The organism is Haloarcula sp. H-hyl6 (assembly GCF_056934455.1).
Window position 1 is genome coordinate 1,313,099 of sequence record NZ_JBRIIK010000001.1, and the last position, 56,178, is coordinate 1,369,276.

Consider the following 56,178-nt stretch of genomic DNA (forward strand, 5'->3'; position numbering starts at 1 on the left):
ACGAGCGTGAGCGTGGTTCCCGTCGAGTCCCCGGAGTTGACCACCAGCGCCGGCGACCACTTCAACGCTGGACTGTCCCTCGGACTCGTCGAGGGACTGCCCGAGGACGCCGCCGTCGTCCTCGGCAACGCGCTCGCTCGCGAGTTCGTCCGGACCGGAGAGACGCCGTCCTACGACGACGTCGTCTCGGCCGTCACGACCTACGACGCACAGTTCGAGTAGTACGCGAACCGTTCTTCAGTCGTCACCCTCGGCAGTAGGTCGAACACGGAGAGCTGCGAAGGCGTCTCACAGCCGAGAGTCGACGCGGTCAGTTTCGGGACGAAGATGGTTCGTCGGGGTTCAGAGGTCCGAGAGCAGTCGGCCCCGGAACCGCTGGACGAAGGTGTACAGCAGGATGGCTGCGAACAGCACGAGTCCGTTGATAGTCTGGACGATCTGCGGGTCGATGTTCAGCATCACGAGTCCGGCCGCGATGGTGCTGAGCAACAGGACCCCGCCGAGCGCGTTGAAGACGTTGCCTCGGCCGCCGAACAGGCTCACTCCACCGATAACGGCAGCGGTGAAGGCTGGGAACAGCTGTGCGGTTCCGAGCGTCGGCGTCGCCCCACCGTTGAACCCGGTCAGGAGCAGGCCACCCGTCGCGGCCAGCATCCCCGACAGCACGAAGACGGCGATGACGATGCGGTCCGTGTCGATGCCGGCTTCGGCGGACGACTCTTCGTCGCCACCGACTGCGTACACTGCTCGCCCGAATCGAGTCTTCACCAGGACGAACCACACCGTGACGAAGAGGGCGAGCATGAAGAGGACAGCGACGGGAACCGACTGTGGGAGCAGTCCGCCGAGCGAGACGTCTTCACCGCCTAGCCAGAGGTAGCTAGCTGGGAGGTCGTAGACGGACCGCGTCGACAGGACCAGAATCCCTCCCTCGAAGACGATGAGGGCCGACAGGGTCTGAAGGAACGGATTCACGTCGAACTTGGCGATGAAGAACCCGTTCATGAAGCCGATCGCCCCGCCGACTGCGAGGACGATTAGGATGCCCGCGACTCCCGGAATCGCCGGGAACCAACTCGTAAGGGCCAGTGCGGTGAACATCGACGAGAATCCCGCGACCGATCCGACCGAGAGGTCGAAGTTCCCGCTGATGAGGCAGATGGCCTCCGCGAGAGTGATGGCCCCGAGTCCCGCACTCGTGTACAGCAGGAACTCGATGTTCCGGTACTGGGTGAAGATCTCTGGGAGGAGTATCGAGAACACGATAAATGCCACTAACAGGATGGGCCAGATGAGATTGTCCAGCGCGAACAGCATCATCCGCGTCCGGTCCCCCTGGAGTTCAGAGATCGTCGAACTTACGTCGGATAGTGTACTCATCGTCTCTTCAGGTTGTTTGGCTTAGTTCGACCCCTCGATCTCTCGGTAGACGTTACCGTAGAGGTAGGAGGCGTCGGCATTGTCCTGAGTAATCGTCGCGTGCTGACACTTCAGCCACGGCCACCATGTGGTGTCCTCGGCTTCGTACTCAGTCATCTCGGCAGGGCCCCAGAACTGCTCAGCCCACGGCTGGATTCCCTCGACCGTCTTGTTCTGGATCGAGAGGCCCTCGCCGGGCGTGACCGTGTCACCCACCTGTGGGAGTGCACCCTCTCCGTTCTCGAGGTAGTCCCACATCAACTCGAGGGTCAGCGGTGCGTACATGTGAAGCGGCTGGTCGATCGCGAAATCGTAGTACCCGCTCCCGATCCGCTTGTTGAGTTCGGGACCGCCGTCGATACCGAAGGCCATGACGTGGTCCTCGCTGTCTTTCTTGTGGTACATGTCCATCTGCTTGAGTGCCGTCAGGGCACCCATCCCACTCCCGACGTTGTTGGAGTAGATGGCGTCGACGTCGGGGTTGGCCTGTAGCGCACTCTGTGTCTGTGGAGCAGAGTCTTCGGGCGTCCCGTCGCTCTCGATCCGGTTGACGACTTCGACGCTGTCCGGGATGTTCTCGGTGAACCCGAACAGGCGCGCCTGACTCGTCGTGGACTCGAAGTTGAAGACGCTCGTGATGACCTTCGGGTTCTCGATGCCCTTCTCGTCGATCATTTCTGTGAACCGCTCACCAGCGACCTGCCCGCCGGCGTACTGACCGAAGAGGGCACCCATGAGGATGTCCTCCGACAGCGTTGCGGTGTCGAAGTTCATCACTGGGATGTCGTCCTCGGTCGCCGCCTCGACGATCTTTCTCGACGCCTTGGCGTCGAAGGGGTTCAGCAGAATCCCGTCGAGTCCCTGGTTAATCGCGTTGATCGCGTCTTGGGTCTGCTTCGAGGCGTCGAATTCGGCGTCCAGAATCGTAATCTCGACGTCGTCACGGTCCCTCGTGTACCACTTCGCGGCCTGGCCTTGCACGAACAGGCCGGCCTGCCCCATCGACTTCATCGAAACCGCGAACCGCTGGGTGTCGCCGCTCGAACCGTCACTGCCGCCGTCGCCGGTCGAAGTCCCGCCACCCGAACCGCCGTCGCTGCCACCTGACTGGTCACCGTCGCCGCCGCTCGAACATCCGGCGAGACCGGCGATACCTGCTGCTCCGACTGCTCGAACAAGGTTGCGTCTACTAATCATGGTTTTTGATTGAGTTCCAACCCTACCTCTCGAGTAATAGTACTTAACGTTTTCGGCAAAGCGGCCGGCGAGGTCGAGGCGCGACAGGAGAGTATCCCTGCCTTCGGGGGCTTACGGGTCCCCGTTCTCGTGCACAACTGGGTTTCCCGGGACGCTCGACGGGAGAGAAAGACGTCTCCACTCGGGCCCGGATGCTGGAGTCGGTCACGCTGAACGCCGCCAGCCGGCGTCGAAAAGGCCCCGACGAGCGGGCCTCGAGAGTCCGCCTGACGAAGAGAGCGGTGGATAAAGCGATTGAAGGCGGAGCTATCGGAGGGCGTGGAAGCGATGGTGAGCGTGGCGTCGGGTGAGAGGGGACGCCACTGAGCTGGGATGGGACAGAACTGCCTCCTCACCCGAGAGAATTTAGGCTGTGGACGAACGCGACGAGGAAACGTCGGAACCATCACCGGCCAGTTCGTCGTCCGCGTCCTCGTTGGCGCGGTGCCCGGAGACCATCATGCTGACCACGTCGTCACGGGTGACGTCCGCGGCGTCGACCACGTCGACGATTCGACCCTGAAAGAGCACCGCGACGCGGTCGCTCATGGACAGGACTTCCTCGAGGTTGTGGTCGATGAGGATGACAGAGTGGCCGCTATCGCGCAACCGTTCGACGAGCTCTTCGACGTGCTCGACGGCTGCTTTCGAGAGTGCCGACGTCGGCTCGTCGAGCAGGACGATATCCGGGTCGGTAACCAGAGCGCGTCCGATGGCGACTGCCTGCCGTTCCCCACCGGAGAGGAATTCGACCGGCGTGTCCGGGTCGACGTGGATGTTGAGGTGCTCGCTCAGGATGCGGTCGGCCTCCTCGGCCATGTACTCCTGGTCGACGACTGGGACGAGTCCGCCGACCTTTTTCACCGGCATTCGGCCGAGGAAGAGGTTCTCCGCGACGGAGAGTTCGTCGACGAGCGCGAGGTCCTGATACACCGTCCCGACCCCGAGCTTTCGGGCGTGTTTCGGGCCGTCGATGGTGACCGGTTCACCGTTGAACCGTATCTCGCCGGCGTCCGGTTGGTGGATGCCGACGAGCGTCTTGATGAACGTCGACTTGCCGGCGCCGTTGTCGCCGACGAGCGAGAGGACTTCGTTGTCTTCGAGCGCGAGTGAAACGTCCGAGAGCGCCTCGACGGTGCCAAAGCGCTTCTTGACGTGTTCCACCTCGATCCGTGGATGTGAACTATCTGTGGTCATGGCTGGTGGGTATGGGTGATTCGGCCTGACACCATATCCCCACTACCAATATAAATAAATTTTGGTGAGGGAGTACGCGCCCCGTCCACAGCGTCGTCGCTCCGCCGTTTCTTTGCGGCCGTCGATGGACCGTGTGGCCTCACTCCCAGGGCATCGCGAGTTCGCCGTGCTCGTCAAACACCCACGGTCCGTCGTCGTGGACGCGGACGTCGTCTCGGTCGGCGAGTTCCTCGGCAACCGGTTCGGAGACCCACAGCTCACCGGGTTCCATCGTGTTCTGGATGCGGGCGACTCGGAGGTCGCTCGCGCTGGCGACGCCGGTCATCGACGCCGAGAGTACGAACGCCGTCGCGTCGCTCGGGACGACGAAGGGTAGTTTCGCCCGGTTCGTCTCGCCGCTGGTCACGATGTTGACGTACGTGTCCTCGAAGTCGACGGCCGACGCGAGGTCCTGATGGACGAGGTCGGCGAGACCCATGCCGAGGGCGTTTCCGTGTGAGGCCGGCGTCAGTGACCGCACGTAGATTCGAGTGATAGACGGCTCGTCGACCTCCGCCTGATTGTGGAACCTGACCCGACCGACGACGTTCGTATCCAGTCCAGTCCCGCTGATTTCCTTCCCCATCGCGTCGACGACGAGCAGGTCGAGGTCGTCGACCGGGAGTTCCGGGAAGAACTCCTTCGAGCGCTCCAGCAGTTTCGGCTCCGCTTCCAACAGGTCGGCGGCGGAGACGCCGTGAATCTCGGCTGCCTCCTCGGCGGCGTTCTCGATGATACCCACGCCGCCGACTATGGGTGTCTCCTCGACGAGGATACCGGCCCACTCCGGGATGACCTCGTGGAACCCGCGCTCGAGTGCGGCGTTGTGCATGTTGTCGGCACCGCGTTGTTTGCCCAGTCCGACGACGGCCATCTTACAGAGCCCGCTCTCGACGTCGCCCTGAAAGTCGGTGTGGAGTTTGATGCGGTTGACGAGCAGGACGGCGTCGGCTTCGAGCGCGTCTTCGGCGGCGTACACCGGCCGTCCGGTCGAGTCGGTTCCCACCTGTTCGACGTCGAGCGAGGACCGAATCTCACAGCCGAGTCGGTCGGGCGTGACGCCGAGCGTCGCGAGCGTCTCACGCTGGCCCTCCGGGGTCGCGCCGCCGTGACTGCCCATCGCGGGGAAGACGAACGGCTCGAACCCGCGCGACTGGAGCTCCGAAACGACGGCTTCGAGCACCTCTGGCATGACTTCGATACCTCTGCTCCCGGCGGTGATGCCGACGGAGCTCCCCGGTTCGAGTTCGTCGAGTTCGGGGATGTCGGTCACGGCGTCGATAGTTGCCGCCGTGACGTCCGAGACGGTGGGTTGGTCCCGGGTGCAACTGACACGGTAGGCGCGAGGAAGGTCGGCCACGTCGGCGTCGTTGGCCGCCTCCAAACGGGCACGGTCTGGAAACTCGAAGTCCATAGATACACGTACAAAAGCGAATCTGAACCTTAGGTTTTGTCCTCCCGGCCGAGCGGTCGAGTCTGTGCGAATGTTTCTTTACAGAGCACCGCGCCATACGGACCATGGACGACCACAGCCCAATCCAGTGTACTCGACCACGACAGGAGGTCCAGCGATGACCCGATGTCTCGTCGTCGCGGACGACCTCACCGGGAGCTGTGACGCCGGTCACGAGTTCGCGACACGCGACTACGACACCCGGGTCGTACTCTCCGCACAGACCGAGACGACCCCACGGGGAGACGTCGCCGTGTACAACACCGAGTCCCGCTACGTGGACCCCGCTGTCGCCGCCGAACGCGTTCGAACGGTCCTCGAGAACGCCGACCCTTCGGTCGTGTACAAGAAGGTCGATTCGACCCTTCGGGGGAACGTCCGCGTGGAGGTCGACGCCGCCACGCGAGCGCTCGAACCCGCCCTCGTCGTCGTCGCGCCGGCGTTTCCGGGCAACGGACGCCTGACGGCGAGCGGGTACCACCTCGTCGACGGCCAGTTGGTGACCGACTCCCCGCCCGGACAGGACGAGGAGCGACCGCCGACACACGACTCGCTCCCCGAGTTCTTCGCGTCGAGCGACTACCCCGTCGAGCACGTCGGTGTCGAGACCGTCGCGCGCGGCGCGGCCGCCGTACGTGAGGCCTTCGAGACGGCGATATCGACGGCCGGTCCCGTCGTCGTCACCTGCGACGCCGTCACGGACAGCCACCTCGCGACGCTCGCCACGGCGGCCGACGGCCTCTCCGAGCGATGTCTGTACGTCGGAAGCGGCGGCCTCGCCCGGCACATCGCCGTCCCGGGGGCACCGTCCGGCGCCGGAATCGACGTCGACCAGACCCGGTCAGTGGTGGGCGTCTCGGGGAGCGTCGCCCCGGAGACGCTCGAACAGGTCGGGGCGGTGTCGGCGGACCGGCGGCGACGCCTCGACCTCGAGACGGCGGTCACCGACCCGTCCGGCGCGGGGACCGAACTGGCGTCCCGTGGACGCAGTGCCGTCGACGAACACGGGGGCGTGCTACTCGTCAGTGCCGACGCACGCAGCGACGTCGACCGGGCGATGGCGGCCGGCGAACAGGCGGGCATCGACGGGCCGGCAGTCCGGCGTCGGGTCACGGAGGCGCTCGCGGCCGGCGCCGCCGAGGTCGTCGGCGACGGACGGGCGTCGAACCTCTTTCTCACCGGTGGCGAAACTGCTCGGGCGGTCCTCGACAGCCTCGACGCGACGGCGCTCCACATGGCCGGCGAAGCGGTCGCGCCGGGGATACCCCTCGCGACCGTCGAGGGGGGCCTAGCGGACGGGACGGCGGTCGTGACGAAGGCTGGCGGGTTCGGAGACGAGCAGGCAATAATTAAGTCACTCGCTCGTCTCGGTCTTCGTGATGAGTGATTCAAAGCCCACCGTAGGCGTTACCATGGGTGACCCTGCGGGCATCGGAAGCGAAGTCATCGTCAAATCGTACCCGACGCTGGTCGAGACGGCCGCTGTCGTCGTCGTCGGCGACGCGTCCGTTCTGGAGGACGCGGTAGACCGGTTCGCCCCCGACCTGACCGTCCGTCGCGTCGACTCGCCGTCCGAGGCGTCGGCCGACCCCGACGAGCTACCAGTTATCGACCTCGACAACGTGTTTGACCACGAGTACGGCGAACTCTCGCAGGCCAACGGCGAGGCGAGCCTCGAGTACGTCGAGCGGGCTATCGAGTTGGCACAGGCCGGCGAGATAGACGCGATAACCACCGCCCCCATCAACAAGCAGGCGACCCGGATGGCGGGGAGCGAGTACGCGGGCCACACGGGGATGCTCGCCGACTACACCGACACCGACGACTACTCGATGATGCTCATCGAGGACGACCTGACGGTGACACACGTCAGTACGCACGTCCCGTTGCGAGAGGCCTGTGACCTCGACGTCGACGATGTCGCGTCGACCATCGCCGTCACGGACGAGGCGCTGCGTGACCTCGGCATCGACGACCCGTCGGTCGCCGTCGCGGGGTTGAATCCCCACGCGAGCGACGGCGGCCTCCTCGGCGACGAGGAAGCGGAGACTATCGAACCGGCCGTGGAGCGCGTCGCCGAGACGGGCGTCGACGTGACCGGGCCGCTCCCACCGGACACGGTGTACGTTCGGGCCGCGTCGGGCGAGTTCGACTGCGTCGTCTCCATGTACCACGACCAGGGCCACATCCCCATCAAGATGCTCGGCTTCACCGGCGACGGCGACGCGGTGAGCGGCGTCAACGTCACCATCGGACTCCCGATAGTCCGGACGAGCGTCGACCACGGCACCGCGTTCGACATCGCCGGCGACGGGGTCGCCTCCGAGCAGAGCATGATAGACGCCGTGTCGACGGCCGTCAGACTCGCCCGATAGACGCAGTTCCTTCTCGGTCACGTATTCCAACGCTGTGTGGAGTCGTGCTCCGACTACACCAGTGCGAAAGCGCGAACCGAACACCCGCCAGTCCCCTGGACGTTGAGCGGCGGGAAGAAGAAGTCCGCGCGCCGACTGTCCGCACCGTCTAAGACCTGGTCGAGGTTCCGCAACTCCTCGATTGGGATGACGTCGTTCTCGAGCAGTGGGAGGTGTGAGTCCGCGGGGTGGACGTCGGTCGACGGACCGTGGGCCGGCACCTCGTCGTACCAGCCGCCGACGCTCGCGCCCTCGGTCCCGACCGCCTTCGGGTCGAGCGAGACGACGTACTCCGCGGCCTCGCCGGTCAGGTAGGGGAACTCGAAGAGATACTCGGGCGTCTGCCCGTAGTACTCGTCCCAGCCCGTGTGAAGCATGACGACGTCGTCGGGCCGGATGTCTGACTCATAGGCCTCGATGTCCGCACGGGTAATCGGCTCCTCTGGCTCTTTCGGCGTCAGGTCGATAACCACGCCCTCGCCCATGAACCGGTCGATGGAGAAGTCGTCGACGGTCTTCCCCTCGGGGATGAAGTGCGCCGGAGCGTCGATGTGGGTCGCGGTGTGGCTCCGCATCTCCAGTCGCTCCATCGTGAATCCGTCGCGTGCGGCGATGGACGTCTGTTCGAGTTCGACCGGTGGGAAACTCGGCCACACCGGAATCTGTTCACTTATCGGGTTGGACAGTTCGACGACTTCCTTCGAATCGAACATGATAGACCCGACAGTCCGGGAAAAAATAAGTATTGTGCTCGCGGGGGTGCCAACAGAGGTCGACCGGTTCAGTCGTGGGTTCCCGACTCGAAGACGCCTTCGACGAGTTCCGTCTCGTCGAACAGGTCGCGGTAGTCGTCGGGCACGCGTTCGTCGGTGACGAGGAGGTCGACGTCCTCGACCGACCCGAATCGGCGGAAGCTCTGCTCGCCGAACTTCTCCGCGACGGTGACGACGACAGTCCGCGCCGACTGCTCCACGACGAGTTGTTTGACCTTCGCTTCGGACTCGTTCGGTGCCGACAGCGTGCCGTCGGCCCCGATGCCGTTGACGCCGAGGAACGCGAGGTCGAAGTTGGAGTTGCTGATGTAGTCCTCGGTGGTCGGCCCGACCAGCGCTTTTGTCTCACGCCGGTACTCGCCGCCGGTCATCTTGACCGTGCCGTCCGACTTCGATAGCTCAAGCACCAACATGGGGGAGCTCGTGACGGCGATGGTCGAGTCGTCGTCCGGGGCCGCCTTGGCGACTTGCATCGTGGTCGTCCCGGCGTCGAAGTAAACGACGTGACCCTCCGATATCTCCTCGACGGCTCGGTCCGCGATAGCCTGTTTGCGCTCCAAGTGCTGGATGAGTCGCCGATTGAACGACCGTTCGATACCCACGTTCGTCACGGGGACCACGCCGCCGTGCGTTCGCTCGACGAGGTCCCGGTCGGCGAGGTCACGGAGGTCACGTCTGATAGTCGACTCCGACACCTCGAGTCGGTCGGCCAACTCCTCGACCGAGAGGCCGCCGTGCTTCGTGACTAACTCCGTGATGGACCGGCGGCGTTTCTCCGGGGTAGTCACGGGACGACACCCCGAGGCCCGTTCGTTCGTTGCACCGGCGCGGTTGGCATACCTACGCGTAACGGCGACGCGTATTTAGCTTTCTCGCCCGCTTGCGACGGCTGCCGACTCCGATTCGTCCCACACTTCCTCGACGGACGCGCCCTCGTGGACGATCTCGTTGAGCGCGGAGACCGTCCGCTCCGGGTCGTCGGACTTCCAGATGGTGCGGCCGATCATCAGGCCGCGGGCACCGGATTCCATGGCTCCCTCGACGGATTCCAGCATCGCGCGGGTGGTGCCGGTGGCCGGGCCGCCGAGAATCATCACGGGGACCGGCGAGTTCTCGACGAGCGGCTCGAACGTCTCGACGCTGCCGGTGTAGGGCGCTTTGAGGATGTCCGCACCGAACTCCCAGCCCATGCGCATCGCGTCTTCGACGAACTCGACGTCCGTCTCCAGTTTGTCCGGGACGCGTCGGCCCCACATGACCGGCTCGACGACCAGCGGGATGTCGGTCCCGCGGAGGTCCTCGGCGAGTTCGGCGATGTACTCGACGTTCCGACGGAACGTCTCGGTGTCGTCACGGCCGAACACGAGCACCGTCTTGACGCCGACGGGGTCGAGTTCCGCGAGGAACTCGGCGTCGAACGCTGGCGTCCAGAGGTCCTTGTCGTGGTCTCGGCCCGGGCTGGTCGACCACGTTACGACGTCCGCGGTGAGGATGACGTCGACGTCAGCCTCCGCGAAGCGGTCCTGGTAGTGACGGGCCATGTGCGGCCCGACGAGGACGCCGTCCGGTTCGCCCGCGAGGACCTTGTCGATAGTCTCTATCGGGTTCTTGAATCCGTCAGGCGCACCGAGGCTGAGTCCGTGGTCTAGCGCTACGACGACAGCGTTCCCCGACGGGGTATCGAGGAGTTGCTCTGTGCTCATTGGCTCCACCTAGTCCCTGGGAATCCGCTTATAAAAAGATTTTCCTACCGGACGACGTGACTCATATCGTCCGCCACCCGCCGTCGACCATCAGCACCTCGCCGGTGACGTACGAGGCGTCGTCGCTGGCGAGATAGAGGGCTGCACCGGCGATGTCTTCCGGCGTGCCCGCGCGGCCGGCCGGGACCGGCTTGATGAGTTCGTCTTTCGCCGCTGCCGCGGGCGCGTCCTCCGACCAGCCGTCGATGAACTCGGTGGCTATCTGTCCGGGCCCGACGGCGTTCACCCGGATGTCGTGGTCTGCCAGTTCGAGTGCGGCACCGCGGGTAATCATCTTGACCGCGGCCTTCGTCGAGTCGTACTGTATCTGGTCGCGCTGGGCGACGAACGAACTGATAGAGGCCATGTTGACGATGGAACCCTCGACCCCGCGGTCAATCATGTCCTGTGCCGCCGCCTGACACCCGAAGAACACGCCCTTCGCGTTGACGTCGTGTATCTTCTCGAACTCCTCTTCGGTGATGTCGAGCAAACTCCCGCCGATGAACAGTCCCGCGTTGTTCACCATCACGTCGACGCCGCCGTACTCTCGGGCGCGCTCGACGACTGCACGGACCTCGTCGGCGTTCGAGACGTCCGTCTGTACGAACTCGGCCGTCCCGCCCCGTTCGCGGATGACCTCGTGTGTCGGGGTGTCCGCGTCCTTGGGTTCGGACTCGACGTCCGCATTGAGTACCGTCGCTCCCGCCTCCGCGAATCTGATGGCGATTGCTCGGCCGATTCCTGAGGTCGCACCTGTGACGACGACGGTGTCACCGTCGAAATCTGCACTGTAGTCGGGCATCGTCGTACAGTGGGTCAGGATACACGTTAAACATTTGGGTGGGCAGAAGCCCGTGCGTTCCCGCCGAACCACAGCATTCCCACTCTCAATCGTTTCTCCCCGATTCGAGATGATTTGCCCGGAAAACGCCCAAAATTAACGGCCGTATAGCTCCTTGGTAACAAGGCACTTGCTTCGCAGAGTTACCATCAGACGGTATCAGCAGCGACGATTCGCAGAGGTCGTGGAATCTTTTGGCTTGTTTCGTCTTAGTTCAAGTCTAGATATGCAGTATCAAGTACGGCGTTCCGCCGTTCTACCCAGTTCGTCGACCATCCACCGGCGACGGCAGTCGAGCGGACTGCCACGTGACTCCGAGGTGATTCACGACTCGGTCCGTCGTGTCTGCTCTGACGGCATCGCACGCGGGCCGACAGCCGTGACGACGTCGCCGGCACCCACGCCGTAACAGACGTACCCTCGTTACCGGGGGTGTGCCGTCACAGCGCTTCTCGAAAGCGCGCGTACCTGCTCCCGAGACGAGAATACTACTCGAGTCCCGAGACCGACGGGGCCCACCAGCAGTGCTCGCCTGTCCCTATCACGCTCTGTACCGAACGGCCATTTACCTCGCAACCGTCCAGCACCGTCGGCCGTCCCTATATAACAGAAGTACAGGCGTTAGTGCCTGTCCAGTACACGAGTGTCGACGGCCGGGAGACGCGGAACGCCGAGGCACGGCGGGAGACGCCGTCCAGAAGGGCGTGAAACGCCGTTATCTGTCGTAGAAGATATTTATTGAGCCGTTACACACCAATATTGGACTTGATATTTATCTGGTACTTCTGGGAAAGAGCCGCCCCTATATGCCCTTCAAAGTCTTTGTAACCCACTATAACCCCACTTATACAACGAAGTACTGAAAGACAGATAGGTTATATTTCTCATCACAATCTGCTTTGCAGGAGTGGTCGTTTATCCGATACGTGTCGGATAGATGTGCGATAGACATTCATACGATGGGCCGCAAGCCATCCCACATGGACCGTGACACGCTCAAACGGGCGCTCGAAAACGCCGACCTCACCGGGTACGAGGCCGAGGCGTACCTGACGCTCGTCGATTACGGCCGTCTCCCCGCCGTCGACGTCGCGAAGAAGTCCGACGTCCCGACCTCGCAGGTGTACGAGACGCTCCGGTCGCTGGAGTCGAAGGGGTTCGTCGAGACCATCGACCAGGACCGGTTACACGCGGAACCGTCCGACCCCGTCGACATCCTCACGCACCTTCGCGAGCGTGGCGAGTTGTTCAGTAACGCCGCCGAAGAACTCGAAGACCGCTGGGAGCAACCGGACCTCAACGACCACCGGGTCGGCGTCGTCAAGCACGCCGAGACGGTGCTCGAACACGTCCGCACGCAGATTCGCGAGGCCGACGTCGCCGTCGAAGTCGCGCTGACCGCCGACCAGTTCGAGTCGTTGCGGACGGACCTCAAAGCGGCCGCAGAGCGGGACGTCATCATCCACGTCGCCGTGTACTACGAACCGGAGTTGGCCGAGCGGAGCGAGGCGTGGGACCTCTCCGGGGCGAATCTGGAGATGCGCGTCGTCAAGATTCCCGGCCCGTTCCTCGCCGTGCTCGACCGTAGTCGGACCTACTTCGCTCCGAACTCGCGGGCCGCGGAGAACTACGGCATCCTCATCAACGACAACATCCTCTCGTTTATCAACCACTGGTACTTCCAGACCTGCCTCTGGTACTCGTGGGACCCCCTGTCGTCGAACCAGCAACTGCCGAAGACCTACATCAGTCTCAAAGAGTTCATCCGGGACGTCACAGCGCTCCATCACGACGGCGCGAACGTCGCCGTCACCATCGAAGGCCGCGACGTGACGACCAGAGAGTTCCGGACGGTCACCGGGACGCTGACGGGCATCTACTACCCCGACATCTTCGTCAACCACGACCCCTCGCTGGAGCGCCTCTCGACGTACTCCATCGTGTGGCTCGATACGGGCGAGGAGGAACTCTCCGTCGGTGGCTGGGGGGCCGTGTTCGAGGACCTCGAAGCCCAGAAGATAACGCTCGAAGCGATTGCCTTCGACGAGGGCGCTCAGTCGTAGCTCGTCTCGATAGTCAGTTCGACCGTCTGCTCGCCGACCTGTACGGAGTAGGTCCCGGCGTCGGTCTGGCGGACCCCGTCGGTGTCGACCCGACCGAACGTGGCCGCGTCGAGTTCGACGTCGACGGTGGTCGCCTCCCCGCCGTCGAGGGAGACGCGTTCGAAGCCGCGGAGTTCGCGGACCGGCGTCACGCGCGAACTCGCGTGGTCCGTGACGTACACCTGTACCACGTCGCTGCCCGCTCGCTCGCTGACGTTCTCGACGGTGACCCGAACCGTGGTGGTGTCGTGTGGCCCGATAGTCGAGTCTGCGAGCGTCACCTCGCCGTACTCGAAGTCGGCGTAACTGAGGCCGTGGCCGAAGGCGAACAGCGGGTCGTACGAGGAGGGGTGTTCCTCCTGCCCGATGGGCGTGGGATGCGGGAAGTGGTTGAACCGGGCCTGAAGGTGCCCTTCGGACTTCGGAATCGAGATGGGGAGGCGACCGCTCGGGTCGTTGTCGCCGAACAGCGTCTCGGCGACGGCCTGTCCGCCCATCGTCCCCGGGTAGTACGCCATGAGGATGGCGGGGACGTTCTCGGCCATCCAGTCGACGACGAGGGGGCGGCCCGTGACCAACACGCCGACGACGGGCGTCCCCGTCGCGTGAATCGCCTCGACGAGTTCGCGCTGGGCGTCCGGGAGGCGGAGGGTGTGGCGATTGGGGAACTCGTCGGGTTCCGTGCCGGTGTCGGCCGTCGGGCCGAACTCGTGGAGGTACCACGGTTCGCCGACGGCGACGACGGCCACGTCGGCGTCGGCGGCGGCGTCGACGGCCGCGTCCACGTCCAGCGTCTCGTTCATCGTCGCGCCCTGTTCGTAGACGACGTCGCCGGACGTGACCGCCTCGACGCCGTCGCGAATCGTCACCACGTCGGTCCCCTCGGGGTCGGGGACGCTCCAACCACCGAGTTGGTGGACCGGGTCGTCCGCGTTCGGGCCGGCGACGAGGACGTCCGCGCCGTCGTCGAGGGGCAGTAGGTCGTCGTTCTGCAGGAGCGTCATGGACTCGCGCGCGGCGTCGAGAGACGCCTCGCGGTGGGGGTCGGCACCGACCACGTCTCGCGCTTCGCTCGGGTCGACGAAGGCGTCCTCGAAGAGACCGAGACGGAACTTCTGTTCGAGGACGCGTTCGACGCTCTCGTCGACGACGGCCTCGGCCAGTTCGCCCTCCTCGACCAGCGAGACGAGGTGCTCGGCGTGGTCGATGGCGTCCACCGACGCGATGTCCAGCCCCGCTTCGCGAGTCTGTCGGACGGATTCGCGGTGGTCCGCGGTAATCTTGTGGTCCTCGTCGAGCATCTTCACGCCGCCCCAGTCCGAGACGACGGTGCCGTCGAAGCCGAGGGTCCCCCGGAGGAGGTCCGTGAGGTACCGCCGCGACCCGTGTGCCGGTTCGCCGTCGATGGCGTTGTAACAGGGCATCACCGACTCGACGTCCTCGTCGAGGACATCGAGGAACGGCGGCAGGAAGACGTTTCGCAGCAGGTACTCCGACGCCTCGACGGGCGCCGCGTCCTCGCCGCGGGCGGGTTCGCTGTAAGCCGGGAAGTGCTTGGCCGTCGCGACGACCGAAGAGGGGTCCTCGATGCCGTCCCCCTGATACCCGCGGACTTTCGCGGCCGCCAGCGCCCCGCAGAGGTACGGACTCTCACCGAACGTCTCGAACGTGCGGCCCCAGCGCGGGTCGCGGGCCACGTCACAGGTCGGCGAGTAGTTCTGGTGTGCGCCGGTCCGTCTGACCTCCGTGGCCGTGACGTCGGCGGCCTGCTCTGCCGCCTCGACGTCCCACGTCGCGCCGACGCCGAGGCCGTTGGGGAACGCCGTCCCCTCGGCGACGTAGGCGTGGCCGTGGACGGCGTCGACGTTGAAGAAGAGCGGGATACCGAGGCGTGTCTCCGAGAGCGCGATTTCCTGCAGTCGGTTCACGTTTTCTACGATGTCGTCCAGTCGCATGTCGGCGGCACCGCCCCACCCGAAGGACGCGACGGCACCGACGTTGTGCTCGACGACTTCGTCGGCGACGTCGTCGACGGACTTGAACTCGCCGAGGTGGCCGGCCCACGTCCCGACGAGTTGCCCGACCTTCTCCTCGAGGGTCATCCGGTCGAGGAGGTCCGCGACGCGCTTCGCGGTAGCGGCAGTGTCGTCTCTGTACAGGGGTTGCTCCGGCTTTGACTGCATAGTCAGTACAGACAACTACGCCCATTTATAATTTTGGATGGGCGCAAACCGTCGGCTCAGTTCGAGGCGCCGACCCGGGCCGTGACGACGACGCCCGACTTGGTCAGTCGCAGTCGCCGGTTCGCCTCGACGCCCTCGAACCGCCGTTCGGTCCCGTCGGGCCACCGGACGTGGACGGTCGCCGTCTCGTGGTCCCCGAGGCCGACGTGTTCGACCCGGGAGTCCTGTGAGAGGTAGTCAGCGTTGGCCGTCTGGCGGACGACCTGTTCGGTGTCGCCGGCCGTCACCGTGACGACGGCCCCCAGCGCCGTCGCGCCGCTCTCGTCGGCGACGCGGAACTGGAGGCTGTTGCGGTCGGCGGCGGCCGCGTTGTCGTAGACGACGAACGGGTCGTCGTAGGTGGCGACGACCAGTTCCTGTGCGCCGTCGTGGTCGTAATCGAGCGTCGCCAGTCCTCGGCCGTCCGTCTCGGCCATCCCGTTGACGCTCTGGTTCACGCGCGAGAACCCGCCGTCGTCGCCCGACGCGCGGGTCGACTGGAACACCATCGGGTAGGTGTACACCGGGTCCGTCCGGTTGATGCGGACGACGTGTTGGGTCGTGTGCACGAGGTCGCGGTCGCCGTCGTTGTCGAAGTCGGTCGCGCTCGCGGCCCACCCCCACCCGCCATGGCGGACGCCGAGTTCGTCCGCCCGGTCGGTGAACGTGCCGTCACCGCCGTTGACGAGGAGGGTGTTCCCCTTCGTCCTGCTGGAGTGGATGACGAACTCCAACAGTCGCTTCAGGCGGTCGTACCGTTCGCGGTCCATGTTCTCTTGGAGGTCCGGGAACCAGATGTTCGAGACGAACACGTCGGGTCGGCCGTCGCCCGTCACGTCGGCCACCTCCGAGGCCATCCCGTTGCGCGCCGTCGACCCGCCGAGCGAGTGCCGGGCGAAGGTGCCGTCGCCGCGGTTGACGTACAGCGTGTCGTTGTTGTAGTCGTTGGCGACGTGGATGTCGGGCCGGCCGTCTCCGGTGAGGTCGGCGAAACTCGCCGCCAGACTCCAGTGGGCGCCGGCGATACCCGTCGCCTCGACGCGCCGGAACTCGCCGCCGACGTTCTCGTAGAGGTAGTTCGGGTTCCCGTTGTCCGTGTCGATGCTCGTGTTCAGGTTGAAGTAGCCCGCCGGCTTTCGCTCGCGCCACGACCCGGACTGGTAGACGAAGAGGTCCGTGTCCCCGTCCCCGTCGTAGTCGGCGGCCGTCGCGCCCAGCGGGTACGTGAGGTCGCCGAGGCCGTAGTCGGTTTCCTCGAACGTCCCGCGGTCGTTGCGGTACGCGTGGACCGACCCGTCGCGGGTGAACAGGAACAGGTCCGGCCATCCGTCGCCCTCGACGTCGACGAAGGCCGCGCTCTTGACGTGGCCGTCGACCGACGGCAGTGCGTCGCTCCGAGCGAACGTCCCGTTCCGGTTCACGAACAGCGCCGGTCCCGACCCGCCGATGGCGAGGACGTCCGGCCACGAGTCGCGGTTCACGTCGGCGACGTACACGCCGGAGTTCCCGCTCCCGACCCCGGTCCCGGTCGCCTCGTACGCCAGTCCCGAGGCCGCCGTCACGTCCTCGAACTGCAGGCGCGGTTCCTCTCGGGCCGGGGTCGTACCTGTCCCGAACGCCTCGCCCGCCGAACATCCGCCGAGGACGAGCAACAGCGACAGCGCGACCATGAGGACACCCGTCCGCATCGTCAGACCACCGGGAGCGCCCGGTCCGAGCGCGGTGGGGCGAGATAGCTCCCGCGGCGGAGCGTCTCCAGATAGTCGGCGATGCCGTGGTTCTCGGCGGGCACGTCGTCGTCGTACTCGTCCGGGTTCATCGCCTTGCGGGTCTCGACGAAGTCCGCCATCGTCTCCTGCACCGAGTTGAACTGGAACCCGGCACCGTCGGGCACCGTATCGGCGACGCCCTCGGTCCGGCGGAGGATGCGGGCCTCGAAGTCCTCGTCGCGGGCGCGGGCCACCTTCTGGGTGTGCCCGACGCGGCCGTACTCGCTGGCGTGGGCGCCGACGCTCTCGGCGTCCGTCTCCGTGATGCCGCTGTCGCTACCGAGTTTCTCGCCCGTGGGGCCGACGTCGTCGGGGTCGTGGGCCGGACAGAACATCTCGGCGGTCCGTTCCTCGCGAGTCTGGTCGTACCAGCGGCCGAGGTCGATGCGGAGCGTCGAGGAGGCGACGGTCGTCCCGCCGGCCATCGGGCCGGCCCCGATGGTGACGCGGTCCTCGCTGGGGAGGTTGTCCCGGTACCCCGACTTGAACCCCATCGACAGCGGCGCGTCATCCGGGATGTCGTCGTTGTCGAGTTTGTCGGCCGGCAGCCCCTTCCCGACGTACCCGGTGTGGCGTTCCGTCTTCGAGAAGACCCCGTCGAGCGTCGACTCGACGGGGAGGCCGTTCACCTCGTCGAGTTCGCCGAACAGCGCCGCCTCGGCCGCGAGCAGGACCGACCCGAGGTCGCTCGTCAGAATCAGTATCGCGTCGTGGGCGTCGGCGTTCGCCGGGTCCTCGCCCACGGCGTCGAGGACCGCTTCGGGCGTCTGCAACCCGTCGGGGACGGCCCCGACCCGTTCGAAGTAGTTCGGCGCGTACCCGAGCATGAACAGGAGGCCGCGGTTGAAGGCGGCGCCGGCGTTCCCTCCGGTTCCCCACTGGAACGCTCGCTCCAGTCCGCGCAGCGCGTCTTCGACCTGCGTGCGCTCCTCGGCCGTGGGCGGCACCGACCCGTCGTACGAGAGACCGAGGACCACGAGTTGCTGTGGCGGCACCGTGTTCCCGTGGGCGTCCCGGACGAGGAACTCGCCCCAGCGGTGTTGGCCCGCCGGAACGGTGTCGAGGTCCCCACGGGGGAACTCCGGCGCGGCGTCGGCCGTCTCGGTCTGTGTCGGGCCGGCCTCGCCGTCGAGTTGGTCCCGTTCCTGTTCGAGGCACGCTGAGAGGGCGCTGGTCCCGCCGATAGCCACCGCCGCACGGACGAAGCTTCGGCGTGAGAGGCCCTGCGAATCGTCTGGTCGCATTGCCCGTGATAACGAATAGCGAGGATTAACTCTTTCGCTGGTCCGAGCGCGCGCCACCCACGAGCGACCGCCTCGACGGTCACGGCTCACGCGCCGATAGCCGTCGTTTTCCGGTCGCGACCCGCCACAATGTGGATGATTGACCAAAATATTTAATAGTGGGTAGCGGACTCTTCTGACTGTTCGCAATGTCACGAGCTACGGATGACTATAGCGACCTGATTAGCCGACGGCACTTCGTCAAACTGACCGGCGTCTCCGGTGCTGCAGCCCTCGCGGGCTGTGGGGGAGACGGTTCCTCGGGCGACGGCGGGAGCGGAACGTCCACGGACGGCGGGGACGGTGGGGGCGGGTCACAGGTTCTCGACGCGACCCTCACGGGCGCGACGAACAACGGCGTGCCGACGAACATGCACGTGAACCCGATGGCGACCCAGAACTACGATTGGATCGCCGGGAACTACATCTTCGAGCGGTTTGCCGCGTACAACTTCGCGACCAGCGAGTTCGAACTGGCCGGTCTCTCGGACTGGTCCTTCGAGGGCAAGACGGTCACGCTCACACTGCGCGACGACCTCAAGTGGGACACCGGCGACGACGTCACCGCGGGCGACGTCATCACGCAGTTCCGCCTGATGAAGAAGACAGGCGCGACGCTGTGGGACTTCGCCGACAGCGTCGAACAGGGCGAGGACGACAAGACGGTCGTCATCACGCTCAAGCGGCCGTCGAACCCCGAGATAATCAAGCACACGCTGGCGAACGGGGACCTCCGTATCCACGGGTACCAACCCGTCTACGAGAAGTTCCTCGACAAAGACGCCGCGGCGGTTCAGCAGTTCGCGTGGGAGGAGGACATCCACGGCAACGGGCCCTTTACCTTCGACTCCCGCAGCGACCAGGCCTGGACGCTCACCCGCAACGAAGAGTTCTACGGCGCGGACAACATCAACTTCAGTACCATCGACCTCCTGAACCGGCAGGACAACACCGCCCTCCAGCAGGGCCTGATGGGCGGCGAACTGGACGCCGTGACGAGCCTCTTCGCCCCGCCGGAGATAGTCGCGAACTTCCCGGACCGCGTCGAGGAGATCACCGTCCCCGCGAAGTGGGGCTACGGTATCACCTTCAACCACGACGACCCCGACTTCGGCAACCGCAAGGTCCGACAGGCGGTCGCACACGTCATCAATCGCCAGCAGGTCGCCGACAACGCCGGCCCGCGCACGAAGGACCCGGCACCGAAGGTCACCGGTATCGCACCGGGCGACCAGGAGTCGTGGCTCGGTGACGCCTTCGAGAACTTCGAGGGCTACGGCCCGGCGGCCTCACAGACCGAGAAGGCCGCCTCGCTGCTGCGGGAGGCCGGCTACTCGAAGTCCGGCGGCACCTGGCAGGACGGCGACGGCAACACCCTCGGCGGGAGCTACCTCACCCCCGCCGGGTGGACCGACTGGACGACGGCGACGAACACCGTCGTCGACCAGTTGAACCGCTTTGGCTTCGACTTCGAGATCAACTCGCTGCCCGCGGGCGACTACTTCGGCCGCTACATCAACTCCGACTTCAAGATGGGCGCGTTCTACTGGCTGCCCGGCGGCGCGCGGAGTTCCTTCCCGTACTTCCCGCTGCGCTGGCAGATGACGATGCCCGACATCGACGGTGGGCACGGCTTCCCCGAGGGCGAACACACCGTCCCGGCCATGGACGGCTCCGACGAGATGACGCTGAACCCCCTCGAGGAGATTCGCGGCGTCGCGACGATGCAGGACGAGGCGCAGGTGGCCGAGACGGTCAAGCGCGTCGCGTGGCACCACAATCAGAACCTCCCACTGCTGGGCCTGGTCGGTAAGTTCGACCAGTCCTGGCTCACGGACGCGGAGTGGGACATCGCCGGCGAGGACGACAGCGCACGCGGCGTGAAGTGGCCGACTCACTGGCTGCCAAAGCAGGGCAAACTCAGCGCGACCCAGCAGTAACCCCATCCGACAACGCACACAATGGTCAACTACTACGTTCGCCGGACGGCGAGGGTGTTCGTCACCATCTACCTCGTGGCGACGCTGACGTTCGGTCTCGTTCGGTTACTCCCGGGCGGTCCGTTCACCCTGTTGCGCGCGCAACTGCTCAGGTCGGGCGTGCCGGCCGACGAGGTCGACGCCAGAATCGCCAATCTCCAGAACATCCGCCCGGACGCGCCCCTCTGGGAGCAGTACATAGACTACATGCTGGCGCTCGCACAGGGGGACCTCGGGCAGTCCATCTCCCTCAACGAGCCGGTGGCGTCGATAATCGCACAGGCGGTGCCGTGGACGGTGTTCGTCGTCCTCGTCTCGACGATTCTCGTCTTCGTCGTCGGCATCTTCCTCGGGTCGTTGCAGGCCTACTGGGAGGGGTCTCGCTTCGACCAGATACTCTCGGGCGTCTCTATCTCCCTGATGTCGGTGCCGTTCTACATCGTCGCCGTCGTCCTGCTGTACGTCTTCGCCTACCAGTTCAACTGGCTGCCGACGGCCGGCACCGTCGGTACCGGCGTCGAACGCGAGTTGAGCGTCCCGTTCGTCCTCAGCGCGTTGGAACACAGCGTGTTGCCCATCGTCTCCTACACGCTGGGCGCTATCGGCGGACAGGCACTGGCGATGCGTGGCAACAGCATTCAGGTGCTGGGCAACGACTACGTACAGGTGGCCCGGCTACGCGGCCTCTCGGACCGCCGTATCGCCACGCGATACGTCGCCCGGAACGCCATCCTGCCGATGTACACCGGCTTCTTGCTCCTGCTGGGCTTCCGTCTCGGCGGGACCATCATCCTCGAACAGATATTCTCCTACACCGGGCTGGGGTACTATCTGTTCTCTGCGCTGCAGGCGAACGACTACCCGTTGATGATGGCGACGTTCCTCGTCATCACCGTGGCGCTAGTGCTGGGCGTCTACGTCGCCGACCTGACCTACAGCAAGATAGACCCGCGAATCAGTGCAGGTGAATCAGATGAAGCATACTGAGACCGAAAACACGGGCGTCGACTGGCGCAGCGAGAGTTCGTCGTCGGCGGACGTCACCACCGGTGAGCGACTGCGGGAAGTGTACGAAGAACAGATTCGGACGCCGGCGCTCATCGCGTGGGCCGACTGGCGAACGCGCTTCGGCCTGCTCATCATCGGCGGGTACTTCCTGATGGCGTTCGTCGCCGTGCTGGGCCTCTGGCGCGCGCCGTCGACGAGTCAGGCGCCGCGCTATCTCACGCTGTTCGAGAACATGCAGTATCCGCTCGGGACCACCGCGTCCGGGGTGGACTTGGCGGCGCTCATCATCTACTCGACGCCGGACATCCTCATCATGATTACCGCCGGTGCGGTCTGGGCGACCGTCGTGGCCATCGTTATCGGCACCGTCGCCGGCTACAAAGGTGGCCGCGTCGACCGGGCGCTGATGTCGTTCTCGGACTTCGTGATGGCGATTCCGGGCCTGCCGCTGGTCATCATCCTCGCGGTGACGCTCAACCCAGAGAACCCCATCGTCTTGGGCGTCATCATCAACATCAGCTACTGGGCCGGCCTCGGCCGGTCGCTGCGCTCGCAGGTGTTGACCATCCGCGAGAACGACTACGTCGAGGCCTCGCGAACGATGGGAGTCAGCACGCCCCGTATCATCTGGAAGGACATCATCCCGAACCTGATGCCGTACGTGACGGTCAACTTCGTGTTCGCCGCACGCTACGTCATGTTCGCGTCGGTCGGACTGTTCTTCCTCGGCGTGCTCCCCTATTCGAAGCAGAACTGGGGGGTCACCCTCAGCTTCGCGTACAACGGCGGCGCGCTGTTCTCTTGGAGCGCGGCCCACTGGCTGCTCGCGCCGATGGTGGCCATCATGGGCCTCTCGCTCGGCCTCATCCTGCTGGGTCAGGGGATGGACCGCGTGTTCAACCCGCGCGTCCGCACCCGAATGGCTGGCGAGTCCAAGTCGACGGCGTCGGACGACGACGACAGCGTCACGGAGGTGCTCTAGATGACGTCGAACACTGTGACCCAACGACGACACGGCGAACCGACAGATGCGACCGACCCCATCATCGAGATGCGCAACGCCAAGGTCACGTACGACGACGGCGAGACGTTCGTCTTGGACGACGTGAGCATGTCCGTCGAGCGCAACGAGGTGGTCGGCGTCGTCGGCGAGAGCGGGAGCGGGAAGTCGATGTTCGCCTCGGCGATGCTCGACGCGATTCCCGACCCCGGACAGCTCTCCGGCGAGATACTCTACCACAAGGCCGACGGGACGACCATCGACGTGTTGGAACTCAGCGACGAGGAACTCCGCCAGTTCCGGTGGGAGGAAATCGCGATGGTGTTCCAAGGCGCGATGAGTTCGTTCAACCCGACGATGAAGGTCGGCGGGCACTTCCGCGAGACGCTGAAGGCCCACGACGCCGACGTGACCGAGGGGATGGACTTCGCACGCGAGCTGCTGTCGGACCTGTATCTCGACCCCGACAGGGTGCTCGACTCGTACCCGCACGAACTCTCGGGCGGGATGCAACAGCGCGCGCTCATCGCCCTCTCGCTCGTTCTCGAACCGAACGTCCTCGTGATGGACGAACCGACGGCCGCCCTCGACCTACTGATGCAGCGGTCCATCCTGATGCTGCTTCAGGAGCTACAGGAGAAGTACGACCTGACGATGGTGTTCATCACGCACGACCTGCCGCTGGTGGCCGCGCTGGCCGACCGGATGGCCGTGATGTACGCCTTCGACCTCATCGAGGTCGCACCGCGGGACCGACTCGTCGGCGACTCGGGACACCCGTACACCCGCGCGTTGCTCAACTCGACGCCGAACCTCGACGCGCCGCTCGAAGAGATGCGCGCCATCGAGGGCCAGAGCCCGGCACCCATCAACGTGCCCTCGGGGTGTTCCTACGCGCCGCGCTGTCCGCTGGCGACCGAGGAGTGCCGCGAGGTCGACCCCGACTTCTACGAGACGGGGGACGGCCACAGCACGGCCTGTCACCACTGGGCGGAGGCGCGAGACACCATCGAACTCAACTTCGAGGCCGTCGAAGCCGACGAGGCTGTCGGCGCTGACACGGAGGACGACGCATGAGCCAGACCCACGACACCGCCGCCGACGCCGCGCAGGAGGACGCCCCGCTCGTCTCGCTGGAGGACGTCGAAGTCCACTTCGAGAAGGACCAAGGGATGCTCGACTTCTTCGAGGACCCCGACGTCGTCAGAGCCGTCGACGGCATCTCGCTCGACATCGAGGAGAACGACGTCCTCGCGCTCGTCGGCGAGAGCGGGTGCGGGAAGTCCACCCTCGGGAAGACCAGCATCGGTCTTCAGCGACCTACCGGCGGGACGGTCCGCTATCGCGGGCAGGACGTCTGGGCGGCCAAGGACGGCCGTGGCGACGTCAACATCCCGTTCGACGAGATTCGCTCCTCGCTCCAGATAATCCACCAGGACCCCGGGAGTTCGCTGAACCCGAACCAGCGCATCGTCGAAATCCTCGCACAGCCCATCAAACTGACCCACCCGAACGTCGGCCGCAGCGAGCGACGGGAGCGCATCTACTCGCTGCTCGAACGGGTCGGCATGAACCCGGCAGCGGACTTCGCCGACCGGTACCCCCACCAACTCAGCGGCGGCGAGCAACAGCGCGTCGCGCTGTCGCGGGCGCTGCTGATGAACCCGGACCTCATCCTCGCGGACGAGGCCATCAGCGCGCTGGACGTCTCCCTGCGGGTGGAGATGATGGACCTCATGCTCGACCTGCAGGACGACTTCGACACCTCGTTCGTGTTCATCTCGCACGACCTCTCGAACGCCCGGTACTTCGCCGAGCACGGGGACGGCCGCATCGGCGTGATGTACCTCGGCGAACTCGTCGAAGTCGGCCCGGCCGAGCAACTCATCGAGGACCCGGGCCACCCCTACACGAACGTCCTCCGGTGGGCGACGCCGGACCTCGCACTGCACGCGGACGGTGCGAGCGAACCGCCGATGCGGAAGATAGACATCCCGGACCCGGTGAACCCGCCGAGTGGCTGTCGGTTCCACACCCGCTGTCCGGAGGCGCGGGAGGCGTGTCGGGAGTCCTGTCCGGCCCTCACGGGCGAGACGGGCGCACACCGCACTGCGTGTTTCCGTAGCCAACCCGACCACGAGTACTGGGACAGCGCGCCGCTCGAGGACTGAGCGGGACCCGGACGTGGCCACTGGGCGGTCTCCCAACGGAGCCGGTTTCTGCGTCGAGCGACCCTGAGCCCGGTAAGTTTTTGTCGTCGGCTATCCGAACGTCGAGCGTGGAGTACACGACGTTAGGAGCGACCGGCACCGAGGTGAGTCGCATCTGTCTGGGCTGTATGAGTTTCGGTAGCGAGGAGCCGTGGATGCTCGACGAAGACGCGTCCCGGGACATCATCGACCGAGCCGTCGAACTCGGCGTGAACTTCTTCGACACGGCCAACGCCTACTCGGCCGGCGAGAGCGAGGCCATCCTCGGACGCGCGCTCGCAGAGCGTGACCGGGCCGAACAGGTCGTCGCGACGAAGACCTTCTTCCCAGTCGACGGAGACGGCCCCAACCGGAGCGGCCTCTCGCGGAAGGCCATCGAGCAGGAACTGTCGGCGTCGCTGGACCGTCTCGGGATGGACGCCGTCGACCTCCTGCAGATACACCGCTGGGACGACGACACGCCAATCGAGGAGACCATGCGGGCGCTGGACGACGCCGTCCACCGCGGCGACGTGCGGTATCTGGGGGCCTCGTCGATGTGGGCCCAGCAGTTCGCGAGGGCCCAAGAGGCCGCGAGAGCGCAGGGGCTGGAGCGGTTCGTCACGATGCAGAACCACTACCATCTGGCCTACCGCGAGGAGGAACGCGAGATGGTACCGCTCTGCGAGAGGGAGGGTGTCGGCGTCATCCCGTGGGGACCGCTTGGACAGGGCTACCTCACCCGGCCACACGAGGAGTTGGAGGCGACCACCCGCGGCGACCCGGAGAACCACCACAACCCCACCCCAGACTACGAGGCGGGCGGCGGCCGGGAGATAAACGAGCGCGTCCAAGAACTCGCCGCGGACTACGGCGTCTCGATGGCGCAACTGTCGCTGGCGTGGCTCCTGCACAAAGAGCGGGTGACCGCGCCCGTCGTCGGGACCACCAGCGTCGAGCATCTCGAGGAGGCCGTCGAGGCGGTGGAGCTAGACCTCTCCGACGCCGACGTGGCGTATCTCGAAGAACCGTACGAACCCCAACCCATCATCGGCCACGAGTAGGCGGAGCCCCCGACGAGTTATCAGACGGCGCCGCGGTTACTCGTCGGCGGGTTCGGGCATCAGCCGACCCGACGCCACCATCTCCTCTAGCGGATGGCCCGCTATCTCTGCGGGCAGGTCGACCCGACCGTTCCGCCGGACCGACTCGTAGCCCGCGAACAGAATCTCGGCAGTGTTGAGGCCGAGGCGACCGCTGATGACCGGCTCGCGGTCCTCTTCGAGTGCGTCGACGACCTCGCCTGCCGACCGGTCTTGGAACGCCGAGCCGTAGCGGTCGTCCTCGGACCCAGTGACGTGCATCGTCTCGCCGTCGACGTCGACGGCGTCGCGGTCGCCGCCGTGGGCGACCTCCAGCATCGGGCCGTCGTCGACGTCGATTCGTATCTCACCGGTCGTGCCCCGGAGGACGAACGCGGCGTCGGCGAAGTCGCTCCCCGCGCCGCCAGAGAGCGTGCCGTAGACGCCGTTGTCGTAGCGCCACTGCGCCCACATCTGGTTCTCCTGGTGGGTTCCGAACCGCACGTCCTCCTCGCGGTAGTCCAGCGCGGCCAACACCCACTCGGCCGCGCGTTCGTCGTTGAACATCCCCGCCAAGTCGACGGTGTGAGCGCCGACGTCGTAGAAGTCGCCCCACGTGATTTCGACCCGCCGCAGGTCGCCTATCTCGCCCTCGTCGAGCAGGCGCTTCGCCTCGACGAACGGCTTGCCGAAGCGGCGCTGTCGGTTGAACGTCAGTTGCACGTCCCGACGCCAGCACTCTTGGACCATCCGCTGTGCGTCCGGCCAGTTCGTCGCCATCGGCTTCTCGCAGTGGACCGCCGCGACGGTGTCGCTCCGGGCACAGCCGACGACGACGTCGTGGTGGACCGCCGGCGGCACCGCGGCGGTGGCGACGTCGGGGTCCAGTTCGGAGAGCATCGCCTCGTAGTCCTCGTAGACGGCCGACTCGGGGAGGTCGAACGTGTCGGCGAACGCCGCACCGTTCTCGGGGACGACGTCCGCGACGCCGACCACCTCACAGCGGGCGTCGTTCTCGAACGCTTCGGCGTGTCGATACCCCATCGCGAACCCGTCGACCGATGGGTTCGACGGGTCCGGTCCCGCACCGATGATGACGACTTGGTAGGAGGTCATGTCTCGACTCCAACCACGACGAACCGCGTGAAAGTCGTTACGCCCGGCGACGGCCCCACAGCTATACGGTCCCCGGTCGTCTGGGTCCACCATGCAGGTACTCATCATCGGCGGGACGGGACTCATCAGCACGGGCATCACGCGGCAGGCGGTCGCCGCCGGCCACGACGTGACCGTGTTCACCCGCGGCGAGACGGAGGCGGACCTCCCGGGGTCCGTCGACCACATCAGGGGCGACCGGACCGACCGCGAGTCGCTGGAACGGGCCCGCGACGCCCGACAACTGGGCTGTGTCGTCGACATGGTGGGCTTCGACCCGGCGGACGTGGAGACGGCCGTCGACGTGTTCGCGGGCCACGTCGACCAGTACGTCTTCTGTAGTACGGTCGACGTGTACCACCGGCCGGTCGAGACGATGCCGATTCGGGAACGGGCCGCACGCGACCCCCCGGTCAGCGAGTACGGGGCGGACAAGGCCGCCTGTGAGGACCGCCTGTTCGAGGCCTACCGAACCGAGGGGTTCCCGGCGACGGTCATCCGCCCGTGGCACACCTACGGCGAGGGCGGCGGCCTCGTCGACACGCTATCGAGTGACGCGTACCTCGACCGCCTCCGCCGCGGGAAACCCATCGTCGTCCACGGCGACGGGACCTCGGTGTGGGGGCCGTGTCACCGAGACGACGTGGCCGCCGCGTTCGTCGCCGCAATCGGGAACCGGGAGGCCGTCGGCGAGGCCTATCACGCGACGGCCACCGAACCGATGACGTGGAACCAGTACCACCGCCGGGCGGCGGCCGCACTGGACGCGCCGGACCCGGACCTCGTCCACGTGCCGACCGACGCGCTCCGCCGGGCGGTCCCCGACCGAGTGGGGCCACTTCTCGACCACTTCCAGTTCTCCACGGTGTTCGACACGACGAAGGCCGAGCGTGACCTCGGGTTCCGACAGACCGTCTCGTGGGCGGACGGCGTCAGGCGCACGGTGGCTCACCTCGACGACGATGCCGTCGCAGACTGGGACAGCGACCCCAAGTACGACGCCGTCGTCTCGGCGTGGCGCGAGGCGACGGACGTCTTCGCCACGTCGGTGCAGTGAGCAGGGCTGGGCACGGCTGGCGGCGTCCCGACTCGGACAGCACCCACGGACACGCCGCCGAGGGCGTCGCTGACCGCCGATAGCGACGCCGTTGACGGGTCACTCGGTGAGAACGGTGGTGTAGCCGTCGAAGTTGAGGACGACCTGTTGGGCGAAGTCCCCGAACACCGCCTTGCCGGCCGGCGAGCGCGACGCGCCCACGATGAAGACGTGGTCGCAGTCCTGTTCGGCCGCGGTGTCGAGAATCTGCCGCGCGCGACTCGTCTCCGACCCTACGGCGACCGCGACGTGGGTCTCGACGTCGGCGTCCGCGACCGTCGACTCCGCGAACGCTCTCGCGTCCGCCGCGGCACCGTCGACGATGGTCGAGTGGTCGTACTCGACGTGTTCGATTCGTCCGACGGCTTCGAGCGTCTCCACGTCCGCGTCGTACTCGTCGTCGTCGAGGTGCCACAGCAACACCAGTTCCCCCTCCGTCCCGTCGACACACTCCACCGCTTCAGCCAGTAGTTCGCGATGCGCATCCGTCTCTCTGAGGCTTACGAGCCCACGTTTCATGCAGTTCGAGCGACCACGGCCAGCGTCTAAAGAGTACCGGACGGCACGGCCGGCGTGCGTCGGGTTCCTGCCGGCACACGGCCTGACCGGGACGTTAATGTTCGTTCGGACAGAGACCAACGTATGGCATTCAGAGAGGCACTGTTCGAGGCCGTGTGTGACCAGCGAAACCAGATTCCGCTGTTGCTCGCGGTCGTCCTCGTGATGGGAGTCCTCCTCGCGTTCTCGCTCCTGTTCCTCCGACCCGGAACCGCGGCCTACGTCATCGCGCTGGTCGACGCTATCCTCGTCGTCGGCAGTCTCGTCACGTTCGGTGGGACGTACTGGTACTGCACGAAACGGGCGATGGAGGACTGACGCCGCCGTCACTCCGCGACGAACGTCGCCGTCACTCCGCGACGAACGTCGCCGTCTCGTCCGCGAAGGCGGCGACCTCCTCGTCCGGGTCGGTCGCTGCGACCTCTCTGAGCACCTCGGCGTGTCGCTCGTCGTCGACGAACCCCAGCGTCCGGACGGCCCGCGCTCTGACGACTGGTGCCTCGGCGTCCAGACACGAGACGACGGCGTCCGCGACGGGGGCGACCGCCGTCGGTCTCTCCCGTGCGACCGCGCCGAGGGCGTCCAGCGCCGCCCCGCGGACGACCCCGTCCTCGTCGTCGGCGCGTTCGGCGACCGCCTCGACGCGGTCGGCGACCGCGTCGGGTCGCGCCTCTGCGACCGCGACGACGACGTTGGCGAACCGCTGCCGAGCGACGCGTGCCCGTTCCCGCTCCTCCCGTTCGTGCTGTCGAATCGTCTGCTGGGTTTGCCGGTCTTCGACGCGCGCCGCGAGCGACTCGCGACCGTCGTCGGTCGACGGTCGACCCAGACTGTCGAGGATGGACCCGACCACCGTGGCACAGAGGGCCGGACGCCGCGTCGCCACGGCGGACAGCAGTTCCGCACCCGCTAACTGCACGCCGGCGAAGTCAGAATCGGCGAGGGCCACCGCGTGGTCGAGGACGTCCGCGACCGCGTCGGGGTCCGAGTCGGCGACCGCGTGCAGCGCCGAGGCGGCGGTCTGGACGACGCCGGGGTTCTCGTCTCGTAACGCCCGCCCCAGTTCGTCGACGAACGGACGGACGCTGTCGACGTCGTCCGCGGCGAGCGTCGCACAGACGCGCGCGCCTCGCTGGCGGACCACGGGCCGGTCCGATTCGAGCGCCGCGCGGAGTTCGGTCGGGTCGAGAGAGTCGGGCGTCACGTCGGTCAGCACCACCGCTTCGAGGGGTGCTTCGCTCGGACTGCTCATACACGCCTGCTTTCGTCGGGACCGGCAAATACGTACCGGTGTACCAAGGCGTCCCGCGGGCCGCCCCAGACTACGGACCCGCGGCGGACCGTGCGAACAGGTCGAGGAGGTCGGCCGGCGGGACGGCGACGGCGATTCGCCGGAGTTCGACGTCCTCTTCGGTCGCGCCCCGGCCGCCGACGCGTATCCGTTCGTCGCCCGCGTCGACGGTCACCGTCTTCGTCCCCGCGAGGTCGGTGTAGGTCGGCCGGGCCGTCGGCCGCGAGCGACCGACGGGGTACTCGATTTCGGCGACGGTGCCCGCCACCCGTCGCTCCGCCCCGGTCTCGGTGTCGGTCCCGTGGACGACGACCGGAATCGGAACGTTCGACCGGGACAGGGGCGCGACGGCTCGGATGAACTCGATGATGTCGACGTAGGTGGTGAAATCGGCGTAGTCGCCGACGAACAGCGGGTCGCTCCCGGCCCACCGGCCGGCCAGAAAGAACCAGTGGAAGATGTAGGCGATGGACTCGCTGTCGAGGGTCAACACGTAGTCGTCGCTCGCGTCCCGGTGTGGCGCCATCCAGACCGAGGTCCTGTCGACGACGACGAGAAACGGCGACGGAACCCGATGGGTTCGAAGCTCCGAGACCGGGTGTGACCGAGCGGACCCGATGTCGGTCGCCCCTTCGAGCGTCACGCGAACGACCACGTCGGACTCACAGGCCTCGCGGAGCGCCGACCGGAGTCGGAAGTAGCCGGCCTCCGTACAGACGACTTCGACGAGGTTGTCGGCGTTCCGGACGTCGGTGCGTATCTGGTCCATCGCGGCCTTGATGCCGCTGTCGAGCAGCGTGAGGCTGTGTTCGTGGAAGTCGGACCTGCGCCACTCGTCCTCGATGTGGTCGGCCGTCTCCGCGAGCGTCTGGCCGGTCTGGCGGAGTTGTTCGAGGATTTCCGTCGGGTCGTTCGCTCTGGCGTGGCGTTTGCCGTCGCGGGAGAACGTCTCGACGTGCCCCTGCGATTCGAGGCTCGAGAGGACGTCGTAGATTCGAGAGCGGGGCACCGAGCACTCCGAGGCGAGCACCGTCGCCGGGACCGAGTCGTACTCGACGAGCGAGGCGTACGCCCGCGCCTCGTACGCCGTGAAGCCGATTCGCTCGAGTTCCGCCACTGCGTCGTCCTGGTCCATAGTGCGTGTCTATCACTCACGAACGTTCAGGACAGTATTGCAGTTTCGGTCTCGGGTCACCGGGACCGCGGGGCGGACGGGACGACGCCGGTCAGGCCCCGTCTTCGACTTCGGTCGCCGTCGCGCTGTCCGTGTTGCCCGCCGCGTCGGTGACGACGCACTCGACCTCGTAGGTGTGGCCGTTGTTCTCGTCCTTGTCGGCCCGCATGGACTGCCGGTCGGAGGCCGACCCGCCGCTGACGCCGATGGAGACGGTCGACTCGACGACGCCGGCGGTCGTATCCCGGAGCGTCAGGTCGACGCTCTCGAGGTCGCCCTGGTCGTCGGAGACCGCGTAGTCGACCCAGAAGTCGGCGTGCGGGTTGTTGGTGTCGTTCTCGGTCATCGAGAGACTGTCGACCGTCGGCGACCCGGAACTGGTCGACTCGCTCTCGGTGACGGCCGTGCTCGCGCTGGCGGTGTTGCCGGCCGCGTCGGTGACCGTGAGTTCGACGGTGTAGGAGTTGCCGGTGCCGTCGTCGCCGGGGGCGACGAGTCGCGTGGTCCCGCTGGCCGAGGACCCGCTCACGCTGATGCTGGCCGTGTCGTCGGTCGCACCGGCGGTGTCGTCGGTGAGCGTCAGGTCGACCGTCGAGAGGTCGCCGTCGGTGTCGCTCACGCTCCACGAGACGTCGAAGGCCGCGTCGGAAGTGCTCGTCTCCACCTCGCTGACCGAGAGGCCGTCGACGGTCGGGTCCGACCCGCTACTACTCGAATCCCCGGCGGTCGCCATCGAGTTGGCCGGGACGGACAGCGACGTGCCGTCGGAGAAGGTGACCGTCGTCGAACTGCTCGACGGGTTGTACGCGACGTAGGTCTTCGAGGACCCGTCGTCGTAGACGGTCGTGAGCGGGTGGTCGGCCGTGATGGACTTGACCGCCGTCCCCATGGCGTCGGTGTTGTATATCCAGTGGTAGGTGTGGGCGCGGCTCTCGCCGAATTCGACGGAGTAGCTGTCTTTCCGGGCCGTCCAGAGGTTCTTGGCGTCGGTGACGTCCGAGAGCGCGCGGTACTCCCAGAGGATGTCGGGCCAGTACTGGAAGCTGTCGCCGTCGGGGTCGTTGGCCACCAGTTCGTCGTAGTTGGCGGCCGCGGCCTGCGTGTCCCACCCGAGGTACGACGAGGAGGCGTTCAGCGGCAGGAAGTTGATGCCGTGGATGGCCTCCACGTCGTCGGTGAAGAAGGTGTCGTACTTGTAGCCGTCGCCCCACACCATCGCGGCGGTGTCGTACGGCCAGTTCGACGGCTGGTTCGTGTCGTCGACGTCGAACCAATACTCCTGCACGGCGTGAATCTCCGTAGTGTAGAGGTACACCCCGGCGTCGCGCATGGCCGTGTTGCCGGTGTACTCGCCCCACAGAATCATCGAGGCGTAGGCGTTGATGGCCTCCGAGGAGGACTCCTGGTTGTTCCCGTCGGCGAAGTCCGCGCCGCCCCCGTCGGCCCACGAGTGGCCCTCGTAGGGACTGTAGTGGCGCAGGAACGGGAACGAGTCTTTCGGGTTGCTGGCCGGGGACTGGGTGTTCGAGCGGTCCGGTCGCTCCCAGTTGGCGAAGTCACGGACGAGCAGTTCGACCATCCCACCCCAGTTCGAGTCCTGTGCCCACGTCGGGTCGTTACGCGCGACTTCGGCGGCCCCACGGATGTAGTAGCCGTAGTGGAAGTGGTGGTCGTTGATGTTGGCACCGGACCCGAAGGAGTCGTTGTAGCCGATGAGCGTCCCCCAGTTCTGGTCGTAGTAGAACACGTCCTCGGACTTGGTCGGCCCCTCCTGACTGGCGTCGAGCCACGTTTCGAGGTCCGTCCGCAGACCCAGCGTGTTGGTGTCGCCGTTCAGGAAGTAGTCGGCCGCGGCGGTGTCCCCCACCTGCTCGGCGATGGGGACGAGTTCGGCCAGTCGGCCGTAGTTCTTCCCCGTCCAGTAGGTGCCGTCGCCGGGCCTGTCCGGCCCCGTCTCGACGAGGGTGGAGTTGGCCTCCTCCTCGTCGACGTAACTCGCGAGTTCCGTCTTGTCGTAACTCCCCTCGTCGGGCATGAACGGCAGGACGCCCGGGAAGGTGTAGGTGGTCTGGAACGACGAGACGCCGCTGATGGTCTTCATGGGGCCTCGCGCGGACGTGTACGTGTAGGCGGTGAACGACGCCGAGGCGTACTTGTGCTGGTGGGGGAACAGCGCGTGGAACGAGCCGCTGGCCCCGCTCTCGGGCTTGTTCTCGGTGGTCAGGTCGAACGTCGTGGTGACCTCGCCGGCCGACTGGTCGTAGGTCCACGATACCGTCGTGTCACGGACGAAGTTGTACGCGTACGTCTCCAGTTCGGCGAGGGCGGCGCTCGTCGCCTCGGGAAGCGCCGCGACGGTGAGGTATCCGGCGCCGTTCAGCGAGGACGTGAGTTCCGTCGTCCCCTATCCGGACCACGTCGCGCCGGCGGGCGCGTACAGGCCGTAGGCGTGGCCGTTGATTTCGACGCCGAGGACGTTCCCGTCGTCGGCGAACACCGTCGGTGCCGTCGGGAAGGAGACGACGGCGTCCCCACCCTCGTACTCGGCGAAGACGTACGGCGACCCCTGGGAGATGGTCGTCGTCAGCGTCGTCGACGTCCCGTCGCCCCACTTCGCGACCGTGTGCCAGTCGCCGTAGCCGTCACACCGCGTGTCGGCGAACGACGAGGTGGCCGAGTGGCCGATGGTGAGGTCCGTCGAGTCGTCCATCATGGCGACGTTGTCGGTCAGTCCCGAGGAGGAGTAGGTCCACTCCGTCGGATTGCTCACGTCCAGGCCCGCGCCGGTCGCGTCCGCGGCGACCGGGTGCGCGAACATCGGCTTGGAGTACTGGAACCACACCAACGTACTCCACCAGTCGTTCGTCGGGATGGGCGCCGAGACGTTCGACGTGGTGTACTGCGTGCTCTGTGGCGACCCCTCGCCGCTGGGGACCGTCGTGACGTAACTCCCGTTGCCGACGCCGACTTCCTGTGCGCTGGCGAGGCCCGACAGCCCCGGCACGAGGCCCGCGGCCGCCGCCGCGCGCATGAGGCCCCGTCGCGTCAGCGGGAGGCCGTCGCTCCCGTCACGTCCTGTCTCTGCGACCCGGTCGTCGGTTCGTTCGCTCGGTCCGTCGTCGTCCGCTGTGTTCCGTTCCATGGTAACTGCTCCACTCGCGCACCCGCAGGTGCGCGAATCACATCACGGCAGTAGGCGACAGCGGGCATATGACCTGTTACCACGCACGTGGTGACAACCTTCATAATAGATATAGTACGTGCCGTGAGCACTCGGCGACCGGCGTGTCGACACGCCACGCTCTGGCCGACGACGTGCCGAAAAGGTATCGACCGCGCGGGTGAGACGCGGCCACACCTCTGGGTGGTGGCGGTGGTGCGAAACCGCCGGGGTGACAGTTCTGACTGACGACTAACTCCCGCGTAGCGCGAGAGGACACAGTTGGAGCAACGGTACTCCAGTCGGTATCTCACCACAATAGTTCATAAAAGTACTGGTACGATACACGATGGGCGGCCGTCACCGTCGGTGACCGACGAAACGGCACGCCGCTCTGACCGACCGTCGCGGTCTGTGACGCGACTCGGAGTATCCGTCTCCTGCTACCCCGTCGACCGAACGTGGAACCGACCGCCTCGGGCCCGTCGACGGGGGTATGGCAGAACCATACGATATCCATCAGTATATTCTTTCGTACTATAACCTATGAAAGTGATAGGCATGAAGTGGTCGAAGCAGTCAGTATTAAATCATGTACTGGACGAAGTATTAGAATCCCGATATCGAACGACCAACTGGAGGACGTCGACACGACGGGGGCCAGCACCAAACTATGACAGGCGTACATTCGTTATTCCCTGTCGGGTCGAGTTCGTCCCGGGCCCCCGACGGTCGACGGACAGAGACACGGGCGGTGAGAGGTGCGGAGCAGCGACGTTCGGTCACTGACCTTCGGACTGTCCGCCGCACACAGACAGAACCATCTCGGGGACACACATCTCCAAATTTGTGCTATATACAAAAGTACACTAAGAGTTCAGAATCAGAGGGGATTTCCCACTACGGCGCACATATAGTGTGTTTTCAGCCGCATTCAAACCCTTATTCTTCGATGAAATCTCGCTATTTGCCCATAATAACGCATATCGGAGATATTTGTCCCCGTTTATGAGAAATACAATTTTGAATAGTCACTTCAGAACGCATTATGGATGGAACTATCACGCTATCTCCGTATATCGTCGAAAGACTCGTGCGTGTACCTCCGGTCTCGTCGCACACCGGCGTAGATGGCGGAACGCTATCGACGCGGAACCGATACGGACGTCCCGCCTACGGGTGATTCCTCGCCGCGTGCGTGACGACGACGTCGAGTACGACACCGTCGGAACGACCGAGAGCGGAGAGACGCAGGATTCGTCTGAGATTTGCATCGACCCTGCAGAACGGCGGACCGACCCAGCACTCCCGGGACTCACCGTCGAGGACGAGGAGTGGACCGACGACGTCCCCGAAACCTACCCGGACGTGGGGTCGCTGGGCGCAATCGTCTGGTTCGCCCGCGTTCTCCGGGCGTGTCACGAGCGCTGTTTCGACGTCGAGGCGGCCTGACTCAGAACGGGGCGTCGGGCCCCTCGTCGGCCGTCGCCTCGGCCGTCTCCGCCGGCGCGGCGTCTTCGAGCGGTCCGTCCCACCCGTCGAGACCGGGCTCGAAGCTCTCGACCGTCCCGTCGAACCCCTCGTAAGAGGCCAGCAGTCGGGCGGCCTGCACGCTCGATTTCCCGTGGGGACACACCGTCACGACGCGGTCCGTGCCCTCGAACCGTTCCACTTCGTCGACGAGCGACGCGAACGGAACGTTCTCGCTGCCGGGGATGTGGCCGCGCTGGAAGGCCGCCGGCGAGCGGATGTCCACGACGCGGGCGTCGTCGTCGTCGAGTAGCGACCGGAGTTCCTCGCTCCCGATTTCGCCGTCCATGTGCTACCGATAGCGGTCGAGGCCTAAACGTTCACCGGACGCGGGTGGGCGCTCGCATCTCGCCTACAGCAAGCCCTCGGCCTGCGCGAGCAGGACGCCCTCGATGGTGGCGTCGTTGGCCGGTTCGCGCCGGGCGACGTCGAGAGCGTCCTCGACGGGGACCGTCGTCACGGAGAGGAACTCGTTGTCGTCTAACTCGCGTTCGACCGGTTCCAGTCCCTCGGCGAAGACGATGCCCCGGCGGTGGCGCAGAACGCCGGTGGAACACCAGAACTCCTCCAGTAGCGAGACGCCGCTGGGTTCGAACCCCGTCTCTTCGCGGAGTTCGCGCGCGCCGGCGGTGGTGTAGGACTCCCCGTCCTCGACGATGCCGGCGGGGAGTTCCAGACACTGCTCGCGGATTGTCGGCCGGAACTGGTCGACCATGACGAGTTCGTCGCCCGTGCGCGCGACGACGACGACGGCGTCGGGGAGTTCCGCCCAGTAGTAGTCTTTCTCGGAGCCGTCGGGTTGACGCACGCGGTCGTAGCCCCCGGTGTACCACCCGGTCTCGTACTCTGCCTCGGACTCGACGACGGGCCAGTCGTGGGTCGGCTCTCGGCTCATGGTTGCTGTGTCACCGCGAGGCGGTAAAGCGTACCGTCGTGTCGGACCAGCACCGTCTCGCCGTCGGTCGCCTCGGGCACCCGTTGCCGGAGGGCGTCGAGTTCGTCGAACGGCGAGTGAGTGAACGCACCTTTCAGCCCGACGGGGCCGCGCCAGTAGGGGTCTGACTGGCCGCTGCCGTCGCTCCCGTTGACCGTCGCGGTTTCGAGCGCCGCCGTCGTGTAGGGGTACCGTTGGGTCGAGAGGTTGCTCGCGTTCACGGCGCTCCCGTTCGCCGCGGCGACGCTCTCGTCGCCCTCGACCGGTGTCGCGGTGAGGTAGTACGGGTCCCCGCTCTTGAGGTAACTCGGGAGCGCCCCCAGCGCCAACAGGAGGACGAGGACGACGGCCACGCCGAGGAGGAAGTTGCGGGTGACCGTCCGCATCAGACGACCTCGCCGTAGATGCGGCCGAACGCCTGCCGGCGGAGGGTTCCGACGGCCGCCCGGCGCTCGGACTGGAACGTCGCCGCCACCGCCTCGTCCGCGAACGGCGGGGCGTGCCAGACGACGTTGTCGACGTTCTCGGACCCGACGACGGTGACCTCGTGGTCGGCGTCGGCCCGCCACGACTCGAACTCCTCGCTCGTCCCGACGGTCACCGCGAGCGACTCGGCGAACAGGACGTCACGTGCCGTCTCGACCACCTCGCTCGTGACGCGTTCGCGATACTCGTCAGCGTCCAGTCCCATCGCCTTCGCGACTTCCTTGACCACGACCTGTGCGGTCGGGCCGAACGCCTCGTATCGGTCACGCGCCTCGGCGACTGTCGTCGGCGAGAACTGCCCCTCTGTCTCCATGGGCGAGCCTAGGGGACGGCGGGCTTATTCGGTTTCGCCTTCGTCCGCGTCGTCCGTGCCCTCGTCTAGCATCTCGCGGGTGAGGTCACGCGCCTCGGCGAGCACCGCCCTGTCGTCGTCGGTCATGGACCGGTCACGCTGACTGTCGGCCCCCGGCGGCAGGTCGTCCGCGTGCGCGTGGCTATGGTCGTGGTCGTGCCCGTGGTCGTCGAGACCACTCTCCTCGAACACCTGCGGGAACTCCGTCTCCTCGGCGTGGTCGACGACGGCCTCGGCCAACTCCGACTCGCCCATCTGGCCCCAGTCGTCGACGTGGTCGTCCAGCCACGTCTCGTGGTCGTCGCCGCCGGTCAGCGCCGTGAAGGCGAGGTGGTTCGCGAGGTGGCCGGCGTCGGACTGTGGGTCACCACACACTGGACAGGCGTATCCCATCGTACGTCCACAGAGACGGCCCGGACGTATATGCCGTCGGGTCTCAGAGCAAGCGGACCATCACGAGGGCGTTCTCGCCGTTGCTGTAGTAGTTCGGGATGGTCTTGCGGTGTTCGAAGCCGAAGCGCCGGTAGAGACGCCGCGCGCCGTGGTTGTCGGCCCTGACTTCGAGTTTGACCGACCCGGCGCCCGCCACCGCGAGGACGCCGAGAGCGCGTTCGAGGAGCGCGGTTCCCACTCCCTCGCGCCGGTACTCCTCGCGCACCGCGACGTCCTTGATGTGGCCCAGCGGCGTCCCGTGGTTCGGGACGGTGTCGGCCACGACGTAGCCCGCCACGGACGGGACGCTCTCCGGAGTGTCCGTCTCTGCGACGAGGAACCCCTCCTCCCCCAGATAGCTCTCCAGCGCCGAGAACGGCCACGGCTGGGGGAACGAGGCCTGTTCGATGCGGTGAATCTCCAGCAGGTCGGCCCGCTCCGCCTGCCGGACCGTCGGGGCATCGACCCCGTCGGACCCGTCCGGAGCGACTGTCGTCACGTCTCGGGGTATGCGGTGCCGACACATAGTTGTTGTCGCCGTCCCGTCGGCCGCTCTCCGACGCGACACGCGTCCCCGAGTATCAGTTTTGAAATGTGATTGTGTCGATATACCACGAGACGGCTCGGCCGGAAGGTTCTTAATTATCAGCGTCGAACCTCCGGGTGCACCCACTTTGGGTGCCACCACCCCCCACCCCCCACCCCTCTTTCCAATCTCTTTCCCGGCGAGTCACCACCGAGAAGCGACAGCGCCCGCGAATTCCGGGCAGCGAGGGCCTCACAGTACGTCGAACGGACCCCAGCGCGCCGTCGGCGTGGTCCCGCTGGCAGTGTCCGTGCCTCGTCCACGGCTCGCTTCCTCCACCGTTCCGGTTCGTGGGTCCAAGCCGCCGAAACACCACTGTTCGCGGCTACCGCCGCTCGCCATTCGAGGGCTGTGCTCCGTACAGTCGCGCACCCCTCGCTACTCGTGGTTCCCTTCGGTCACCGCTCCTTTTCGAGAACCACTCACTCCGTTCGTGCCCCTCGCTACTCCCACCGGAACTGCCCGTCTTCCTGCACCACCTCGCCGTCGACTTCGAGCCGTGAGCCCTCCCCCATCGTCGTGATGAGGTCGACGTGGACGGCACTCTCGTTGCCGGCCTCGCCCTCCGGCAGGCAGGCGTCGTAGGCCCGGCCCAGCGCCAGATGGACCGTCCCACCCATTTTCTCGTCGAAGAGGATGTTGTCGGTGATGCGGTCGACGCCGCGGTTCATCCCGACGCCGAGTTCGCCGAGTCTGCGCGCGCCGTCGTCCGTCTCCAGCACCTCCTCCACGACGGCCTCGCCCTGTTGGGCCGCGAAGTCGACGACGACGCCGTCCTCGAAGGTCAACTCGACGTCCCGGACCCGCCGGCCCTGAATCGTCATCGGCACGTCGAACGTGACGACGCCGTCGGTGTCCGAGGGCGCGGTGAACACCTCGCCCGAGGGGAGGTTGTGCGAGTCGTAGGCGACGCTGGCCGCGGAGTTGACCGCGGTGCGGCCCGCGATAGACATCGTGAGGTCGGTGCCGTCGGAGACGATTCGGACCGTCTCGCCGGCGTCCAGTAGCTCCTTCAACTGCGCCTGCTCCTCGGCCAGCGCTTCCCAGTCACGGAGGGTGGCGTCGTAGACGAAGTCCTCGTAGGCCTCGTAGGCCATCCCGGCCTGTTGGGCCATCGCACGCGTCGGATGCTGGGTCGACACCCAGTCGGTGTCGAGGCGGGCCTCGCGGATGGCGCGGCGGGCCTTCGAGTGGGCCTGTCGCCGGTCGCTGGGCACGTCGGCGGTGCCCGCGGTGTTGTTCGTCCCCTTCAGAATCAGGACGCTGTCGGCCCGGTCGTACATCGCGAGTTCGTACTCCGGGTCGGCGTCGAACTCGCCGTCGTGGGCCCGGAGGTACGCCCGCGTCAGTTCGTCGGACCCGTACGTCGCGAGCAGGTTCGCGCCCGCCTCGCCCAACTGCTCGGCGACGGCCACCGCGAGGTCGTGAGCCCCCTCCTCGACGTGTACCACGACGTCGTCGCCCGCCTCGATGCGAGCGCTCCAGTCCACCAGCGTCCGTGCGTGGTCGCGTACGCGTTCGTCCATGCGCCCGTCGAGGGGCGGCGGCCGGGAAAGCGTACCGTCTCAGCGACCGAGACGGCCGAGCATCGACGCTCGCTCCCCGTCGGCGGGCACCAGTTCCGACTCCTCGACCGCGCCCAGTCCCCACGGCGGCATCCGGTTGTACATCGTCTCGTACTCGTCGGGGTGGACGACGTACGTCTCGTGCCAGATGCCGACGGCATCCGTGGCGGCCGTCTCCCGGTCGTAGTCGCGCCACGCCTCACCGTGCAGGAACTCGCTGTCGTGGGCGTACGCTCGCAGGGACTCGACGGAGTCCCAGTACTGGACGAAGGCGAACGACCGCCACGAGAGCCACGTCCGACTCCCCAGCAAACCGCTGTCGTCGGCCCGCCGGAGTTCGCGGACCATCCGCGGCGCGAGCAAGAAGATAGGGAGCCACCGGTGGAGGGCCCACCAGCGGTTGACGCGCATCCCGACGCGGAAGACGACGAACGGGTCGTCCCGGTCGGCGTGGACCCGCCCCCTCACCGGTCGGTCTCCAGCAGTCTCTCGACGCGTGCTTCGAACTCCCGTTCGTCTATCTCGCCGCGCGCGTACCGGTCGCGGAGCGTGGCCAGCGCGTCGTCTTCGGTCGACCGCGTGGTCGTCGTCTCCCGTTCCTCGCGGCGTTTCGCGAGTCCGAGCGCCAACGGAAGGACGCCGCCGTATCCCACCGGAAACGCGACCCACGCCCACGGGATACCGAGCGCGAGACCACCGAGGCCGACGACGAGGATGCCGAACGAGAGCGCCCCTGCGAGGGGCGTCGTGTGGTGTGTCGTGTGCATCGGTGTGCGGTCGTACGCAGCCCGGCACCATAAATTTGAGTGAGTACTCACTCAAAGCCGCCGGCGACGCGTGCCACGACCTGTCTGAGCGCCGCGACGTGCGGAACCGGAACCCCTACTTGTCCGCTGGGCGAGTCCTGCCGTATGGAACTAGGCGTCATCGGACTCGGACGCATGGGACGTATCGTCGTCGACCGCGTACTCGACGCGGGCCACGACGTCGTCGTCTTCGACATCGACGAGGACGCGGTGGCGGACGCCGCCCACGCGGGAGCGCGTCCGTCGGACTCCATCGCTGACCTCGCGGAGTCGCTCGGTGAGGAGAAACGCATCTGGCTGATGGTCCCCGCGGGCGACCCCGTCGACGCGGCGCTGGACGAACTCGACGGGATAGTCGACGGCGACGACGTGGTCGTCGACGGCGGGAACTCCTACTTCGAGGACTCGATTCGCCGCGCGGAGTCGACCGACGCCGCGTACCTCGACTGCGGGACCTCCGGCGGTCCCGCCGGCGCGGAACACGGGTTCTCGCTGATGGTCGGCGGTCCCCAGTGGGCCTACGACGAACTGACGCCGGTGTTCGACGCCGTCGCCACCGGGCCGGCGGGCCACGACCGCATGGGCCCGGCCGGGTCGGGCCACTACGTGAAGATGGTCCACAACGGCGTCGAGTACGCCCTGATGCAGGCCTACGGCGAGGGGTTCGAACTGCTGGCGAACGGCCGCTACGACCTCGATTTGGAGGCCGTCTCCCGGACGTGGAACAACGGCGCGGTCATCCGCTCGTGGCTGCTCGAACTGTGCGAGGAAGCGTTCCGCGAGGAGGGCAACGACCTCGGCGACGTGGCCGACCGCGTCGAGGGTGGTTCGACCGGGACGTGGACGGTGCAGGAAGCACTCGAACAGGAGGTGCCGGTCCCGCTCATCTATCAGGCGCTGGCCGAGCGGTTCGGTTCGCGGGCCGACGACGGGCGGTTCTCCCGACGACTGGCGAGTCGCCTCCGGTACGGGTTCGGCCGGCACGACGTCCCCCGCAAGAGCGACTGAGCGGGGGTCGGCGTCGACACCCTCGTTTCTCCGGGGCGGGACGGCGAAACGGCGGAATCCAAAGGTTAGTTAAACCAGTACTCCATAGCCGCGCACATGGTTGAACTCGTAGGAATCGCCGCCGGGGCCACACTCACCCTCATCGTGGTGGCGTTCCACTACGCGAAGGGGACTGGCTGGGAGGCACCGGAAGACATCTCCCAGGAAGTCCTCGAACAGCGCGCCGCGTCGGTTCCGGAGACCGACTTCGCCGAACCGTACAACCGCTCTATCGGCGGTGGCGGTGCCGCCGCTATCCCGGCCGGCGGGGCAGAGGGCGAACTCGCCGAAGGCGAAGAGGACGAGGAAGAAGAGGCGGGCTTCGACCCCGACTCCATCGCCGACGACGAGGTCGAGTACTACGACATCGAGTTCGCGAAGGAGGGCGAGACCATCGAGGTCGCCAACAACGAGACCATCCTCGACGCCGGCGAGGACGAGGGCTGGGACCTGCCCTACGCCTGCCGGCAGGGCCAGTGTATCTCCTGTGCGGGCCACATCCAGGACGGCCCCGCCGAGGACTACATCCGCCACAGCCAGAACGAGTCGCTGTTCGAGGACGACATGGAGGACGGCTACTGCCTCACCTGCGTCGCCTACCCCGTCGACGACTTCACCATCGAGACGAGCGAGTCGCCCTGAGACTGGGCTTCACAACTGTTAAACGCGCCTGCCGAGTATCGGTTTTCGTGGGCGGCTAGTTCAGCGGACAGAACGCCTGGTTCCGGACCAGATGGTCGGGGGTTCAAATCCCTCGCCGCCCGCTATTCTGTGAGGAGCGGACGTGACGAACGAATAGCGACACGAGAGGGATTTGAAATACGCGAAACGAACGCAGTGAGTCTCGCAGTCGGGTTCGACTCCCTCGCCGCACAGAACACCCACGCCAGAGGGTCACGCAGTGCATACTTTTCCCGATACCCTGCACAGAGTGACGTATGACGAACGACCGGGCGAACGTGAGCGGCGCGGCCCGTGCCCTCGCTGTCGCGGTTGGACTACTGGTGGCCGGCCTCACCGCGAGCATCGGGTTCGGCGTCGTGTTCACCGTCCCCTTCGTACTGTCCGGGGCGGACGTGGGGAGTCCCGTCGGGTTCCTCGTGCTCGCGGCCGCCGGCCAACTGGCCTTTCTCGTCGTCGGTTACGCCTACGTCCGGCGGTACGACGGCGTCACCCTCCGCCGGCCGACGCGGCGAGACGTCCGGTACATGGGCTGGGGGCTGGTGCTGACGCTCGCCGCCGCCATCGGCCTCAGCGTCCTCTTCGCCTCGCTGGGACTCGGTCCCGAGGGGAGCGTCTTCGACGACCCCATCACGGCCGACCCGCGGGTCGCGCTCGGACTGGCGGCGCTCTCCATCGTGCTGGTCGCGCCCGCCGAGGAACTGCTCTTTCGCGGCGCGATTCAGGGGCGTCTGCGGCGCTCGTTCGGCCCCGTCGTGGCCGTGGCGCTGTCGAGTCTCGTCTTCGGCAGCATCCACCTGCTGAACTACACGGGGTCGGTCGTGAGTGCGTTGACCGGCGTCGCCGTCGTCACCGTCGGCGGCCTCGTCTTCGGGGCTATCTACGAGCGCACGGGGAACCTGCTGGTGCCCATCGTCGTCCACGGCAGCTACAACGCCATCTTGCTGGTCGTGACGTTCCTCTCGTTCTGAACGGGGGCGCGGTCAGCAGGCCGCGGCGCCCGCCTTGACCGACGCGTCTCGGGTCCGGTCGTCGACAGTCTCGACGACGGCCACCTGCAGCGAGAACGCGACGCCGGCGAACAGCAGGACGAACGCGACGGTGAGGACGGCTGTCACCGCGAGGACGACCAGCGTCAGCAGTCCCGTCGCCAGCGCGGGAGTGGGGTGATGGGCCAGCCACGCGACGCCGTAGCGGAACGCGTCGACGGGGTCGGACCCGCGCGCCAGTTCGACGTACGTGGGAATCAGCGCCAGTGCGACGTACAGCGCGACGTAGGCCGCGACGAGCGCGACGACTTCCCCGGCAAGCGACCCTTCTCGGAGCGCCGTCACGCCGTAGGTGACGGCGACGGCACCGAAGGCGACGGGGACGCCGCTGAACACCGCGCTCGCCACGCCGTTCCGGCGCAGGACCCGCCACACGTTGGCCCGGTCGATGCGGTTGCGGTCGCTCCGGAGGTCACGAATCGCGGCGTACGCGGCCAGCGTGGCCGGGCCGATGGTCACCAGCGGGAGCGAGGCCACGACCCACGCGAGACTGACCACGGCGAGTCGGAGACCGTTGTGGTAGACGAACCCCGGCACCTCGGCGAGCGCGTGCCGGAACGCCGCTTGGTCGGTGTCCCCTGTCATGGCGTCATCCCGTCCCCGCCTGCATCTGGACGCTGGAGATGAGCTTGTCCTGGAACAGCAGGAAGACGATGAACAGCGGGAGCGACGCCAGCGCGAGCGACGTCATGATGACGTTCGGTGCCAGCGCGTTCACGTCCCGCAGGGTCACCACGCCGACCGGCAGGGTGTACAGCGCGTCGTCGTTCAGGACGATGAGCGGCCAGAGGAACTGGTTCCAGCTCCAGATGAACACGAACAGGCCCAGCGCGGTCAGGATGGGCGTCGACAGCGGCAGGACGATGCGCGCGTAGATGCGCAGCGACGAGAAGCCGTCCAGCCGCGCCGCCTCCTCCAGTTCCTCGGGGATGTCCCGGAAGAACTGGACGAGGAGGAACACGCCCAGCGGCCCGGCCGCAAAGGGGAGGATGATGGCCCAGTAGGAGTTCATCAGGCCGAGGTCGTTGATGAGCGTGTACAGCGGGATGATGTTCACGTACCCCGGAATCATGAAGCTCGCCATGATGACGCCCAGAATCACGCCCTGTCCGGGCCACTCCAGCCGCGTGATGGAGAAGGCTATCATCGAGTCCACGAGCAACACGATGGCCGTCGTGATGCTGGCGATGGTGAGGGTGTTGAACGCCCACTGGTAGATGATGGGCTCTTCGATTAGATAGCGCTGCCACACCGCGAAGGTGACCTCCGGCGGTATCCAGTTGAAGCCGCCCTGCGAGAGCACGCTCATCGGCGTCACCGACAGCTGGAACATCCGCCAGTACGGGACGAAGAACACTATCGCCAGCCCGTACATCACGGCGTAGAGGCCGATGCGGTAGAGCGTGTCGCGGTCGGTGAGGCGGTCGGTCAACGACTGGGTGGCGTCGGCGTTACTCATCGTTGGTCCCCACGAGGACGTAGTTCAGTGCGGACACGCCGACCAGTATCACAAGGAGCGTGTAGCCGACGGCGGCCCCGAAGCCGAGTTCGCGCGTCTGGAAGCCGAGTTCGTAGAGGTAGTACACGAGCGTCTCCGTGCTCCCGACCGGGCCGCCTTTCGTCATCAGGTACGGCTGGCCGAACACCTGAAACTGGAAGATGGTCGACGCGATGACGACGAACAGGAGCGCGTTCTTCATGTGCGGGAGCGTGATGTCCCGGAACATGCGCCACGGGCCGGCGCCGTCGAGGCGGGCGGCCTCGTAGAGCCGTTCGGGTACGTTCTGTCGGGCCGCGAGCAGAACGGCGAAGTAGAACCCGGCCTGCCACCACACCGTCGTCACGACGATGGCGGGCATGGCCCAGAACTTCGAGTTCAGGGGCGTCCCTTCGAAGAGCCACCCGAGATACTGCGTGCCGACGCCGCCTTGGGCGAACATCTGCGCCCAGATGATACCCACGACGGAGACGGTCAGCACGTACGGGCTGAAGTAGACGAACTGGAGCACGCGACTCCCTTTCAGTTCCTTGTTCAACCCCAGCGCGAGGATGAGGCTGATACCGACGATGAGCGGCACCGTCATCCCCACGAACTCCAGCGTGTTCCAGAGCGCGTTCCAGAACGCCGGGTCCTCCAGCAGTCTGGCGTAGTTCTCCAAGCCGACGTACGTCGACTTCGACGGTTCGAGGAAGTTCCACTCGTGGAGGCTCATGTACAGCCCCTTCAGCAGGGGGTACAGCAGGAACACCGTGAACAGCGCGAGGTACGGCGCGGCGAACAGCAGCCCCACGAGCAACTCCCGGGTGGACCGGTCGAACAGCTGTTCCCAGCGGCTCGGAGTCCGATTGTCTGTGGTCGCTTCGACGTTACTCATAGTTGTATCCTATTGGTCGAGGGCCTGCTGGAGCGCGTTCGCGCTGTTGTTCACACCGGACTGCACGTCGGTGTTCTGGAGATACATATCGATGAACGACCCCCAGTACCGGTCGCTGTTGATGTTGACCGACGTCTTCGGCTGGTAGCGGACCTGCCCGTCGGTCACCATCTCGTGCATCGTCGAGATAGTCCCGTAGTCCTGCCAGAGCGCGGTGTCCTTGACCTCGCTGGAGGTGGCGACGGACTTCGCCGCGGGGAGGTGTCCGCCGGCGGAGGCCCACAGCGTGTTGTTCTGCGTGACGTACTCGGCGAACTCGACGGCGGCCTGCTTCTCGGCGTCGGAGTGGTTCGAGTTCTTCGGGAAGTACAGCGAGTTGGACTCACACCACGCCACCTCGTCGCCGTCACCCGGGAACATGAACGGCTTCTGGAAGCTGAAATCGAGGTCCTCCGGAATGTTGCCGCTCTCGTTCTCGAAGTTGTTGACCGACCACGTCCCCGCGATGAACATCCCGAGGTCGCCGCTGACGAAGTCCTGAACCCGGGCGGAGTCACTCTGGAACTGCGGAATGTCCCAGCCGAACTCGCCGGTAATCTTCGACATCAGTTCGGCCGTCTGCATCCCGACGTCGTCGTTGTAGGCCACGCTGTAGCTCCCCGGGTCACCGGTGACGACGTTTCCGCCGGCCTGCGTGAGTGCGATGAGGTACGCCCGGAACGCGGCCTGCCCGATGTTCCAGTTGAGGAACGAGAAGGCCCGCGAGTCGGTGTCGCTGACGATGGTGTCACAGGCGTCGGAGAACGCCTGCCAGTCGGTGAAGTCCGGGTCGACGCCGGCCGACTCCAGCACGCTGTCGTTCGTGTACAGCGCCTTCCCGTGGATGTCGATGGGCAGCGCGTAGGTGGACCCGTCGACCTGCAGGTTCTCCCACGCGATGTCGAAGTATTCGTTTTTCGCGCCGTTCGAGAGGTAGTCGTCGATGGAGTGCGTGATGGGCTTCAGGTGCCGGCCGAACGACCCGTAGTAACTCGCGACGTGGGGCGCGTTGCCGGAGTTGACGGCAGTGAACAGTTTGTTGAGGAACTCCGGGAACGGCACGCTCTGCTTGTTGACCTGGATGCCGTTGTCCTGCGAATTGAACTCCTCGACGAGGGCCGTCATCTCCTCGTTCTCCTGTGCGCCGAAGTACATCCAGTAGTCGATTTCGACGTCGCCGCTGGACCCGCCGTCGCCGCCGCTGCTCCCGTCGCTACTGCCGCCACCGCCACCGCCGCCACCGGTCAGTCCGGCACATCCGGCGAGGCCAGTCGCGAGTGCGGCGCCACTGGCGCTCAGGGCGCGGCGGCGAGTGATTTTCGTGCGGTTCGACCCGTCGGAGTCGTTGTTTCGTCGTGACATTGGTATCGTTTACTATCGTTGGTAATCCTAATCGCGCTATGCAGTGACCGAAGACCCGTCGACGTCGGCCGTCACGCCCTCGTCGACGACGAGGTTCTCGCCCGTCTCGGCGTCGAAGACGTGCAGGTGCTCCGGCGGGAGCGAGAACTCGACCGTCTCGCCCCACTCGAAGCGAGTGTTGCCGTCGACGCGGACCGTCCACTCGGTGTCGCCCTCCGAGAGATACAGGTAGTTGTCGCTGCCCTCGTGTTCGAGGACGTCGAGCGTCGCCGCGACGGTGTCTGTGCCGTCGGTGTCGACGGTGATGTGTTCCGGTCGGATACCGAGGACGAGGTCGTCGCTCCGCGCGTTATCGCGGACGACCCTCGCCAAGTCGCTCGGAATCGCGTAGTCGAAGTCGTCGCCGTAGAGGACGTCGTCCTCCAGCGAGACGTCGAAGAAGTTCATCGAGGGTGACCCGATGAAGTCCGCGACGAACTTGTTGACCGGGTCGGCGTACACCTCGGCCGGCGACCCGACCTGCTGAATCGTGCCGTCGTTGAGGATGACGATGCGGTCGCTCATCGTCATCGCCTCCGTCTGGTCGTGGGTGACGTAGACGGAGGTGGTCTCCAACTCCTCCTGGATGCGCTGGAGTTCCGTCCGCATGTGGAGGCGGAGTTTGGCGTCTAAGTTGCTGAGCGGTTCGTCGAACAGGAACACGTCCGGTTGCCGGACGATGGCGCGGCCGGTCGCTACGCGCTGTTGTTGCCCGCCCGAGAGGTTGTTCGGCTTCTTGTCCAGCAAGTCGCCGATACCCATCATCTCCGCCGTGTCCTCGACCCGCCGGCGAATCTCGTCGTCGCCGAGGTCCGTGGTCAGTTTCAGCCCGTAGGACATGTTCTGCCGGACGCTCATGTGCGGATACAACGCGTAGTTCTGGAACACCATCGCGACGCCGCGGTTCTGCGGCGCGATGTCGTTGACGACGGTGTCGTCGATGCGAATCTCGCCGCCGGTGATGTCCTCCAACCCGGCAATCATCCGCAGGAGCGTCGACTTCCCGGACCCAGACGGGCCGACGATGGTGAGGAACTCGCCATCTTGGACGTCCAGGCTCACGTCGTCGACGGCCCGAATCGTCCCGGCGTCGGAGTCGTACTCCTTTCGTACATTGTCTATCGTGATACGACCCATCGACAACAACACTCGTGCGCTACTATTTCAAGTTTTCCCAACTAGAGTGATTAATCTTCTTCGAGGGCGAGTTCCCAGACGTCGAGGGACCTGACGGACACTTCGCAGTCGTCGGCGTACAGTCCGACACCCGTGCTGTCCGCCCGCGTCGGGTAGATTCGGGAGGTGAGCGCCTGCGCGTCGTTCGCGAACAGTTCGAGGACCGACCGGTCGAGGAACAGGTGCAACGAGAGCGTCCCGTCCTCGTCGAGGCTGATCGGCATCGAGTCCGGACTGTCGGCCGCCGCGTCGCTGTTGGACGACCGCGAGCGGTCGACGACCACCTCGCGGTGGCGTATCTTACACCGGACGACCGTGCGTTCCTCGCCGTCGGGCGTCTCCCGCAGGACGAGGCCGAACTCGCCGACGTTGCGCGCGTCGACGGTCATCTTCACTTCCAGCGTGTCCCCCTCGATATCGGCGAGCGGATTGGGCCCGTCCGGGGAGACTTCGAGGTCGCTGAACGAGTGGTGGGTCCCGCGGAGCGCCTCGAGTTCGGTCGGGAGCGAGAACGCCGGCGTGCCGTCCTCGGACAGCGAGACGACGCGCGGGAGCGACATAGCGCCGGACCACCCGGCGTCCCACTGAGCGTCCCTGTCCCGGTCCTCCCTCAGCCACCCGAACATGAGCGTCCGGCCGTCGTCCGTCTCGAACGACTGCGGGGCGTAGAAGACGCCGTGGTCGAGGACGCCGTGGTCCTCGGGTTCGAACCGATTCGCCGCGTCGTCGTACTCGCCGCTGAAGTACGCGACCTTCGAGTAGTCCGAGACGTGCAGCAGGGACCCTTCGTCGAACCGCAGGAGTTCGGGACACTCCCATATCGGGCCGGTCTTGCGCCAGTCGCCGGTCAGAATCGGGTGGCAGTACTCCCACTCGAGGAGGTCCTCGGACTCGAACAGGAGGGCGGCACCACCCTCGCCGTCGATGCCGGACCCGACTATCTGGTACCACGTCTCGCCCGTCCGCCAGACGCAGTGGTCGCGGAACTCCGCGCGCCAGTCGATGCTCTGTAGCACGTCCACGTCGTCGGGCATCTCCGTGATGAGCGGGTTCTCGGCGGCTTTGGTCCACGTCCGGAGCGAGTCGTCCTCGGCGCGGGCGAGACACGGCAGTTGGTCCCCGTCGTCGCCGCCGGTGTACATCACGCTCGGCGTGCCCTCGTCGTCGACGAAACACCCGGACCAGACGCCGACGGCGTCCGGGCCGTCCGGGTCGGGTGCGAGGGCTATCGGTTCGTCCTCCCAGTGGACGAGGTCCTCGGAGACGGCGTGACCCCAGTGGACGCTGTCGTGGAACGGCCCCGCCGGGTTGTACTGATAGAAGAGGTGGTAGCGGCCGTTCCACTGGACGAGGCCGTTGGGGTCGTTGAGCCAGTTCGCGGGCGGCGTGAAGTGGTACGCTGGGCGGTGGTTCGCGTCGGGCACGGCCTCGCGCATCGCCTCGAACTCCTCGCGCCCCTTCGGGCGGCCGACGGTGTCCGGGTCCGACCCCTCCCCCGCGGCGTAGGCGAGACAGTTGTCGAGGAGCGTCGCCCGCACGTCGGTCTGGGGGTCGGCGAGGCCGTGGCCGACGCCGACGACCCGGCCGTCGCCGACCGTCCACCGGAGGAGTGATTTCAGATTCGGCCGGTCGGTCCCGTCGTCGCGCCGGGCCGCGAGGACGTCCGCGTCGTTCGGGTGGAGCGAGTCGTAGTGGACCGAGACGGCGTCACACGCGGGCGCACCGCCGGGGCGGAGACCGTCGATACCCACGAATATCGGGTGGTCCTCGAAGAGGCGGCGGACGAGGAACCCCGTCTCGTCGGCGTCGACGTGTCCGACCGAATCCGGTTCGTGGGCCTCGACACCGAGTTCGGCCGCCGCCTCGACGGCGCCGTGGGTGAGGAGGAGACCACCGCCGTCCGCGACGAACGCGACGAGTTCGTTACCGACCGCGTCGAGTTGCCGCCTGTCGGCGTCGTCGAGCGCCGACTCCCGGTGCATCCAGACGACGTCGTACCCCTCGAGAGTCTCGGCGGAGAGGTCCGCGAGCGGGCACGTCTCGTACGGCACATCGGGTACGGGCGGTGTCTCGGCGACGAGAAGCGTCGTCTGGGGACGAGAACTCGCCCCGAGAGTGGCGTTCGAGTTGTTCATTTTCACAACTATCGTGAGGATTTTCTTTAGGTTTATGTGTATCGGTCACGTCATTGTCCACCATGGTTCCGGGAACCGGTCGTGTTCAGCAAACGGCTTATTGCGGAAACTCTAGCACACGACAATGACTGCAGAGGACGACGCGAAACTCGCCCTCCTCAGGGAGACGCTCGAAGACAACGTCGACCTGACGACCTACGAGACGGAGGTGTATCTCGCACTCGTCCGGGGTGGGACCCAGACGATGACCGACATCGCGGAGACCAGCGACGTTCCGAAACAGCGCGTCTACGACATCGTCGACGGGCTCCGTGAGCGCGGGTTCGTGGAAGTCATCGACGACTACCCGCGGAAGGCCTACGCCGTGGACCCCTCCGAGGCACTCTCCTCCATCCGCGACCAGATTTCCCGGGCCGAGGAGTATCTGGAGGAACTCCACGACACGGTCGAGACGGTCGAGAGCGGCGTCGCCCTGTTCAAGAGCGAGAGCACCATCAAGCGGTACGTCAGCGACCTCCTGCAGACGGCCGAACACGACATCCTGTTGCTCCTCCCCGTCGACCGCCTCCCCGCGGTCGTCGACGACCTCGAACAGTGCGCGGACCAGCAGGTGCGCCTCGTGCTCTCGAACGCGTCGCCGGACGCACTGGAGGAGGAGTCGCTGCACGTGTCAATCCCCGACACGGTCGACGAAGCGCGCGTCGTCTCGACGCGTGAGGACTTCGCCCTCACCACCGACCGTAGCCGCGGCCTGTACTGGGTGCAGGAGGGTCACGACTACGTGGAGGACGAGGGACAGGGTTACTACGTCACGAACCCGAGTCTGGCGATGGTCCTCGACCGGTTCGTCTCCGAGTCGATATGGCCGCTCGCGCAACCGCTGGAGCAGTCCTCCAAGCGGCCGTCCCTGCCGCGGCAGTACATGCGCATCCGCGACTGTCTGGCCGACGTCTCCGTCCTGACCGACAGCCAACCGGTCGACGCCTTCGAGATAACCTTCGAGGGCTACGACACGGAGACCGGCGAGGAGGTGACCAAGACGGGGACCCTGACCAGTTACTACTACACGGAGTACGACGTCCGCTCGTCGCTGACGCTCAGCGTCGACACGGCGACGGAGTCGCTCTCGTCCTCGAAGGTCACCGTCGGCGGCGTCGCCACGCGGAACGTCGACTACACCGCCTACAGCATCGAGTTGCGGCAGAACGGGACGACCCACACCGCCACTATCGACGACGAGACGCGGCGTCACCTCGAGTCGTGCAAGGCGGAACTGCCCCCCGAGTTCGGCAACGGGTCGGTCGCCCTCTGCTTCGACGCGTTCATCGACCGCATGCGCGAGTTCATCCAGCGTCGGCCCGGCGGCGAGTACGAGCAGATTCGCCAGTTCGACGCGTTCCGGGAGGCGCTGGTCCGCTACGAGGCCAGCGAGACGCCGCCCCGCGTCGAGTGGCGACAGACCCGCACCGAACCCGGCGGCCTCGTCGCCCACGTCGGCGGCGTCTTCGACGAACTCGGGTACGACGTGACGCTCATGGGGCGCATGGGCGACCCGATACGGGCCGAGTTCGCACGGAAGTTCCGCGACCAGACGCTCGTCAGCCTCGGCCGGACCACCAGCACCGACTACGTCTGGTTCGAAGACCGGAAGTTCCTGCTGACGGAACCGAACCCCGAACCGCTGGACTGGGCGCGCATCGAGGACCGAATCGGGGCATCGGCGTTCGCCGACTACCTCGACGGCCGGTCGGTCGTCAGCATGGGGTCGTGGTACTCGACGCCGGAACTGGTGGACATCGTCGAGCACCTCAGAGACGACATCTGGCCGCGACTCAGTTCGCCGCCCGAACACGTCCACTTCGTCCCCGGCGAAGTCGACCAGCTATCGGCCGAGGAACTCGAACGCGGCTGTGAGGCGCTCGGTGCGCTCGACGACGTCGTCCCCGTGACGATAACGGCGAACCGAAACCAGACACGCCGGTTCCGCGACGTCCTCCTGCAGGACGGCGGCGACGAGACGGCACCGACCGTCCAGCGCGTCCGCGAGCGGTTCGGCGTCACCCGGTACGTGATGCACTCCCAGCGCGGCGCGACGCTGGCCTCCCGCGAGGACGTGCTCTCGGCGAAGGCCCCGCAGGTCGTGAACCCCCACCAACTGCGCAACGTCGACGAACACTTCCTCAGCGGGATGACCCTCGCGCTCGCCGAGGGCCTCTCGGACGGGGCGGCCCTCGTGTTGGCGAACACCGTCGCCAGTTACTTCATGCGCCACAAGAAGACCCCCGAATCCCGCGAGATTCGGACGTTCGTCTCCGAGTACGAGGCGTTCTTCGCCGAATAGCGTCCCGTAGCTGGTTTTATGACCCCGATAGACGTCGCATCCGACGTGACTGTCAGCATCGGCGCTATCGGACTGGGACTGCTCGGGCGACGGGAGTGTCGACAGTACGCGGCCTTCGAGGACGCGGACGTCGTCGCCGGCGCGGACGTCTCGGCCGACGCCCGCGAGACGTTCGAAACTGAGTTCGACCGGCCGGCCTACGAGTCGGTCGCGGACCTGCTCGACGCCCACGAGAACGAACTGGACGCCGTCAGCGTCTGCACCCCCCACACCCTCCACCACGAGCACGCGATGGCGGCGCTGGAGCGAGACCTGCACGCCTTCGTCGAGAAGCCCCTGACGACGGAACTGGAGACGGCGACGGAACTGGTCGAGACGGCCGCCGACCGCGACCGGGTGTTGCAGGTCGGGTTCCAGCGCCACTTCGACCCGTTGTTCGCCGAACTCCGGCGCATCGTCCAGTCGGGGGAGGTCGGCACGCCGCACACGGTCAACGCCTATCTGGGCCAGCGCTGGATAAGCGACCACGAGGGCAGTTGGCGGACCACGCCGTCGCTCTCCGGCGGCGGACAACTGTTCGACTCCGGGACTCACCTCGTCGACGCGATGCTGTGGGTGCTCGACGCGGAACCGACGGCGGTGACCGGCGTCGTCGACGAACGGGGCCACGAGGTGGACGTCAACAGCGCGCTGGCGGCGACGCTCGACGCCGACGGGGCGAGAGTCACGGCGAGCGTCTGCGTGAGCGGTGCCGGCACCGACGTCGCCCCCGACGACGGCATCACGGTCTGGGGGACCGAGGGCCACGTCTCGCTCTCCGACGGCGACCTCACGGTTCGGACCCACGAGTCGACCCGCGAGGTGCGCGTCGACGGCGACCGGGACTTCGAGACGCTGACCCGCCGGAAACTCCGCAACTTCGTCGACGCCGTCGCGGGGACGGCCGACTCCGTCGTCACCGGCGAGTACGGACTGGCGGTGACGGCCTTCCTCGAGAGCGCCTACGAGGCGACCCAGCGGGGCGAGACCGTCCACGTCGACGGCCTCAGAAGTCGGTGACGACTTCGACGCCCGCGGTGCCGTAGTCGGTCATGGCCGCCAGTCGGTCGGAGACGTCGGCGAGCGCCACCCGCCGCGTCACGAGTGCCCCGGGGTCGACGGTGCCGTCGGCGACCAGCGCCAACAGTTCGTCGTACCGCGAGGGCGGCATCCCGCGCGAGCCCAGAAAGTCCACGTCCCAGCGGGTCATCCAGTCGGTCGGCAGCGACACCTCGCCGCGTTCAGCGTCGGTGGTCAGGCCGACCTGTACGTGACGCCCTCGCGAGCGGAGGCCCCGCACGCTGTTCCGGCAGGTCTCCGCTCGGCCCAGTGCGTCCACCGAGACGTGCGCGCCGCCGTCGGTCAGGTCCCGCACCGCCGCCGGCACGTCGTCGCTCGCCGCGGCGTCCACCGTCGCACTCGCGCCGACGTCGCGGGCCAGTTCGAGCGGTGCGTCTCGGACGTCCACGGCGACGACGCGGGCACCCATCGCGGCGGCCAACTGGACGGCGGCGAGGCCGAGGCCGCCGCACCCGTGGACCGCAATCCGTTCGCCGGCGGCCACGTCGGCCCGGTGTGCCAGCGCGTGGTAGGCAGTGACGTACCGACAGCCCAGCGCCGCGGCCGCCTCGAAGCCGACGCCCTCGGGGAGCGTCGTGAGGTTGTAGTCGGCCCGCGGGACCGCGACCCGTTCGGCGAACGCGCCGGGCGCGTCGGGTTCGAACCCCAGCGCCCACCCGTCGGCGCAGACGTTGCCGTGGCCGTTCCGGCAGTGCCGACAGGTGCCGTCGCCGAGGTTGAACGGGACGACCACGCGGTCACCGACGTCGACCGAGGAGACCTGTTCGCCCGTCTCGACCACGCGACCGGCGGGTTCGTGGCCCAGCACCTGTCCGAGGGGGACGTCGTCGTCGGCCCACTCGCCGTGGCCCTTCCACGCGTGCCAGTCGCTCCGGCAGATGCCACAGGCCTCCACGGCGACGACGGCCCCGTCCGGGTCGGATGTGGGCGGGTCGCGGTCACGAATCGCGAGGGGGTCGCCGTACCCCTCCAGTACTGCTGCGCGCATAGCGGTCCTTGGCGCGCGGGGGGCAAATACGACCGGGGCAGGGCGGGGATTCAAACCCGTCCGCGCCGCAGGGGAAGCTATGACCGACAGCGAGTGGATAGGCGAGACGTTCACCAGCGACGTGGGCTGGTCGCATCTGGAGACGCTCGTGGACATCGGCGACCGGATGGCCGGGAGCGAGGGCGAACGCGAGGCCGCCGAGGCGACACGGGACGCCCTCGGCGAGTACGCCGACGAGGCCCGCCTCGAATCGTTCGACGTACAGGGGTGGGTCCGCGGCGACAGCAGCATCGCCGCCGACACCACCACCGTCGCGGCGGCCGACCGCGAGGTCATCGCGCTCCCGCGTTCCCCGTCGGCATCGGCCACCGGCGAACTCGTCGACGTGGGCTACGGCCTGCCCGAGGACTTCGAGGACGCCGACTGCGAGGGCAAGGTCGTGATGGTCCGCTCGGACGTGCCCGAGTGGTACGGCCGCTACATCCACCGCCGGGAGAAGTACTACCACGCCGTCGAGGCCGGGGCCGCCGCCTTCGTCTACCGGAACCACGTCGAGGGGATGCTCCCGCCGACCGGGAGCGTCGGCACCGAGGACGCGCCCATCGGCGAGATACCGGCGGTCGGCGTCGCCAGCGAGACGGGCGCGCGACTGGCCCGGCGCTACGCGGGCGACCCGGTTACGGTCGCCGTCGACTGCGAGACGCCCGCCGCGACGAGCCAGAACGTCCACGCCGAACTCGGCCCCGACACCGACGAGCGGGTACTGGTGACCAGCCACGTCGACGCCCACGACATCGCCGAGGGCGCGAGCGACAACGGCGCGGGGACGGCGGCGCTCGTGGAACTCGCCCGCGCACTCGCCGCCCGCGAGGGAGCGCTAGAGCGCCGCGTCGAGTTCGTCGCCTTCGGTGCCGAGGAGGTCGGACTGGTCGGGTCGGGTCGACTGGCCGA

Annotated in this window: 53 protein-coding genes and 1 tRNA gene (2 of these 54 only partly in view); 21 read left to right on the forward strand and 33 right to left on the reverse strand. The window is 66.5% G+C overall.

Annotated features, from left to right (window positions below; all coding sequences use genetic code 11):
* Positions 1-222 carry the final stretch of a PfkB family carbohydrate kinase gene (locus Hhyl6_RS06905; protein WP_483738475.1) on the forward strand. It extends 909 nt beyond the left edge of the window, so 222 of the gene's 1,131 nt are visible here — the last part of the coding sequence; its start codon lies off the left edge, out of view; its stop codon occupies positions 220-222.
* A 120-nt stretch (positions 223-342) separates the two neighbouring features.
* Here the strand turns inward: Hhyl6_RS06905 and Hhyl6_RS06910 are convergent, their stop codons facing one another.
* The 4 genes from Hhyl6_RS06910 to Hhyl6_RS06925 all read right to left on the reverse strand — a co-directional run bounded on the left by Hhyl6_RS06910 (position 343) and on the right by Hhyl6_RS06925 (position 5,305).
* Positions 343-1,380: an ABC transporter permease gene (locus tag Hhyl6_RS06910; protein WP_483738476.1), complete on the reverse strand. Its 1,038-nt coding sequence runs from the start codon at positions 1,378-1,380 to the stop codon at positions 343-345.
* A gap of 21 nt (positions 1,381-1,401) precedes the next feature.
* Positions 1,402-2,616, reverse strand: a complete 1,215-nt coding sequence (locus Hhyl6_RS06915) for a sugar ABC transporter substrate-binding protein (protein ID WP_483738477.1) — start codon at positions 2,614-2,616, stop codon at positions 1,402-1,404.
* Positions 2,617-3,021: 405 nt separating this feature from the next.
* Entirely contained in the window at positions 3,022-3,852 is an 831-nt protein-coding gene (locus Hhyl6_RS06920) for an ATP-binding cassette domain-containing protein (protein ID WP_483738478.1), read from the reverse strand.
* Positions 3,853-3,991: 139 nt separating this feature from the next.
* Positions 3,992-5,305, reverse strand: a complete 1,314-nt coding sequence (locus Hhyl6_RS06925) for a nickel pincer cofactor-dependent isomerase, group 22 (RefSeq protein WP_483738479.1) — start codon at positions 5,303-5,305, stop codon at positions 3,992-3,994.
* A gap of 157 nt (positions 5,306-5,462) precedes the next feature.
* Between Hhyl6_RS06925 and Hhyl6_RS06930 the strand changes: the two genes are divergently transcribed.
* The gene (locus Hhyl6_RS06930) at positions 5,463-6,731 is read left to right on the forward strand and encodes a four-carbon acid sugar kinase family protein (protein WP_483738480.1); all 1,269 of its coding nucleotides are present in this window, start codon (positions 5,463-5,465) and stop codon (positions 6,729-6,731) included.
* Positions 6,724-7,719: a 4-hydroxythreonine-4-phosphate dehydrogenase PdxA gene (pdxA, locus tag Hhyl6_RS06935; protein WP_483738481.1), complete on the forward strand. Its 996-nt coding sequence runs from the start codon at positions 6,724-6,726 to the stop codon at positions 7,717-7,719. Before Hhyl6_RS06930 ends, pdxA begins: the two co-directional genes overlap by 8 nt.
* A 53-nt stretch (positions 7,720-7,772) precedes the next feature.
* Here the strand turns inward: pdxA and Hhyl6_RS06940 are convergent, their stop codons facing one another.
* From Hhyl6_RS06940 to Hhyl6_RS06955, 4 genes are all read right to left on the reverse strand, one after another.
* Positions 7,773-8,471 (reverse strand): cyclase family protein, encoded by a 699-nt coding sequence (locus Hhyl6_RS06940; protein ID WP_483738482.1) that lies wholly within the window; start codon positions 8,469-8,471, stop codon positions 7,773-7,775.
* Positions 8,472-8,539: 68 nt separating this feature from the next.
* Complete coding sequence (glpR, locus tag Hhyl6_RS06945; RefSeq protein ID WP_483738483.1) at positions 8,540-9,319, reverse strand: HTH-type transcriptional regulator GlpR; 780 nt, start codon at positions 9,317-9,319, stop codon at positions 8,540-8,542.
* Between the two features lie 75 nt (positions 9,320-9,394).
* Positions 9,395-10,234, reverse strand: coding sequence for a class I fructose-bisphosphate aldolase (locus Hhyl6_RS06950; RefSeq protein WP_483738484.1), 840 nt, complete (start codon positions 10,232-10,234; stop codon positions 9,395-9,397).
* Positions 10,235-10,295: 61 nt separating this feature from the next.
* Entirely contained in the window at positions 10,296-11,078 is a 783-nt protein-coding gene (locus Hhyl6_RS06955; RefSeq protein WP_483738485.1) for an SDR family NAD(P)-dependent oxidoreductase, read from the reverse strand.
* Between the two features lie 1,019 nt (positions 11,079-12,097).
* Here Hhyl6_RS06955 and Hhyl6_RS06960 point away from each other — a divergent pair.
* Complete coding sequence (locus Hhyl6_RS06960; protein WP_483738486.1) at positions 12,098-13,180, forward strand: TrmB family transcriptional regulator; 1,083 nt, start codon at positions 12,098-12,100, stop codon at positions 13,178-13,180.
* On the opposite strand, the gene Hhyl6_RS06965 is transcribed toward Hhyl6_RS06960, so the two are convergent.
* Genes Hhyl6_RS06965 through Hhyl6_RS06975 form a run of 3 tightly spaced genes read right to left on the reverse strand, consistent with a single transcriptional unit; the run spans position 13,171 to position 18,454 of the window.
* Positions 13,171-15,402, reverse strand: coding sequence for a glycoside hydrolase family 3 N-terminal domain-containing protein (locus Hhyl6_RS06965; RefSeq protein ID WP_483738487.1), 2,232 nt, complete (start codon positions 15,400-15,402; stop codon positions 13,171-13,173). The genes Hhyl6_RS06960 and Hhyl6_RS06965 overlap by 10 nt on opposite strands.
* Positions 15,403-15,458: 56 nt before the next feature.
* A complete protein-coding gene (locus Hhyl6_RS06970) occupies positions 15,459-17,129 on the reverse strand; it encodes a CRTAC1 family protein (RefSeq protein ID WP_483738488.1) in 1,671 nt (556 codons plus the stop codon).
* Between the two features lie 2 nt (positions 17,130-17,131).
* The gene (locus tag Hhyl6_RS06975) at positions 17,132-18,454 is read right to left on the reverse strand and encodes a DUF7405 family protein (protein WP_483738489.1); all 1,323 of its coding nucleotides are present in this window, start codon (positions 18,452-18,454) and stop codon (positions 17,132-17,134) included.
* A gap of 188 nt (positions 18,455-18,642) precedes the next feature.
* Between Hhyl6_RS06975 and Hhyl6_RS06980 the strand changes: the two genes are divergently transcribed.
* The 6 genes from Hhyl6_RS06980 to Hhyl6_RS07005 all read left to right on the forward strand — a co-directional run bounded on the left by Hhyl6_RS06980 (position 18,643) and on the right by Hhyl6_RS07005 (position 25,733).
* A complete protein-coding gene (locus Hhyl6_RS06980) occupies positions 18,643-20,433 on the forward strand; it encodes an ABC transporter substrate-binding protein (RefSeq protein WP_483738490.1) in 1,791 nt (596 codons plus the stop codon).
* Between the two features lie 21 nt (positions 20,434-20,454).
* Entirely contained in the window at positions 20,455-21,459 is a 1,005-nt protein-coding gene (locus tag Hhyl6_RS06985) for an ABC transporter permease (protein WP_483738491.1), read from the forward strand.
* The gene (locus Hhyl6_RS06990; protein WP_483738492.1) at positions 21,446-22,462 is read left to right on the forward strand and encodes an ABC transporter permease; all 1,017 of its coding nucleotides are present in this window, start codon (positions 21,446-21,448) and stop codon (positions 22,460-22,462) included. Before Hhyl6_RS06985 ends, Hhyl6_RS06990 begins: the two co-directional genes overlap by 14 nt.
* On the forward strand, positions 22,463-23,557 hold the full coding sequence (locus Hhyl6_RS06995; RefSeq protein WP_483738493.1) for an ABC transporter ATP-binding protein: 1,095 nt from the start codon (positions 22,463-22,465) through the stop codon (positions 23,555-23,557).
* Positions 23,554-24,651 carry an oligopeptide/dipeptide ABC transporter ATP-binding protein gene (locus tag Hhyl6_RS07000; protein WP_483738494.1) on the forward strand — a complete coding sequence of 366 codons (1,098 nt, stop codon included), beginning with the start codon at positions 23,554-23,556 and terminating at the stop codon, positions 24,649-24,651. The genes Hhyl6_RS06995 and Hhyl6_RS07000 overlap by 4 nt, the downstream gene beginning before the upstream one ends.
* Positions 24,652-24,758: 107 nt before the next feature.
* Positions 24,759-25,733 carry an aldo/keto reductase gene (locus Hhyl6_RS07005; RefSeq protein WP_483738495.1) on the forward strand — a complete coding sequence of 325 codons (975 nt, stop codon included), beginning with the start codon at positions 24,759-24,761 and terminating at the stop codon, positions 25,731-25,733.
* A 36-nt stretch (positions 25,734-25,769) separates the two neighbouring features.
* Here the strand turns inward: Hhyl6_RS07005 and Hhyl6_RS07010 are convergent, their stop codons facing one another.
* A complete protein-coding gene (locus tag Hhyl6_RS07010; RefSeq protein WP_483738496.1) occupies positions 25,770-26,867 on the reverse strand; it encodes a Gfo/Idh/MocA family protein in 1,098 nt (365 codons plus the stop codon).
* A 91-nt stretch (positions 26,868-26,958) separates the two neighbouring features.
* Between Hhyl6_RS07010 and Hhyl6_RS07015 the strand changes: the two genes are divergently transcribed.
* Positions 26,959-27,963 (forward strand): NAD-dependent epimerase/dehydratase family protein, encoded by a 1,005-nt coding sequence (locus Hhyl6_RS07015; protein WP_483738497.1) that lies wholly within the window; start codon positions 26,959-26,961, stop codon positions 27,961-27,963.
* 99 nt (positions 27,964-28,062) lie between these two features.
* Here the strand turns inward: Hhyl6_RS07015 and Hhyl6_RS07020 are convergent, their stop codons facing one another.
* Complete coding sequence (locus Hhyl6_RS07020) at positions 28,063-28,521, reverse strand: universal stress protein (RefSeq protein WP_483738498.1); 459 nt, start codon at positions 28,519-28,521, stop codon at positions 28,063-28,065.
* Between the two features lie 123 nt (positions 28,522-28,644).
* On the opposite strand from Hhyl6_RS07020, the gene Hhyl6_RS07025 reads away from it, so the two are divergent.
* Positions 28,645-28,878, forward strand: a complete 234-nt coding sequence (locus Hhyl6_RS07025; RefSeq protein ID WP_483738499.1) for a hypothetical protein — start codon at positions 28,645-28,647, stop codon at positions 28,876-28,878.
* 31 nt (positions 28,879-28,909) lie between these two features.
* Here Hhyl6_RS07025 and Hhyl6_RS07030 read toward each other — a convergent pair whose 3' ends face one another.
* The 3 genes from Hhyl6_RS07030 to Hhyl6_RS07040 all read right to left on the reverse strand — a co-directional run bounded on the left by Hhyl6_RS07030 (position 28,910) and on the right by Hhyl6_RS07040 (position 33,126).
* Positions 28,910-29,812 carry a HEAT repeat domain-containing protein gene (locus Hhyl6_RS07030; RefSeq protein WP_483738500.1) on the reverse strand — a complete coding sequence of 301 codons (903 nt, stop codon included), beginning with the start codon at positions 29,810-29,812 and terminating at the stop codon, positions 28,910-28,912.
* Between the two features lie 70 nt (positions 29,813-29,882).
* A complete protein-coding gene (locus tag Hhyl6_RS07035) occupies positions 29,883-30,986 on the reverse strand; it encodes a TrmB family transcriptional regulator sugar-binding domain-containing protein (protein ID WP_483738501.1) in 1,104 nt (367 codons plus the stop codon).
* A 91-nt stretch (positions 30,987-31,077) separates the two neighbouring features.
* Positions 31,078-33,126, reverse strand: a complete 2,049-nt coding sequence (locus Hhyl6_RS07040; protein ID WP_483738502.1) for a glycosyl hydrolase — start codon at positions 33,124-33,126, stop codon at positions 31,078-31,080.
* Between the two features lie 178 nt (positions 33,127-33,304).
* On the opposite strand from Hhyl6_RS07040, the gene Hhyl6_RS07045 reads away from it, so the two are divergent.
* Entirely contained in the window at positions 33,305-33,472 is a 168-nt protein-coding gene (locus Hhyl6_RS07045) for a hypothetical protein (RefSeq protein WP_483738503.1), read from the forward strand.
* Here Hhyl6_RS07045 and Hhyl6_RS07050 read toward each other — a convergent pair.
* Positions 33,430-34,167: a hypothetical protein gene (locus tag Hhyl6_RS07050; RefSeq protein WP_483738504.1), complete on the reverse strand. Its 738-nt coding sequence runs from the start codon at positions 34,165-34,167 to the stop codon at positions 33,430-33,432. The genes Hhyl6_RS07045 and Hhyl6_RS07050 overlap by 43 nt on opposite strands.
* A gap of 1,212 nt (positions 34,168-35,379) precedes the next feature.
* On the opposite strand from Hhyl6_RS07050, the gene Hhyl6_RS07055 reads away from it, so the two are divergent.
* Positions 35,380-35,637, forward strand: coding sequence for a hypothetical protein (locus tag Hhyl6_RS07055; RefSeq protein WP_483738505.1), 258 nt, complete (start codon positions 35,380-35,382; stop codon positions 35,635-35,637).
* Between the two features lies 1 nt (position 35,638).
* Here the strand turns inward: Hhyl6_RS07055 and Hhyl6_RS07060 are convergent, their stop codons facing one another.
* The 9 genes from Hhyl6_RS07060 to Hhyl6_RS07100 all read right to left on the reverse strand — a co-directional run bounded on the left by Hhyl6_RS07060 (position 35,639) and on the right by Hhyl6_RS07100 (position 40,837).
* A complete protein-coding gene (locus Hhyl6_RS07060) occupies positions 35,639-36,004 on the reverse strand; it encodes a rhodanese-like domain-containing protein (RefSeq protein ID WP_483738506.1) in 366 nt (121 codons plus the stop codon).
* 63 nt (positions 36,005-36,067) lie between these two features.
* The gene (locus tag Hhyl6_RS07065) at positions 36,068-36,610 is read right to left on the reverse strand and encodes an NUDIX hydrolase (protein ID WP_483738507.1); all 543 of its coding nucleotides are present in this window, start codon (positions 36,608-36,610) and stop codon (positions 36,068-36,070) included.
* Positions 36,607-37,035 (reverse strand): hypothetical protein, encoded by a 429-nt coding sequence (locus Hhyl6_RS07070; RefSeq protein WP_483738508.1) that lies wholly within the window; start codon positions 37,033-37,035, stop codon positions 36,607-36,609. The genes Hhyl6_RS07065 and Hhyl6_RS07070 overlap by 4 nt, the downstream gene beginning before the upstream one ends.
* The gene (locus Hhyl6_RS07075; protein ID WP_483738509.1) at positions 37,035-37,448 is read right to left on the reverse strand and encodes a DUF5809 family protein; all 414 of its coding nucleotides are present in this window, start codon (positions 37,446-37,448) and stop codon (positions 37,035-37,037) included. The genes Hhyl6_RS07070 and Hhyl6_RS07075 overlap by 1 nt, the downstream gene beginning before the upstream one ends.
* A 24-nt stretch (positions 37,449-37,472) precedes the next feature.
* Positions 37,473-37,880, reverse strand: coding sequence for a DUF5810 domain-containing protein (locus Hhyl6_RS07080; RefSeq protein ID WP_483738510.1), 408 nt, complete (start codon positions 37,878-37,880; stop codon positions 37,473-37,475).
* A gap of 43 nt (positions 37,881-37,923) precedes the next feature.
* On the reverse strand, positions 37,924-38,418 hold the full coding sequence (gene rimI / locus Hhyl6_RS07085) for a ribosomal protein S18-alanine N-acetyltransferase (RefSeq protein WP_483738511.1): 495 nt from the start codon (positions 38,416-38,418) through the stop codon (positions 37,924-37,926).
* Between the two features lie 530 nt (positions 38,419-38,948).
* Positions 38,949-40,031, reverse strand: coding sequence for an aminopeptidase (locus Hhyl6_RS07090; RefSeq protein ID WP_483738512.1), 1,083 nt, complete (start codon positions 40,029-40,031; stop codon positions 38,949-38,951).
* Positions 40,032-40,070: 39 nt separating this feature from the next.
* Positions 40,071-40,538, reverse strand: a complete 468-nt coding sequence (locus Hhyl6_RS07095; protein ID WP_483738513.1) for a DUF4188 domain-containing protein — start codon at positions 40,536-40,538, stop codon at positions 40,071-40,073.
* Entirely contained in the window at positions 40,535-40,837 is a 303-nt protein-coding gene (locus tag Hhyl6_RS07100) for an SHOCT domain-containing protein (RefSeq protein ID WP_483738514.1), read from the reverse strand. Before Hhyl6_RS07100 ends, Hhyl6_RS07095 begins: the two co-directional genes overlap by 4 nt.
* A gap of 144 nt (positions 40,838-40,981) precedes the next feature.
* On the opposite strand from Hhyl6_RS07100, the gene gnd reads away from it, so the two are divergent.
* The 4 genes from gnd (at position 40,982) to Hhyl6_RS07120 (ending at position 43,575) form a co-directional block, all read left to right on the forward strand.
* On the forward strand, positions 40,982-41,884 hold the full coding sequence (gnd, locus tag Hhyl6_RS07105) for a phosphogluconate dehydrogenase (NAD(+)-dependent, decarboxylating) (RefSeq protein WP_483738515.1): 903 nt from the start codon (positions 40,982-40,984) through the stop codon (positions 41,882-41,884).
* A 96-nt stretch (positions 41,885-41,980) separates the two neighbouring features.
* Positions 41,981-42,565, forward strand: coding sequence for a 2Fe-2S iron-sulfur cluster-binding protein (locus tag Hhyl6_RS07110; RefSeq protein ID WP_483738516.1), 585 nt, complete (start codon positions 41,981-41,983; stop codon positions 42,563-42,565).
* A 49-nt stretch (positions 42,566-42,614) separates the two neighbouring features.
* A tRNA-Arg gene (locus Hhyl6_RS07115) sits at positions 42,615-42,687 on the forward strand.
* Between the two features lie 174 nt (positions 42,688-42,861).
* On the forward strand, positions 42,862-43,575 hold the full coding sequence (locus Hhyl6_RS07120) for a lysostaphin resistance A-like protein (protein WP_483738517.1): 714 nt from the start codon (positions 42,862-42,864) through the stop codon (positions 43,573-43,575).
* 12 nt (positions 43,576-43,587) lie between these two features.
* Here Hhyl6_RS07120 and Hhyl6_RS07125 read toward each other — a convergent pair whose 3' ends face one another.
* Genes Hhyl6_RS07125 through Hhyl6_RS07150 form a run of 6 tightly spaced genes read right to left on the reverse strand, consistent with a single transcriptional unit; the run spans position 43,588 to position 50,779 of the window.
* Positions 43,588-44,238 (reverse strand): DUF624 domain-containing protein, encoded by a 651-nt coding sequence (locus Hhyl6_RS07125; RefSeq protein WP_483738518.1) that lies wholly within the window; start codon positions 44,236-44,238, stop codon positions 43,588-43,590.
* 4 nt (positions 44,239-44,242) lie between these two features.
* Positions 44,243-45,112, reverse strand: coding sequence for a carbohydrate ABC transporter permease (locus Hhyl6_RS07130; protein ID WP_483738519.1), 870 nt, complete (start codon positions 45,110-45,112; stop codon positions 44,243-44,245).
* Positions 45,105-46,028, reverse strand: a complete 924-nt coding sequence (locus Hhyl6_RS07135) for a carbohydrate ABC transporter permease (protein ID WP_483738520.1) — start codon at positions 46,026-46,028, stop codon at positions 45,105-45,107. Before Hhyl6_RS07135 ends, Hhyl6_RS07130 begins: the two co-directional genes overlap by 8 nt.
* A gap of 9 nt (positions 46,029-46,037) precedes the next feature.
* Positions 46,038-47,429: an extracellular solute-binding protein gene (locus Hhyl6_RS07140; RefSeq protein WP_483738521.1), complete on the reverse strand. Its 1,392-nt coding sequence runs from the start codon at positions 47,427-47,429 to the stop codon at positions 46,038-46,040.
* Positions 47,430-47,465: 36 nt separating this feature from the next.
* Complete coding sequence (locus tag Hhyl6_RS07145) at positions 47,466-48,605, reverse strand: ABC transporter ATP-binding protein (protein WP_483738522.1); 1,140 nt, start codon at positions 48,603-48,605, stop codon at positions 47,466-47,468.
* Between the two features lie 50 nt (positions 48,606-48,655).
* Positions 48,656-50,779, reverse strand: a complete 2,124-nt coding sequence (locus tag Hhyl6_RS07150) for a glycoside hydrolase family 32 protein (RefSeq protein ID WP_483738523.1) — start codon at positions 50,777-50,779, stop codon at positions 48,656-48,658.
* A gap of 124 nt (positions 50,780-50,903) precedes the next feature.
* Here Hhyl6_RS07150 and Hhyl6_RS07155 point away from each other — a divergent pair, with 124 nt between their 5' ends.
* A complete protein-coding gene (locus Hhyl6_RS07155) occupies positions 50,904-53,120 on the forward strand; it encodes a TrmB family transcriptional regulator (RefSeq protein WP_483738524.1) in 2,217 nt (738 codons plus the stop codon).
* Positions 53,121-53,138: 18 nt separating this feature from the next.
* Positions 53,139-54,179, forward strand: coding sequence for a Gfo/Idh/MocA family protein (locus Hhyl6_RS07160; protein WP_483738525.1), 1,041 nt, complete (start codon positions 53,139-53,141; stop codon positions 54,177-54,179).
* Here Hhyl6_RS07160 and Hhyl6_RS07165 read toward each other — a convergent pair.
* Positions 54,166-55,227, reverse strand: a complete 1,062-nt coding sequence (locus Hhyl6_RS07165) for a zinc-dependent alcohol dehydrogenase family protein (protein ID WP_483738526.1) — start codon at positions 55,225-55,227, stop codon at positions 54,166-54,168. The two genes, Hhyl6_RS07160 and Hhyl6_RS07165, sit on opposite strands and share 14 nt — an antisense overlap.
* Before the next feature lie 79 nt (positions 55,228-55,306).
* Here Hhyl6_RS07165 and Hhyl6_RS07170 point away from each other — a divergent pair, with 79 nt between their 5' ends.
* Positions 55,307-56,178: the 5' portion of a M20/M25/M40 family metallo-hydrolase gene (locus Hhyl6_RS07170; RefSeq protein WP_483738527.1), read on the forward strand. The gene runs 451 nt beyond the window's last position; 872 of the gene's 1,323 nt are visible here — the first part of the coding sequence; it begins with the start codon at positions 55,307-55,309; its stop codon lies off the right edge, out of view.

Bases quoted from the DNA above. Each gene is read 5' to 3' on its own strand.
- Hhyl6_RS07130 (WP_483738519.1), bottom strand. From the start codon at position 45,112: ATGAGTAACGCCGACGCCACCCAGTCGTTGACCGACCGCCTCACCGAC.
- Hhyl6_RS07050 (WP_483738504.1), bottom strand. From the start codon at position 34,167: ATGGAACGGAACACAGCGGACGACGACGGACCGAGCGAACGAACCGAC.
- Hhyl6_RS07060 (WP_483738506.1), bottom strand. From the start codon at position 36,004: ATGGACGGCGAAATCGGGAGCGAGGAACTCCGGTCGCTACTCGACGAC.
- Hhyl6_RS06980 (WP_483738490.1), top strand. From the start codon at position 18,643: ATGTCACGAGCTACGGATGACTATAGCGACCTGATTAGCCGACGGCAC.
- Hhyl6_RS06965 (WP_483738487.1), bottom strand. From the start codon at position 15,402: ATGCAGTCAAAGCCGGAGCAACCCCTGTACAGAGACGACACTGCCGCT.
- Hhyl6_RS07160 (WP_483738525.1), top strand. From the start codon at position 53,139: ATGACCCCGATAGACGTCGCATCCGACGTGACTGTCAGCATCGGCGCT.
- Hhyl6_RS07120 (WP_483738517.1), top strand. From the start codon at position 42,862: ATGACGAACGACCGGGCGAACGTGAGCGGCGCGGCCCGTGCCCTCGCT.
- Hhyl6_RS07025 (WP_483738499.1), top strand. From the start codon at position 28,645: ATGGCATTCAGAGAGGCACTGTTCGAGGCCGTGTGTGACCAGCGAAAC.
- Hhyl6_RS06920 (WP_483738478.1), bottom strand. From the start codon at position 3,852: ATGACCACAGATAGTTCACATCCACGGATCGAGGTGGAACACGTCAAG.
- Hhyl6_RS07000 (WP_483738494.1), top strand. From the start codon at position 23,554: ATGAGCCAGACCCACGACACCGCCGCCGACGCCGCGCAGGAGGACGCC.
- Hhyl6_RS07020 (WP_483738498.1), bottom strand. From the start codon at position 28,521: ATGAAACGTGGGCTCGTAAGCCTCAGAGAGACGGATGCGCATCGCGAA.
- Hhyl6_RS06915 (WP_483738477.1), bottom strand. From the start codon at position 2,616: ATGATTAGTAGACGCAACCTTGTTCGAGCAGTCGGAGCAGCAGGTATC.
- Hhyl6_RS06910 (WP_483738476.1), bottom strand. From the start codon at position 1,380: ATGAGTACACTATCCGACGTAAGTTCGACGATCTCTGAACTCCAGGGG.
- Hhyl6_RS06925 (WP_483738479.1), bottom strand. From the start codon at position 5,305: ATGGACTTCGAGTTTCCAGACCGTGCCCGTTTGGAGGCGGCCAACGAC.
- Hhyl6_RS07145 (WP_483738522.1), bottom strand. From the start codon at position 48,605: ATGGGTCGTATCACGATAGACAATGTACGAAAGGAGTACGACTCCGAC.
- Hhyl6_RS07075 (WP_483738509.1), bottom strand. From the start codon at position 37,448: ATGGAGACAGAGGGGCAGTTCTCGCCGACGACAGTCGCCGAGGCGCGT.
- Hhyl6_RS07125 (WP_483738518.1), bottom strand. From the start codon at position 44,238: ATGACAGGGGACACCGACCAAGCGGCGTTCCGGCACGCGCTCGCCGAG.
- Hhyl6_RS06960 (WP_483738486.1), top strand. From the start codon at position 12,098: ATGGACCGTGACACGCTCAAACGGGCGCTCGAAAACGCCGACCTCACC.
- Hhyl6_RS07140 (WP_483738521.1), bottom strand. From the start codon at position 47,429: ATGTCACGACGAAACAACGACTCCGACGGGTCGAACCGCACGAAAATC.
- Hhyl6_RS06940 (WP_483738482.1), bottom strand. From the start codon at position 8,471: ATGTTCGATTCGAAGGAAGTCGTCGAACTGTCCAACCCGATAAGTGAA.
- pdxA (WP_483738481.1), top strand. From the start codon at position 6,724: ATGAGTGATTCAAAGCCCACCGTAGGCGTTACCATGGGTGACCCTGCG.
- Hhyl6_RS07155 (WP_483738524.1), top strand. From the start codon at position 50,904: ATGACTGCAGAGGACGACGCGAAACTCGCCCTCCTCAGGGAGACGCTC.
- Hhyl6_RS07165 (WP_483738526.1), bottom strand. From the start codon at position 55,227: ATGCGCGCAGCAGTACTGGAGGGGTACGGCGACCCCCTCGCGATTCGT.
- Hhyl6_RS07070 (WP_483738508.1), bottom strand. From the start codon at position 37,035: ATGCGGACGGTCACCCGCAACTTCCTCCTCGGCGTGGCCGTCGTCCTC.
- Hhyl6_RS07090 (WP_483738512.1), bottom strand. From the start codon at position 40,031: ATGGACGAACGCGTACGCGACCACGCACGGACGCTGGTGGACTGGAGC.
- Hhyl6_RS07080 (WP_483738510.1), bottom strand. From the start codon at position 37,880: ATGGGATACGCCTGTCCAGTGTGTGGTGACCCACAGTCCGACGCCGGC.
- Hhyl6_RS07110 (WP_483738516.1), top strand. From the start codon at position 41,981: ATGGTTGAACTCGTAGGAATCGCCGCCGGGGCCACACTCACCCTCATC.
- gnd (WP_483738515.1), top strand. From the start codon at position 40,982: ATGGAACTAGGCGTCATCGGACTCGGACGCATGGGACGTATCGTCGTC.
- Hhyl6_RS06990 (WP_483738492.1), top strand. From the start codon at position 21,446: ATGAAGCATACTGAGACCGAAAACACGGGCGTCGACTGGCGCAGCGAG.
- Hhyl6_RS07030 (WP_483738500.1), bottom strand. From the start codon at position 29,812: ATGAGCAGTCCGAGCGAAGCACCCCTCGAAGCGGTGGTGCTGACCGAC.
- Hhyl6_RS07040 (WP_483738502.1), bottom strand. From the start codon at position 33,126: ATGAAGACCATCAGCGGCGTCTCGTCGTTCCAGACCACCTACACCTTC.
- Hhyl6_RS06995 (WP_483738493.1), top strand. From the start codon at position 22,463: ATGACGTCGAACACTGTGACCCAACGACGACACGGCGAACCGACAGAT.
- Hhyl6_RS06955 (WP_483738485.1), bottom strand. From the start codon at position 11,078: ATGCCCGACTACAGTGCAGATTTCGACGGTGACACCGTCGTCGTCACA.
- Hhyl6_RS07100 (WP_483738514.1), bottom strand. From the start codon at position 40,837: ATGCACACGACACACCACACGACGCCCCTCGCAGGGGCGCTCTCGTTC.
- Hhyl6_RS07065 (WP_483738507.1), bottom strand. From the start codon at position 36,610: ATGAGCCGAGAGCCGACCCACGACTGGCCCGTCGTCGAGTCCGAGGCA.
- Hhyl6_RS06950 (WP_483738484.1), bottom strand. From the start codon at position 10,234: ATGAGCACAGAGCAACTCCTCGATACCCCGTCGGGGAACGCTGTCGTC.
- Hhyl6_RS06970 (WP_483738488.1), bottom strand. From the start codon at position 17,129: ATGCGGACGGGTGTCCTCATGGTCGCGCTGTCGCTGTTGCTCGTCCTC.
- Hhyl6_RS07015 (WP_483738497.1), top strand. From the start codon at position 26,959: ATGCAGGTACTCATCATCGGCGGGACGGGACTCATCAGCACGGGCATC.
- Hhyl6_RS07150 (WP_483738523.1), bottom strand. From the start codon at position 50,779: ATGAACAACTCGAACGCCACTCTCGGGGCGAGTTCTCGTCCCCAGACG.
- Hhyl6_RS07010 (WP_483738496.1), bottom strand. From the start codon at position 26,867: ATGACCTCCTACCAAGTCGTCATCATCGGTGCGGGACCGGACCCGTCG.
- Hhyl6_RS07135 (WP_483738520.1), bottom strand. From the start codon at position 46,028: ATGAGTAACGTCGAAGCGACCACAGACAATCGGACTCCGAGCCGCTGG.
- Hhyl6_RS06930 (WP_483738480.1), top strand. From the start codon at position 5,463: ATGACCCGATGTCTCGTCGTCGCGGACGACCTCACCGGGAGCTGTGAC.
- Hhyl6_RS06975 (WP_483738489.1), bottom strand. From the start codon at position 18,454: ATGCGACCAGACGATTCGCAGGGCCTCTCACGCCGAAGCTTCGTCCGT.
- Hhyl6_RS07035 (WP_483738501.1), bottom strand. From the start codon at position 30,986: ATGGACCAGGACGACGCAGTGGCGGAACTCGAGCGAATCGGCTTCACG.
- Hhyl6_RS06985 (WP_483738491.1), top strand. From the start codon at position 20,455: ATGGTCAACTACTACGTTCGCCGGACGGCGAGGGTGTTCGTCACCATC.